Source organism: Allobosea sp. LC85 (assembly GCF_000735605.1).
Classification (GTDB): domain Bacteria; phylum Pseudomonadota; class Alphaproteobacteria; order Rhizobiales; family Beijerinckiaceae; genus Allobosea.
This window is the reverse complement of the sequence record NZ_JPKG01000013.1, coordinates 1-54,940: the sequence shown is the minus strand read 5'-3', so window position 1 is coordinate 54,940 and position 54,940 is coordinate 1. Positions and strand designations below refer to the sequence as shown.

General features: G+C 65.3%; 58 protein-coding genes (1 of these 58 cut by a window edge). 19 read left to right on the top strand and 39 right to left on the bottom strand.

Going from position 1 to position 54,940, the window contains the following annotated elements; translation table 11 throughout:
• The 3 genes in view from secF to yajC are tightly spaced (at most 53 nt apart) and all read right to left on the bottom strand, a layout consistent with a single transcriptional unit that may run on beyond the window.
• Nucleotides 1–123 carry the 5' end (the start) of a protein translocase subunit SecF gene (secF, locus tag FG93_RS06140; protein ID WP_043232994.1) on the bottom strand. Its footprint begins 831 nt before the window's first position, so 123 of the gene's 954 nt are visible here — the first part of the coding sequence; it begins with the start codon at nt 121–123; its stop codon lies off the left edge, out of view.
• Between the two features lie 28 nt (nt 124–151).
• Nucleotides 152–1,762 (bottom strand): protein translocase subunit SecD, encoded by a 1,611-nt coding sequence (gene secD, locus FG93_RS06135; RefSeq protein WP_043232991.1) that lies wholly within the window; start codon nt 1,760–1,762, stop codon nt 152–154.
• Nucleotides 1,763–1,815: 53 nt separating this feature from the next.
• The gene (yajC, locus tag FG93_RS06130; protein WP_052513427.1) at nt 1,816–2,091 is read right to left on the bottom strand and encodes a preprotein translocase subunit YajC; all 276 of its coding nucleotides are present in this window, start codon (nt 2,089–2,091) and stop codon (nt 1,816–1,818) included.
• Between the two features lie 383 nt (nt 2,092–2,474).
• Between yajC and FG93_RS06125 the strand changes: the two genes are divergently transcribed.
• Complete coding sequence (locus tag FG93_RS06125; RefSeq protein WP_043232989.1) at nt 2,475–3,353, top strand: ATP-binding protein; 879 nt, start codon at nt 2,475–2,477, stop codon at nt 3,351–3,353.
• 305 nt (nt 3,354–3,658) lie between these two features.
• On the opposite strand, the gene FG93_RS06120 is transcribed toward FG93_RS06125, so the two are convergent.
• The 15 genes from FG93_RS06120 to FG93_RS06050 all read right to left on the bottom strand — a co-directional run bounded on the left by FG93_RS06120 (nt 3,659) and on the right by FG93_RS06050 (nt 19,699).
• Nucleotides 3,659–5,002 (bottom strand): LysM peptidoglycan-binding domain-containing M23 family metallopeptidase, encoded by a 1,344-nt coding sequence (locus FG93_RS06120; protein ID WP_043232986.1) that lies wholly within the window; start codon nt 5,000–5,002, stop codon nt 3,659–3,661.
• Between the two features lie 129 nt (nt 5,003–5,131).
• Nucleotides 5,132–5,800 (bottom strand): protein-L-isoaspartate O-methyltransferase, encoded by a 669-nt coding sequence (locus FG93_RS06115; protein WP_043232985.1) that lies wholly within the window; start codon nt 5,798–5,800, stop codon nt 5,132–5,134.
• Between the two features lie 27 nt (nt 5,801–5,827).
• Nucleotides 5,828–6,589, bottom strand: a complete 762-nt coding sequence (gene surE, locus FG93_RS06110; protein WP_043232984.1) for a 5'/3'-nucleotidase SurE — start codon at nt 6,587–6,589, stop codon at nt 5,828–5,830.
• Between the two features lie 4 nt (nt 6,590–6,593).
• Nucleotides 6,594–7,898, bottom strand: a complete 1,305-nt coding sequence (serS, locus tag FG93_RS06105) for a serine--tRNA ligase (RefSeq protein ID WP_043232982.1) — start codon at nt 7,896–7,898, stop codon at nt 6,594–6,596.
• 52 nt (nt 7,899–7,950) lie between these two features.
• Nucleotides 7,951–8,766, bottom strand: a complete 816-nt coding sequence (gene tatC, locus FG93_RS06100; RefSeq protein WP_043232981.1) for a twin-arginine translocase subunit TatC — start codon at nt 8,764–8,766, stop codon at nt 7,951–7,953.
• Complete coding sequence (gene tatB / locus FG93_RS33290; protein WP_043232979.1) at nt 8,763–9,257, bottom strand: Sec-independent protein translocase protein TatB; 495 nt, start codon at nt 9,255–9,257, stop codon at nt 8,763–8,765. Before tatB ends, tatC begins: the two co-directional genes overlap by 4 nt.
• A 47-nt stretch (nt 9,258–9,304) precedes the next feature.
• On the bottom strand, nt 9,305–9,547 hold the full coding sequence (locus tag FG93_RS06090) for a twin-arginine translocase TatA/TatE family subunit (protein ID WP_043232977.1): 243 nt from the start codon (nt 9,545–9,547) through the stop codon (nt 9,305–9,307).
• Nucleotides 9,548–9,612: 65 nt separating this feature from the next.
• Complete coding sequence (locus FG93_RS06085; protein ID WP_081881337.1) at nt 9,613–10,737, bottom strand: ABC transporter ATP-binding protein; 1,125 nt, start codon at nt 10,735–10,737, stop codon at nt 9,613–9,615.
• Nucleotides 10,738–10,874: 137 nt separating this feature from the next.
• Complete coding sequence (gene scpB / locus FG93_RS06080) at nt 10,875–11,576, bottom strand: SMC-Scp complex subunit ScpB (RefSeq protein ID WP_043233053.1); 702 nt, start codon at nt 11,574–11,576, stop codon at nt 10,875–10,877.
• Between the two features lie 13 nt (nt 11,577–11,589).
• Nucleotides 11,590–12,408 carry a ScpA family protein gene (locus FG93_RS06075; RefSeq protein ID WP_043232976.1) on the bottom strand — a complete coding sequence of 273 codons (819 nt, stop codon included), beginning with the start codon at nt 12,406–12,408 and terminating at the stop codon, nt 11,590–11,592.
• Nucleotides 12,409–12,457: 49 nt separating this feature from the next.
• Nucleotides 12,458–13,468 (bottom strand): beta-N-acetylhexosaminidase, encoded by a 1,011-nt coding sequence (nagZ, locus tag FG93_RS06070; protein WP_043232974.1) that lies wholly within the window; start codon nt 13,466–13,468, stop codon nt 12,458–12,460.
• A 139-nt stretch (nt 13,469–13,607) separates the two neighbouring features.
• Complete coding sequence (locus FG93_RS06065) at nt 13,608–14,705, bottom strand: TRAP transporter substrate-binding protein (RefSeq protein ID WP_043232973.1); 1,098 nt, start codon at nt 14,703–14,705, stop codon at nt 13,608–13,610.
• Between the two features lie 196 nt (nt 14,706–14,901).
• Nucleotides 14,902–16,551 carry an SPOR domain-containing protein gene (locus FG93_RS06060; protein WP_152579335.1) on the bottom strand — a complete coding sequence of 550 codons (1,650 nt, stop codon included), beginning with the start codon at nt 16,549–16,551 and terminating at the stop codon, nt 14,902–14,904.
• A 99-nt stretch (nt 16,552–16,650) separates the two neighbouring features.
• Complete coding sequence (gene argS, locus FG93_RS06055; protein WP_043233052.1) at nt 16,651–18,417, bottom strand: arginine--tRNA ligase; 1,767 nt, start codon at nt 18,415–18,417, stop codon at nt 16,651–16,653.
• Nucleotides 18,418–18,463: 46 nt separating this feature from the next.
• Complete coding sequence (locus FG93_RS06050; RefSeq protein ID WP_043233050.1) at nt 18,464–19,699, bottom strand: deoxyguanosinetriphosphate triphosphohydrolase; 1,236 nt, start codon at nt 19,697–19,699, stop codon at nt 18,464–18,466.
• A gap of 86 nt (nt 19,700–19,785) precedes the next feature.
• Here FG93_RS06050 and FG93_RS06045 point away from each other — a divergent pair, with 86 nt between their 5' ends.
• Complete coding sequence (locus FG93_RS06045) at nt 19,786–20,136, top strand: iron-sulfur cluster assembly accessory protein (protein WP_043232969.1); 351 nt, start codon at nt 19,786–19,788, stop codon at nt 20,134–20,136.
• 216 nt (nt 20,137–20,352) lie between these two features.
• Here the strand turns inward: FG93_RS06045 and FG93_RS06040 are convergent, their stop codons facing one another.
• Together FG93_RS06040 and FG93_RS06035 are read right to left on the bottom strand one after the other, a co-directional pair.
• On the bottom strand, nt 20,353–20,901 hold the full coding sequence (locus FG93_RS06040; protein ID WP_244448515.1) for a cold-shock protein: 549 nt from the start codon (nt 20,899–20,901) through the stop codon (nt 20,353–20,355).
• A gap of 204 nt (nt 20,902–21,105) precedes the next feature.
• On the bottom strand, nt 21,106–21,861 hold the full coding sequence (locus tag FG93_RS06035) for a Sir2 family NAD-dependent protein deacetylase (RefSeq protein WP_043232968.1): 756 nt from the start codon (nt 21,859–21,861) through the stop codon (nt 21,106–21,108).
• 101 nt (nt 21,862–21,962) lie between these two features.
• Here FG93_RS06035 and FG93_RS06030 point away from each other — a divergent pair, with 101 nt between their 5' ends.
• The gene (locus FG93_RS06030) at nt 21,963–23,147 is read left to right on the top strand and encodes an aminotransferase (RefSeq protein WP_052513423.1); all 1,185 of its coding nucleotides are present in this window, start codon (nt 21,963–21,965) and stop codon (nt 23,145–23,147) included.
• A gap of 104 nt (nt 23,148–23,251) precedes the next feature.
• Here the strand turns inward: FG93_RS06030 and FG93_RS06025 are convergent, their stop codons facing one another.
• The gene (locus tag FG93_RS06025; protein WP_043232967.1) at nt 23,252–23,644 is read right to left on the bottom strand and encodes a hypothetical protein; all 393 of its coding nucleotides are present in this window, start codon (nt 23,642–23,644) and stop codon (nt 23,252–23,254) included.
• A gap of 77 nt (nt 23,645–23,721) precedes the next feature.
• Nucleotides 23,722–25,251, bottom strand: coding sequence for a UxaA family hydrolase (locus FG93_RS06020; RefSeq protein WP_043232965.1), 1,530 nt, complete (start codon nt 25,249–25,251; stop codon nt 23,722–23,724).
• Between the two features lie 363 nt (nt 25,252–25,614).
• Between FG93_RS06020 and FG93_RS31070 the strand changes: the two genes are divergently transcribed.
• Entirely contained in the window at nt 25,615–25,830 is a 216-nt protein-coding gene (locus FG93_RS31070) for a hypothetical protein (protein ID WP_052513422.1), read from the top strand.
• Here the strand turns inward: FG93_RS31070 and FG93_RS06010 are convergent, their stop codons facing one another.
• The 3 genes from FG93_RS06010 to FG93_RS06000 all read right to left on the bottom strand — a co-directional run bounded on the left by FG93_RS06010 (nt 25,831) and on the right by FG93_RS06000 (nt 28,226).
• Nucleotides 25,831–26,355: a gluconokinase gene (locus FG93_RS06010; protein ID WP_043232963.1), complete on the bottom strand. Its 525-nt coding sequence runs from the start codon at nt 26,353–26,355 to the stop codon at nt 25,831–25,833.
• Between the two features lie 5 nt (nt 26,356–26,360).
• Nucleotides 26,361–27,344 carry a phosphogluconate dehydrogenase (NAD(+)-dependent, decarboxylating) gene (gene gnd / locus FG93_RS06005; protein ID WP_043232961.1) on the bottom strand — a complete coding sequence of 328 codons (984 nt, stop codon included), beginning with the start codon at nt 27,342–27,344 and terminating at the stop codon, nt 26,361–26,363.
• Between the two features lie 90 nt (nt 27,345–27,434).
• Complete coding sequence (locus FG93_RS06000) at nt 27,435–28,226, bottom strand: AraC family transcriptional regulator (protein ID WP_244448510.1); 792 nt, start codon at nt 28,224–28,226, stop codon at nt 27,435–27,437.
• A 70-nt stretch (nt 28,227–28,296) separates the two neighbouring features.
• On the opposite strand from FG93_RS06000, the gene FG93_RS05995 reads away from it, so the two are divergent.
• Nucleotides 28,297–28,707 carry a DUF2000 domain-containing protein gene (locus tag FG93_RS05995; RefSeq protein ID WP_043232960.1) on the top strand — a complete coding sequence of 137 codons (411 nt, stop codon included), beginning with the start codon at nt 28,297–28,299 and terminating at the stop codon, nt 28,705–28,707.
• On the opposite strand, the gene urtE is transcribed toward FG93_RS05995, so the two are convergent.
• From urtE to urtA, 5 genes are all read right to left on the bottom strand, one after another.
• The gene (urtE, locus tag FG93_RS05990; RefSeq protein WP_043232958.1) at nt 28,698–29,393 is read right to left on the bottom strand and encodes an urea ABC transporter ATP-binding subunit UrtE; all 696 of its coding nucleotides are present in this window, start codon (nt 29,391–29,393) and stop codon (nt 28,698–28,700) included. The two genes, FG93_RS05995 and urtE, sit on opposite strands and share 10 nt — an antisense overlap.
• Before the next feature lie 61 nt (nt 29,394–29,454).
• Nucleotides 29,455–30,216 (bottom strand): urea ABC transporter ATP-binding protein UrtD, encoded by a 762-nt coding sequence (urtD, locus tag FG93_RS05985; protein ID WP_043233044.1) that lies wholly within the window; start codon nt 30,214–30,216, stop codon nt 29,455–29,457.
• Nucleotides 30,217–30,221: 5 nt separating this feature from the next.
• The gene (gene urtC, locus FG93_RS05980) at nt 30,222–31,364 is read right to left on the bottom strand and encodes an urea ABC transporter permease subunit UrtC (protein WP_043232956.1); all 1,143 of its coding nucleotides are present in this window, start codon (nt 31,362–31,364) and stop codon (nt 30,222–30,224) included.
• A complete protein-coding gene (gene urtB, locus FG93_RS05975) occupies nt 31,361–32,977 on the bottom strand; it encodes an urea ABC transporter permease subunit UrtB (RefSeq protein ID WP_244448509.1) in 1,617 nt (538 codons plus the stop codon). Before urtB ends, urtC begins: the two co-directional genes overlap by 4 nt.
• Nucleotides 32,978–33,137: 160 nt before the next feature.
• A complete protein-coding gene (urtA, locus tag FG93_RS05970) occupies nt 33,138–34,394 on the bottom strand; it encodes an urea ABC transporter substrate-binding protein (RefSeq protein ID WP_244448514.1) in 1,257 nt (418 codons plus the stop codon).
• Nucleotides 34,395–35,100: 706 nt separating this feature from the next.
• Here urtA and rnr point away from each other — a divergent pair.
• From rnr to rpmG, 4 genes are all read left to right on the top strand, one after another.
• A complete protein-coding gene (rnr, locus tag FG93_RS05965; RefSeq protein WP_244448513.1) occupies nt 35,101–37,371 on the top strand; it encodes a ribonuclease R in 2,271 nt (756 codons plus the stop codon).
• Nucleotides 37,371–37,817, top strand: a complete 447-nt coding sequence (locus tag FG93_RS05960; RefSeq protein WP_052513419.1) for a DUF983 domain-containing protein — start codon at nt 37,371–37,373, stop codon at nt 37,815–37,817. Before rnr ends, FG93_RS05960 begins: the two co-directional genes overlap by 1 nt.
• Nucleotides 37,814–38,548 (top strand): NUDIX hydrolase, encoded by a 735-nt coding sequence (locus FG93_RS05955; RefSeq protein ID WP_043232953.1) that lies wholly within the window; start codon nt 37,814–37,816, stop codon nt 38,546–38,548. Before FG93_RS05960 ends, FG93_RS05955 begins: the two co-directional genes overlap by 4 nt.
• 161 nt (nt 38,549–38,709) lie before the next feature.
• Nucleotides 38,710–38,877, top strand: coding sequence for a 50S ribosomal protein L33 (gene rpmG, locus FG93_RS05950; RefSeq protein WP_038367996.1), 168 nt, complete (start codon nt 38,710–38,712; stop codon nt 38,875–38,877).
• Nucleotides 38,878–38,964: 87 nt separating this feature from the next.
• Here the strand turns inward: rpmG and FG93_RS33510 are convergent, their stop codons facing one another.
• Nucleotides 38,965–39,177: a hypothetical protein gene (locus FG93_RS33510; RefSeq protein WP_043232950.1), complete on the bottom strand. Its 213-nt coding sequence runs from the start codon at nt 39,175–39,177 to the stop codon at nt 38,965–38,967.
• Nucleotides 39,178–39,558: 381 nt separating this feature from the next.
• On the opposite strand from FG93_RS33510, the gene FG93_RS05940 reads away from it, so the two are divergent.
• Nucleotides 39,559–39,759, top strand: coding sequence for a hypothetical protein (locus FG93_RS05940; protein ID WP_043232947.1), 201 nt, complete (start codon nt 39,559–39,561; stop codon nt 39,757–39,759).
• A 254-nt stretch (nt 39,760–40,013) separates the two neighbouring features.
• Here FG93_RS05940 and FG93_RS05935 read toward each other — a convergent pair whose 3' ends face one another.
• Both FG93_RS05935 and FG93_RS05930 read right to left on the bottom strand, forming a co-directional pair.
• A complete protein-coding gene (locus tag FG93_RS05935) occupies nt 40,014–41,390 on the bottom strand; it encodes a PleD family two-component system response regulator (protein WP_043232945.1) in 1,377 nt (458 codons plus the stop codon).
• Between the two features lie 17 nt (nt 41,391–41,407).
• Nucleotides 41,408–41,779: a response regulator gene (locus FG93_RS05930; RefSeq protein WP_043232944.1), complete on the bottom strand. Its 372-nt coding sequence runs from the start codon at nt 41,777–41,779 to the stop codon at nt 41,408–41,410.
• Between the two features lie 134 nt (nt 41,780–41,913).
• Between FG93_RS05930 and FG93_RS05925 the strand changes: the two genes are divergently transcribed.
• Nucleotides 41,914–42,204 (top strand): DUF3572 domain-containing protein, encoded by a 291-nt coding sequence (locus tag FG93_RS05925; protein WP_043232942.1) that lies wholly within the window; start codon nt 41,914–41,916, stop codon nt 42,202–42,204.
• The gene (locus FG93_RS05920; RefSeq protein ID WP_052513418.1) at nt 42,201–43,565 is read left to right on the top strand and encodes a DNA polymerase IV; all 1,365 of its coding nucleotides are present in this window, start codon (nt 42,201–42,203) and stop codon (nt 43,563–43,565) included. Before FG93_RS05925 ends, FG93_RS05920 begins: the two co-directional genes overlap by 4 nt.
• On the opposite strand, the gene FG93_RS05915 is transcribed toward FG93_RS05920, so the two are convergent.
• Nucleotides 43,522–44,370 (bottom strand): cell envelope integrity EipB family protein, encoded by an 849-nt coding sequence (locus FG93_RS05915; RefSeq protein WP_043232941.1) that lies wholly within the window; start codon nt 44,368–44,370, stop codon nt 43,522–43,524. The genes FG93_RS05920 and FG93_RS05915 overlap by 44 nt on opposite strands.
• A 240-nt stretch (nt 44,371–44,610) precedes the next feature.
• Here FG93_RS05915 and FG93_RS05910 point away from each other — a divergent pair, with 240 nt between their 5' ends.
• The 7 genes from FG93_RS05910 (at nt 44,611) to FG93_RS05885 (ending at nt 49,201) form a co-directional block, all read left to right on the top strand.
• Nucleotides 44,611–45,084: a RidA family protein gene (locus FG93_RS05910; protein ID WP_043232939.1), complete on the top strand. Its 474-nt coding sequence runs from the start codon at nt 44,611–44,613 to the stop codon at nt 45,082–45,084.
• Nucleotides 45,084–45,842, top strand: a complete 759-nt coding sequence (locus FG93_RS05905) for a glycerophosphodiester phosphodiesterase family protein (RefSeq protein WP_043232937.1) — start codon at nt 45,084–45,086, stop codon at nt 45,840–45,842. The genes FG93_RS05910 and FG93_RS05905 overlap by 1 nt, the downstream gene beginning before the upstream one ends.
• A gap of 56 nt (nt 45,843–45,898) precedes the next feature.
• Nucleotides 45,899–47,098, top strand: coding sequence for a GNAT family N-acetyltransferase (locus tag FG93_RS05900; protein WP_348270468.1), 1,200 nt, complete (start codon nt 45,899–45,901; stop codon nt 47,096–47,098).
• Complete coding sequence (locus tag FG93_RS33135) at nt 47,095–47,250, top strand: hypothetical protein (protein WP_162531535.1); 156 nt, start codon at nt 47,095–47,097, stop codon at nt 47,248–47,250. The genes FG93_RS05900 and FG93_RS33135 overlap by 4 nt, the downstream gene beginning before the upstream one ends.
• A gap of 33 nt (nt 47,251–47,283) precedes the next feature.
• Complete coding sequence (locus FG93_RS05895) at nt 47,284–47,712, top strand: HIT family protein (protein ID WP_043232936.1); 429 nt, start codon at nt 47,284–47,286, stop codon at nt 47,710–47,712.
• Nucleotides 47,713–47,775: 63 nt separating this feature from the next.
• Complete coding sequence (locus FG93_RS05890; protein WP_043233036.1) at nt 47,776–48,240, top strand: carboxymuconolactone decarboxylase family protein; 465 nt, start codon at nt 47,776–47,778, stop codon at nt 48,238–48,240.
• 79 nt (nt 48,241–48,319) lie between these two features.
• The gene (locus tag FG93_RS05885; RefSeq protein ID WP_043232935.1) at nt 48,320–49,201 is read left to right on the top strand and encodes a sigma-70 family RNA polymerase sigma factor; all 882 of its coding nucleotides are present in this window, start codon (nt 48,320–48,322) and stop codon (nt 49,199–49,201) included.
• Between the two features lie 9 nt (nt 49,202–49,210).
• Here FG93_RS05885 and FG93_RS05880 read toward each other — a convergent pair whose 3' ends face one another.
• From FG93_RS05880 to clpS, 5 genes are all read right to left on the bottom strand, one after another.
• Nucleotides 49,211–49,576 carry an AzlD domain-containing protein gene (locus FG93_RS05880; protein WP_052513417.1) on the bottom strand — a complete coding sequence of 122 codons (366 nt, stop codon included), beginning with the start codon at nt 49,574–49,576 and terminating at the stop codon, nt 49,211–49,213.
• Entirely contained in the window at nt 49,573–50,298 is a 726-nt protein-coding gene (locus FG93_RS05875; protein ID WP_052513416.1) for an AzlC family ABC transporter permease, read from the bottom strand. The genes FG93_RS05880 and FG93_RS05875 overlap by 4 nt, the downstream gene beginning before the upstream one ends.
• Nucleotides 50,299–50,454: 156 nt before the next feature.
• Nucleotides 50,455–50,724 carry a hypothetical protein gene (locus tag FG93_RS05870; RefSeq protein WP_043232934.1) on the bottom strand — a complete coding sequence of 90 codons (270 nt, stop codon included), beginning with the start codon at nt 50,722–50,724 and terminating at the stop codon, nt 50,455–50,457.
• 4 nt (nt 50,725–50,728) lie between these two features.
• The gene (clpA, locus tag FG93_RS05865) at nt 50,729–53,251 is read right to left on the bottom strand and encodes an ATP-dependent Clp protease ATP-binding subunit ClpA (protein ID WP_043232931.1); all 2,523 of its coding nucleotides are present in this window, start codon (nt 53,249–53,251) and stop codon (nt 50,729–50,731) included.
• Between the two features lie 45 nt (nt 53,252–53,296).
• On the bottom strand, nt 53,297–53,641 hold the full coding sequence (clpS, locus tag FG93_RS05860; RefSeq protein WP_043233033.1) for an ATP-dependent Clp protease adapter ClpS: 345 nt from the start codon (nt 53,639–53,641) through the stop codon (nt 53,297–53,299).
• Nucleotides 53,642–54,940 lie beyond the last annotated feature (1,299 nt).

The window sequence follows — 54,940 nt, the reverse complement described above, 5'->3', positions numbered from 1 at the left end:
CCCTACCGTCAGGAAGAGCGCCAGGACGAGGATCGAATAGGCCGCCGAGAACGGATAGCTGAAGCGTCGGAAGCGGACGATCTTGAAACGGGTATTGTCGGGAACGATGCGAAGCAGACGCATGCGCGTATCTCCTGTCGGGTCGGCAGCGTCAGAACGGAAGGGCCTTGGGCCGAGCCCAGCGGTACCACAGCGCGATCAGCATCCTCGTCAACGTCACGGCCGTGATCACGGTCGTCAGAATGCCCAGGATGAAGACCACGGCGAAGCCGCGCACCGGCCCCGAACCCAGCGAGAACAACGCAACCGCTGCGATCAGCATGGTGACGTTCGAGTCGATGATCGTCGCAAAGGCCCGTTGGAACCCGGCCTCCAGCGCCGAGACCAACGAGCGGCCCATATGCGATTCCTCGCGCATGCGCTCATAGATCAGCACGTTGGAATCGACCGCCGTGCCAATGGTGAGCACGATGCCGGCGATGCCCGGCAAGGTCATGGTAGCGCCGAGCAACGACATCAGTCCGAAGATCAAGCAGACATGGACGAGCAGCGCCACGCTCGCGATGACGCCGAAGATCCCATAGGTCAGGACCATGTAGAGGATCACGAGGGCGGTCGCGATCAGCGTCGCCATCTTGCCCGCCTGGATCGAGTCCTGGCCAAGGCCCGGGCCGACGGTGCGCTCCTCGACGATCGTCATCTTGGCTGGCAGGGCGCCGGCGCGCAGCAGGATCGCCAGGTTGTTCACGGACTCAACCGTGAAATTCCCCGAGATCTGGCCTGAACCGCCGGTAATCGGCGACTGGATGACCGGGGCCGAGATCACCTTGTTGTCGAGCACGATTGCCAGCGCCCGCCCGAGATTCTCGGTCGTCGCCTGGCCAAAGCGCTGGGCGCCACGGATATTGAAGCGGAAATTGACGATCGGCTGGCTGGTGCGCTGGTCGAAAGCCGGCTGCGCGTCGATCAGGTCCTCGCCTTCGACGATGACCTGACGGCTGACCGGCACGAGCTGACCGCCGGCATCCTGCGACGGCAGCATATCGACGTCGCCGCTGTTCTGGTCAGCGACCATCCGGAACTGCAGCTTGGCGGTGTCGCCAAGGATCTGCTTCAGCCGTTGCGGGTCCTGCAGACCCGGCACCTGGACCAGAATGCGATCAAGTCCCTGACGCTGGATGTTCGGTTCGGTGGTGCCGAGCGCGTCGACGCGGCGGCGCAGGACTTCCATGGCCTGCTCGACGGCACGGCGTACGCGCTCGTTGGCGCCAGCCTCGGTCAGTTGGAGCTGGACGAGACCGTCAGGCTGCTCGGAGACCTCGATCGACTGGTTCCCCGAAGGACCGAACGCGCCGAGCGTTCCGACCGGCTGCGCCAGTTCCCGAAGCTTCGGCATCAGCCTGGCACGGTCGCTCGCCTCCGGGACACGCACCTGCACGCCGCGCGCGGTCAGTCCGATACCGCCCTGAAAGCCGACACGCTCTTCGCGCAGGATGCGTCGCATATCGTCGCGAAGCTGCGTCACCTGTGTCTTGATCAGGTCGGCTCTGTCGATCTCGAGCAGAACATGCGAGCCGCCCTGCAGATCGAGGCCAAGCGTCACGGCGTGAATCGGCAACATGAAGCGCGGGATCCAGGACGGAGCGCCCTGCTCGATCGCTTTGCGCGTCTCCGGCGAGAACAGATTTGGCAGGGCGAGCCCGCAACCGAAGATCAGCACGAGCAGGACGAGGATGACCTTGCGGGCCTGGAGACGAAGCATCTGCGTGAACAGCCTTGTTGTCGCGCGCCGACCCGTCAGGGCCGGGGCGCCATTCAGCTCTTGACCGGCTCGCTCTTGGAGCGGACGTCCTGGATCATGCCCTTGACCAGCCGGACGCGGACGCCATCGGCAATCTCGGCCTCGATCTCGCTGTCGTCGATCACCTTCGACACCTTGGCCACGATCCCGCCCGAGGTCACGACGGTATCACCCCGCCGAACGTTCTTGATCATTTCCTGATGCGACTTCACCCGCTTCTGCTGCGGACGGATGATCAGAAACCACATGATCACGAAGATCAGCACGAACGGAACGAAGCTCATCAGCATTTCGGGCGTTCCGCCACCGAGACCTTGGGCAAATGCAGGGGTAATCACAAACAAGCTCCTTCACAGCGGCGGCGCAGGCGCGCCTGCCGTGGATGCGGTTGCGGCTTCGTCAGGTCAAAAATCGCGCGGACTATAGCCAGAGACGCCGTTAAATCAATTGTTGGCGCGGCGAAGAACCGACCGCGTCGCTTCACCTATGAGCTTGCCGGCATGCGCGCAATGGCCTTGTCCGATTCAGCTTGGCATATTCCATAGAGTTCGTTCCGGAGAACGGCTGTCATGGCCCTCTGACAGGAATTCCCGAACACCGGGCCGCGCCTCCCTTGGGTCGCCTGGCCCGACGTCCCAGCTTGAACACCGCTCGCGCGATAGGCTTTGTCCCGATGACCACCGGCTCCCCCGATTTGAACCTCGAAACCCTCCTCCGCATCGCCTCGGCGCTGGAACGCATCGCACCGCCAGCGCGAAGGGCAGCGGACCTGACCGCTGCCGACGCTTTCGTCTGGCATCCGGCGGCGGCGGAACTGGCTCCCGTCGCGAAGGTCAATCGGGTCGAACTCTCGCTCCTGCGCGGCGTCGACCGGGTCCGCGACACGCTCGCCGAGAACACAGAGCGCTTCGCCCACGGCCTGCCGGCCAACAACGTGCTGCTCTGGGGCGCGCGCGGCATGGGCAAGTCGTCGCTGGTCAAATCGGTCCATGCCGACACCAACAAACGCCTCGCCGGCAAGGCCCTGCCCCTGAAGCTGATCGAAATCCACCGCGAGGACATCGAGAGCCTGCCGGCGCTGATGGCCATGCTGCGGCAGGACAAGCACCGGGCCATCGTCTTCTGCGACGACCTCTCCTTCGATGGGCAGGACACCTCCTACAAGTCGCTGAAGGCGGCTCTGGACGGCGGCGTCGAAGGGCGCCCCGACAATGTCGTGTTCTACGCCACCTCGAACCGTCGACACCTGCTGCCACGCGACATGATGGAGAACGAGCGCTCGACCGCGATCAACCCCGGCGAGGCCGTCGAGGAGAAGGTCTCGCTCTCGGACCGCTTCGGCCTCTGGCTCGGCTTCCATAAATGCAGCCAGGACGAGTACCTGGAGATGATCAACGGCTATGTCAGCCATTTCGGCCTGAAGATCGCGCCGGACGAACTTCGTCGCGAAGCGCTTGAGTGGGCAACCACGCGCGGATCGCGTTCGGGGCGCACGGCCTGGCAGTACATCCAGGACCTGGCGGGCCGGCTTGGACAGCGGCTCGACGGCTGAGACGCGCAAGAGCATCGCCTTGGGCGGCATGCCTGCCGCCCAAGGCGGATAAGCCCCTATTCTCTGAGGGATAGGCGGCGCTCCGGATTCAGTCTGGGAGCGTCGCCAGTCTCAGGCCCAGAGTTCGGCGACATGCTGGCGCGGGCTGAGGCACACATGAAAACGGCGGGACGGCCTTTCCTGGGACCGTCCCGCCTTGTTTCGATCAGCGGGGTCTCGCGGGAACTGATCGAAGGTGGATGTCTCTGCGTGTCCGGGCGAAGGTGAGAGCTCCGGCCCGGAGGGTGCGTCAGGTCAACTCTGGATCAGTTGTTCAGGTAGGGAACCGGATCGACCGGCGACGATCCCTTGCGCAGCTCGAAATGCAGCTGCGGCGAAGAGACGTTGCCGCTCTGGCCCGATTTGGCGACGACCTGGCCGCGCTTCACCGACTCGCCGCGCTTGACGTTCAGCTCGCCGTTATGGGCGTAAGCCGAGACGTAGCCGTTGGGATGACGGATGAGCACGAGATTGCCGTAGCCTTTGAGTTCGCTGCCGGCATAGGCGACGACGCCGCCTTCGGCCGCCTTGATCGGGGTTCCTTCCGGCACGGCGATGTTGATGCCCTCGTTCGAGCCCTTGCCGCCATAGCCGGCAATGACGCGGCCGCGAGCCGGCCAGCGGAAATCGGCCTTGGAGGCATCTTCCTCCTTGGGCAGGCTTGCGGTGGTCTTCGGATCGGGCGTCGGCTCGGGAGCCGACTTCGGCACGGCGCTGACCTTCTCCTCGGCCGGAGCGCTGGCAACCACGACCGGCTTGGTCTTCGTCGGAGTCGCAACAGGGGCAGGCGTCGGCGCCTTTGCCTCGACGACCGGCTTCGTCTTGGCCTTGGCTTCGGCCTTCACCTTGGCCTCGGCGGCGAACTTGGCGCGGGCGTCCCGCATGGCCTGGGCATCGGCCGCAGTCTTTGCCTTGGCCTCGGCCGCAGCTTGCGCCTTGGTTTCGGCAGCGGCCTGGGCCTTCGCCCTGGCATCGACCGGCGCCGCAGCGACACGCGCCGGCACCACAGGAGCACGTTGCGCCGCCGCTGGGGCGGGGCCAGCCACGAAACGCGGCGATTCGGTACGTGCATCGCTCTGCGGCGACGCCACCTGTGCCACCTGCTGCGGCGCCGCACCACCGCCGGCGTTGTAGACCGGGATCGTCAGCCGCGAGCCGGGAGCCACGTTCGCGCTCGAGAGCCCGTTCGCCGACATCAGCGCTGAACGCGGCACGCCATAGCGCGAGGAGAGGGTATCGAGCGTCTCGCCCTGGGCAACGACGATCGCTGTTCCGCCCTGGGCCGACCAGCCATTGGCGCTGCCGGCGACAGGCGCCGGAGCGACGCTACGCAGTGCAACGGCCGATTGCGGCGGCGGCAAGGGCTGGGCGCGGACCGCCCCGACGGACGGAGCCGGCGACGACATCGGCGCACTGGCACTGCGCCCGATCGAACCGGTCGTTGCCGGATCGCGCATGGCGGGAGCCTGCGCGGTCCTGAAAGGATTGCTGAAGGGAGCCTCGGTGAAGCGCATCGTGTCCGACGAACAGGCGCTGACACTCAAGGCGAGCGCGCAGACCGTCGACAGGCGAAGGGCAACGCTGGACTTGAATCCGACTTGGCTACGCATGGACAAGATACTCGCGAACAACGCAACTCGATGAAGGGGATTAAAGCCCCGTTCAGGTTACGAAAACGTTTCGCGCGTCCTTGGCCTCTTCATATTTTTCAACCGGGGCCGGCTTTCTTCAGCCGAGGTTCAGAGTGCCCGTGCCAAGCCCGGGATCAACGGCGGCAGGCGCAGGACCGGGCCAAGCGCATGATCATAGGCACTGTCGTCCGTCCGTGTGACCACCACCCGACGTGATACGCCTTCAACCCTGAGCGCCCCGACCAACCGCCCGCCAACCGAAAGCCGCGCCAGCAGGGCCTCGGGAACGGAATGGGTAACGCCATTGACCAGGATCCGGTCGAATCGGCCAAGCGTTCGGTCTGGCTGAAAGCCGTCGGCATGGCGCAGATCGACCATTTTTGCGTAGCCGCTGCCACCGATGCGCTCATGAGCAGCAAGCGCGAGCGTGCGGTAGCGCTCCAGCGAGACCACCTCTCCGCCCATGGCGGCAAGCAGCGCCGAGACATAGCCGGAGCCCGTGCCGACCTCGAGCACGCGGGCCGACGGCTCCATCTCCAGGGCACTGACAAGATTCGCCACAGTATGCGGGGCGGTCATCGTCTGCCCGCAGGCGAGCGGCACGGAAACGTCCTGGCGCGCGAGGTCGGCAAAGCGGGTCGGTGCGAATCGCTCGCGCGAGACCTTCTCCATCGCCCGGAGCACGGCGAGATCGCGCACGCCCCGCGCCCTCAGCGACAATAGGAAAGCGACGGTTCGCTCACCCTCGCTGCCAGGCGCCTCCTCGCCCTCGCTCATCGCCGCCCCCGTTATTCCCGTTCGGTATCAGGCAAAAACCTGCGCGAAGCGGGTCAGCGTCGGCTCATGCGTCAGGTCGAGTTCAAGCGGCGTGATCGAGATCTTCTGCTCGGACAGCGCCCTCAGATCGGTGCCGTTGGCCGGCTCCTTCCGGCTGCGCTGGAAGGCGATCCAGAAATAGGGATTGCCACGTCCGTCATGGCGGGGCTCCAGCCGCACCAGTTCCTGGTCACGCCGGCCCTGGACCGTCACCGCCACGCCCGCAACCTCGCTCGGCGCGACATTCGGGAAGTTGAGGTTGAACAGCACGCCCTCGGGAATCCCCTCCTCCAGCAGCCGGCGGATGATGCCGGGAGCATGGTGTTCGGCGCAGTCCCAATGGATCTGGTGCCGGCCTTCCGGACCATAAGCCTGGCTGACCGCGATCGATGGGATGCCGAGCAGCGTGCCTTCCATGGCCGCTGCGATTGTGCCGGAATAGGTCACGTCCTCCGCGACGTTCTGGCCGCGGTTGACGCCGGACAGCACGAGGTCGGGCCGCGCATCGAGCATGATCGAGCGTGCCGCCATGATCACGCAATCGGTCGGCGTGCCGGCGACGGCGTAACGCTTGTCCGAAATCTTGCGCTGGCGCAGCGGATTGCTGAGCGAGAGCGAATGCGCGACGCCCGATTGGTCCGTCTCGGGCGCCACGACCCAGACATCGTCCGACAGTTGCGCCGCGATGCGCTCCAGCACCGCAAGGCCTTCGGCATGGATGCCATCATCATTGGTGACGAGGATACGCATGGGGTCAGGCCACCTTCTCGATGCGGGTTACCCCGCGCATATAGGGAACCAGCACGTCGGGCACCGTGATCGAGCCGTCAGCGTTCTGGTAGTTTTCCATCACCGCGATCAGCGCGCGGCCGACCGCCGTGCCCGAGCCGTTGAGGGTGTGCATGAAGAACGGGCCCTTGCCGTCCCGAGTCTTGTAGCGCGCGTTCATGCGCCGGGCCTGGAAATCGCCGCAGACCGAGCAGGACGAGATCTCGCGATAGGTCTTCTGCCCCGGCAGCCAGACCTCGATGTCCCAGGTCTTCTGGCTGGCGAAGCCCATATCGCCAGTGCAGAGCGTCATCACCCGATAATGCAGGTCAAGTTTCTTCAGGATCGCCTCCGCCGAGGCGAGCATGCGCTCATGCTCCTCGCGCGACTTTTCCGGCAGCGTGATCGAGACCAGCTCGACCTTCTCGAACTGGTGCTGACGGAGCATGCCGCGCGTATCGCGCCCGGCCGAGCCGGCTTCGGCTCTGAAGCAGGGGGTCAGCGCGGAATAACGACGCGGCAACTCCTCTTCGGAGAGGATCGATTCGCGCACGAGATTGGTGAGGGGAACTTCGGCCGTGGGGATCAGCCAGTGATCCTCGCCCGCCCGGAACTGGTCGTCGCGGAATTTTGGCAGCTGCGCGGTTCCGAACATCGCCTCATCCCGCACCATTAGCGGCGGGTTGACCTCGGTATAGCCATGCTCCTCGGTATGGGTATCGAGCATGAACTGGCCGATCGCGCGGTTGAGCCGCGCCAGCCGCGTGTTCAGGACGACGAAGCGCGAGCCGGAAAGCTTGGCCGCCGTCTCGAAATCCATCTGGCCGAGCGCTTCGCCGAGCTCGAAATGCTCCTTTAGCTGGTTGAAGCCAAAGAGCCGTCCGCCGGATTTCTCGGGCGCCTCGCCATGGACATGCAGCACGACATTGCCATGCTCGTCCGCGCCCTCGGGCACATCGGCATTCGGCATATTGGGGATCGCCGCGAGCTGCTCGTTCAGCGCCTCGACGGCCGCCTTCTCCTCGGCTTCGAGCGCCGGCTGAGCGTCCTTCAGTGCCGCGACCTCGGCCTTCAGCTTATCGGCAAGCGCGATATCCTTCGCGCCCATCGCCTTGCCGATCTCCTTGGAGAGCGCATTGCGGCGTTCCTGCGTGGCCTGCGCCTTGGCGATGGCCGAGCGACGGGAATCGTCGAGCGCAAGCAGCGAGGACGAGAGCGGCGCAAGGCCCCGCCGCTTGAGCCCGGTATCGAACGCCTCGGCGTTCTCGCGAATCCATTTGATGTCGTACATCGCTGCTCAACCTATCGCGCATCCCAATCGATGCGCGCGAGCCGCGATCGGATCAGGCTCCGCCTGCTTCCTCGGCCGCTTTCGCAGCCTCCCGCTTCTTCTCGACATAGCGCACCGAGAACACCGAAAGCTCGTAGAGGAGCAGCATCGGCACGGCAAGCATGAGCTGGGAGATCACATCCGGCGGCGTCAGCACGGCAGCGACCACGAAGACGAAGACGATGGCGTAGCGCCGCTTGTCCCTGAGGAAGGCCGAATCGATGATTCCCGCCTGACCAAGCAATGTCAGGATCACCGGCAGCTGGAACGAGATGCCGAAGGCGAAGATCAGCGTCATGATCAGCGAGAGATATTCGCTGACCTTCGGCAGGAGCGCGATACCCGCTTGCCCGTCCGTCGCAGCCTGCTGCATGCCGATCGAGAACTTCATCAGCACCGGCATGGCGAAGAAGAACACCATGCAGGCGCCGGCGATGAAGAAAATCGGCGTCGCGGCGAGATAAGGCGCGAAGGCCTGGCGTTCGTTCTTGTAGAGGCCAGGCGCCACGAACTTGTAGACCTGTGTCGCGATCACCGGAAAGGCGAAGAATCCGGCGCCGAATGCCGCGATCTTGATCTGCGTGAACAGATATTCGAGCGGCGCGGTATAGATGAGTTGCACGTTCGCGCCGGGGCCTGCGGCCCAGACATAGGGCTGCACCAGCACGTTGTAGATCTGCGTCGCAAAGGCAAAGCAGATGAAGAACATGATCAGGAAGGCGATCAGCGACTTGATCAGCCGCGCCCTCAGCTCGATCAGATGGTCGATCAGCGGTGCGCGGGAGGCCTCGATATCGTCCTCGCCTTCCCTGGGGTTGGCGACGCTCATGCCGGGCTCCCTTCATCCGGCTCACTGACCTTGGCCTTCTTCGACGAAGCGCGCTTGCGCGGCGCCTTCGGCTTGACCTCGGGTTCAGGCTCCGGTTCCGCGATCGGCGCGGGCTCGATGACGATCTCGGGCAAGGGCTCCGGCCCCGGCAGGGCGGCGAGCGTAGCCTCCGCCTCCTTCAGCGCCGCGTCGTCACGGGCACCGGCGGCGGGCGTGCTGGAATCGTCCTTGATCGAATCGATCGGCTTGAAATCGGTGTTGAGCGCGCTCTGCACCGAACCGCCGACATCCTCGACCTGCTTCTTCAGATCGTCCAGTTCGGCTTCGCGCATGGCGTCGTTGAACTGGCTCTGAAATTCGCCGGCCATGCGGCGAACCTTGCCGATCGCCTGACCGGCGGTCCGCATGGCTTTCGGCAGGTCCTTGGGGCCGATCACGACGAGCGCAACCGCCCCGATCAGCATCAATTCGCTCCAGGCGATGTCGAACATCGACGGCTCGTCCTCTCAACCCCTCGCCGCTCGCTGGCGGCGCGGCGTCAGGCCTTGTGTTCGGCCTTCGCCGTGGCGGAATTGGCAGGCTGCGCGTGATCGATGATCTTCGGGTCAGCCGTGGTCGCAGCAGGCGGCGGCGTGGTCGGCTCGTCTTCGGCCATGCCCTTCTTGAACGACTTGATCCCCTTGGCAACGTCGCCCATCAGTTCGGAAACCTTGCCGCGCCCGAACAACAGCATCACGATGACGCCGACGACGATCCAGTGCCAGATACTGACGCCACCCATGGCAAACTCCTCCGAATACCGGTGCGGCGCAGGCTCCCACCTGCGCCAAGTGCTTGTGCCGGAACCTATGTGTCCCCCGAGGCGAACACAAGAACTTCGTCCGACTGAATATCGATACCGATGTCCTCGCCTTCCCGGATCGAGCCCGGCAGCGAGACCCGTCCGACTAGCGGCTTTTCAAGCCCGCCGACGGCGAGCAGCAAATGGTCGACCTCACCGAGAAAGCGCCGCATCACCACGCGCGCCGGCAGGCAGAACCCTTTTGGCACCAGCCTGATCGCATGCGGCCTGACGCAGACCACGGCCTCCTGCCCATCGGCAAGGCCCGGCGCTGCAAATCTCCCGACCGGCGTTTCCACCGCGCCGCGCTCGGCTATGCCGTTGATCTCGGTAAAATCGCAGAAAAATCGGGCCGCAAAGAGGCTGACAGGCTTTCGGTAGAGCTCTTCGCTGGTCCCGATCTGGACGATCCGCCCTGACCGCATCAGCACGATCCGATCGGCGATCCGCATCGCATCCTCAGGATCATGGGTGACGATGATCGAGGTTGCCCCGGTTTCCTGCAGCAATGCGGCGGTTTCGTCCCGCACCACATCGCGCAGGCGGCGATCGAGATTGGAGAAGGGCTCGTCCATCAGGAGCACCCCGGGGCGCGGCGCCACCGCTCGCGCCAGCGCCACGCGCTGTTGCTCGCCGCCCGAAAGCATATGTGGATAAGCCTCGGCCAGATCCGCCAGACCGACACGGGCAATGGCGCGCAGCGCGGTCGCTTGCGCCGAAGCATCGTCATAGCCACGCAGGCCGAAGCGGACGTTCTCCAGCACATTGAGGTGCGGGAACAGCGCATAATCCTGGAAGACCAGGCCCACGCCACGCTTCTCCGGCTCGATGAACGCATCAGGAGCCGAAACATCCTGACCTTCGAGCAGCACCTTGCCTGCACTGGGCCGCTCGACGCCGGCCGCCAGTCGAAGCAGCGTCGTCTTGCCGCAGCCCGACTGCCCGAGCAGGGCCACGATTTCACCGGGGGCGATCGCGAGCGTCACGTCCTCGAGCGCAGTCACCTCACCGAAGCGCTGGGTGACGCCTTCGAAGGCGAGCGACATCGGAATGGCTGCACCCGCTGTCCCGCGCCGGCCCCAGCTCAGCCACCGCGCCACGCCCTCGCTACGCGCCAAAGGATGCTCCATCGAAACCACCCATCATCCTGGGCAAAACACGGCTGAGAGCCAGGGTCCATGCCAAAACCTCGATCGTAAACGCTCGGGCATGGACCTCGTGGCTCCGTTCGGTCGCCCGGGACGATAATCGGGGAATGTCCCCGACTTCACTCGTCCGGGGTGTGGGGCGGGTCGCCGCCGTCGTCAAGCGGGGTGAAGAGATCGCCGAGCGGATCCTCGTCCTCCTGCAGATCGGGACCGTCATCGGGAATCGGCACGGTCAGATCCTTCGAGAGCCGCCCCTCGATGAAGCCCGAGCCCTTCAGCTCGTCGAGGCCAGGAAGGTCGTCGATGCGGTCGAGCCCGAAATGATCGAGGAAGCCCGGCGTGGTGCCATAGGTCACCGGCCGGCCAGGCGTCCGACGACGCCCGCGCAATCTGACCCACCCCGCTTCGAGCAGGATGTCGAGCGTGCCCTTGGCGGTGGCAACGCCCCGGATTTCCTCGATCTCGGCCCGCGTCACCGGTTGGTGATAGGCAATGATCGCCAGCACTTCGAGCGCCGCCCGCGACAATTTGCGCGGCGGCTCGGCCTCGGCCGCGAGCAGGTATCCGAGGTCCGGCGCGGTGCGGAACGCCCATTTGCCGGCGACCTGCCGCAGATTGACGCCACGCGTCGCGTAGATGTCCGTGAGCCGGGCAAGCAGTTGCCGTACCGCGACACCCGCCGGCACCGAATGGCTGAGTTCCTCTTCCGAGAGCGGCACGGCCGATGCGAAGAGCAGCGCCTCGACGATGCGCAGCGACTGGGCGAAGAGCTGAGCCTCGCCGCCCTCATCATCCTCGATCCGCTCAGGCGCCGCAGACATCGTCATCAGGCCATCATAACGGCAGGGTCGGGGGCCGCGCCGAGCGCCGGCGGATATAGAGCGGAGTGAAGGCACCATCCTGGCGCAGATCGAGAATTCCCTCGCGCACCATCTCCAGCATGGCAGACAGCGCAGAAGCACGAACCGTTGCGCGCATTTCGCCTTGCGGCAGGCCGTGGCTCGCCATGTAGCGCGTCAGGTAGGAGTCGATCGCTGTCCAGTCTGCCGCCTCGCCGACCAGTCGTTGCAACACCTCGCGCGCCTCGACCAGGGACCAGACCATGCGGTGCCCGACGGATATATGCATCTGCGCTCGTTTCTGGCGTTGCTGGCCATAGGCGGAAAGCAGATCGTAGAGTTCAGCCTCCCAGACCGGGCGCGCACCGGCGATGATCGCCTCCGGCGCACCACGGGCGAAGACGTCCTGCCCAAGCCTTTCCCGGGAGGCCAGCCGCCGCGCCGCCGCGCGGATCGCCTCCAGCCGGCGCAATCGCAGGGCCAGCGCCGTCGCCAGATCCGCCGCGCTCGGCTCCTCGCCCTTCGGTGGTTCGGGCAAGAGCAAGCGCGACTTCAGATAGGCGAGCCAGGCCGCCATCACCAGATAGTCGGCGGCAAGTTCAAGTCTGAGCGCCCTCGCCTGTTCGACGAAGGCAAGATACTGTTCGGCAAGCGCCAGGATCGAGATGCGATGCAGATCGACCTTCTGCCGTCGGGCAAGGTCGAGCAGCAGATCGAGCGGGCCTTCATAGCCGTCGACATCGACGAGCAGCGCCGGCTCGCCGTCAGTGCGCGCCGGTCTGGCCTCGTCGTCGAACGGCAGTTCGGCGTCCATTCCCGCCGCGTCCCCAAGCTGTCACCCCTGAGAACGCAGGTTCCGACTATCAGCCGCCCAACGCAAGGGCGCTCGTCACCTGGGCGCGCGCAGCCTCCACATCGAGCGGTTCGGGCTCGTGCCGGATTCGGGCGAGCGCCATCGCGGCGCGGCGGGCGCGTGCCCCCGTCATGTCCGGCACCGCGCCTGCCACGGCGATCATCTCCTCCATGATGCCATGGCAATGCAGCACCACATCGACACCGGCGCGCATCGCCGCCCGCGCCTTCTCGGCGAAGCCGCCTGAGAGCGCCTTCATCGAGATATCATCGGTCATGATCAGGCCGTCGAAGCCGAGTTCGCCACGCATGATCTCCTTCACGACCCGGCGCGAAACCGTGGCCGGATGCCTTTGATCCAGTGCCGTGAACACGACATGTGCCGTCATTGCCATCGGCATGTCGGCGAGGTGTCGGAACGGTCGGAAATCATGTCCGCGCAGCGCCTCGAGCGAGGCGTCGATCACCGGCAGGTCGTGGTGGCTGTCGGCCCGCGCCCGGCCATGGCCGGGCATGTGTTTGACTACCGGGAGCACGCCGCCCGCCAGAAGTCCCTCCGCCGCCGCGCGGCCGAGGCGCGCGACCATGTCGGGGTCATGGGCATAGGCGCGATTGCCGATCACGTCATGGCTGCCCGAGATCGGCACGTCGAGCACCGGCAGGCAATCGACATCGATGCCGACGGCCTTGAGATCATGCGCCATCAGCCGCGCCGCCAGCCGCACGATCTCGCGCTGCTGCACGGGGTCGTTGATCCCATGGAAGGCTTGCGCCGGCGGATAGGCCGGCCAGTGCGGCGGCCCCATGCGCTGGACCCTGCCGCCCTCCTGATCGATCAGGATCGGCGCATGCCAGCCGACGGTCTCCCGCATCTCCGCTGTCAGCGCCGCGGTCTGTTCCGGCGTCTGGGTATTGCGCTTGAAGACGATAAAGCCCCAGGGCCTGGCATCGCGGAAGAAGGCGCGTTCGTCAGGGGTGAGGCTGGTGCCGAGGCACCCGGCGATGAAGGCGCGGGATTTCATGAAGCAGGCCCGAAGCGGATTGCAAAGCAGCGGAAGCCGTCTTCTCGCATGATTCCCGCTCTGACGCCTCAACGGAAGAAGCCCGGGACCATCCGGCCCCGGGCTTCGTTCACGAACGGATTGGCAAAGCCAGGGAGGCTCAGCGCATCTGCTGCGCCATACCAGCGTTGAAGGCGTCGAAAGGCAGCTCTGCGACTCGGAACCAGAGCTGTTCCTTGCGCCAGTACGGCAGCCACGAATCATAGAAGGTCTTGAAGGCCGGATTGCTGGCCGCTAACTCACCATAGAGCGCCTGCGCTTCCTTGAAGGCGGCCACCATCACGTCCTGCGGAAACGGCCTGAGCTCCGCGCCACTGGCGACGAGGCGCAGCAGGGCATCGGGGTTGCCGTGATCATATTTCGCGACGCAAAGCGCGTTGGCCTCGGCGCAGGCTGCTTCCACGATGGCCTTGTACGAAGCCGGCAGCGCGTCCCATTTTTCCAGGTTCACGATAAAGCTGACATTGGCGCAGCCTTCCCAGAAGCCGGGATAGTAATAGTACTTGGCGACCCGCTGGAAACCGAGCTTCTCATCGTCGAGCGGGCCGGAGAATTCGGCTGCGTCGATCGTGCCGCGCTCCAGCGCCGGATAGATGTCGCCGCCGCCGATCTGCTGCGGCACGACACCCAGCTTGGACAGGATTGTGCCGCCGAGGCCGGCAATACGGAATTTCAGGCCCTTCAGATCCTCGACCGTCTTGATCTCCTTGCGGAACCAGCCGCCCATCTGCGCCCCGGTATTGCCCGAAGGGATGGTGTGGAGATTATAGGTCTTCATGAAGGCGCGGCAGAGCTCGAGCCCACCGCCCTGATAGAGCCAGGCATTGTGCTGGCGCGTGTTCAAGCCGAAGGGCAGCGAGGTCTCGAAAGCGAAGGCTGGGTTCTTGCCGATATAGAAGCTCGACAGCGTGCTGCTGCACTCGACGGTGCCGTTTTGGACGGCATCGAGCGCCTGCAATGCCGGCACGATCTCGCCCGGCGCGAAGACCTGGATCTGGAACTGGTTATCGGTCGCTTCCGCGACGCGCTTGGCAATCTGCGTGCTGATGCCGAACAGCGTGTCGAGGCTCTTCGGGTAGCTCGACGTCAGGCGCCAGCTGACCTTCGGCTGGGCCTGCGCGATGGCGGGCGCGGCAATAGCCGCCCCGCCAGCTGCCACTCCGGCCCCTGAAGCCTTGACGAATGTACGGCGGTCCATGGATGTCCTCCTGAGTTCGGTGTCGTCATTTCAGGGCATCCCCTACCCGGATTCGACGCGGACGTCTTTGGCCGCGATGCCGGACGCCCAGCCCTTGGCAGCCCGGCACGACACGGCGCCATGCGCGCGCGACTCCGCAAAGGAAAACCGCCGGTGGCAGGAGCCACCGGCGGTCTGATCAACTCGGAGCTGGCAATCAGTTCTTGGCGATGAAGCACTGGCCGCCGGCAGCCTGAAGCTGCGTGCACATCGTCGTCGCATCCTCGCGGGAATAGGGCCCGATGCGCAGGCGATAGACCGTCTTCCCACCAGCGAGATCCGTCTTCTTGACGATCGGCGACTGGCCGCCGAGCTGGCCGGGATATTTGCGCTGCAGGGCCGCGAATGCGGCGCGCGCTTCCGCTTCGCTGCCGGGCGCGGCGAGCTGCACGGCAAAGTCGCCGGTACCGCTGCGGATTGCAGCAGTCGCCGGGGTCGGCGCCGCGGCAGGAGCCGGTGTCGGAGCAGCATTTGCAACACGCGCCGGAGCAGCCGGAGTGGTCGCCGGCGCTGGTGTCGCGACGCGCTCCTGAACCTTGGGTGCTTCAGGCGCCACAGCCGGCGTCGCAGCCGTGCGCTGCCGCGGCGGATTGGTGCTCGCGGTCGAGGATGGATTGAGCGGCAGGTTCCCCCCGAGCCTGGTCGGCGCTGCGCCGGTCGCGAGCCCTGCCGCGCCGTTGCTGTAGGCCGCGCTCGCGCCGGGCGGAGGCGCCGGCGTGCCATCGGGACGGATCGAGACAGTCCGGACCCGCCGTGGTTCGCCGAGGCCTGGTACGCCAGGCGTCGCGATCAGACCAGCTTCAGCCGGCGAGACGGAGCCGCGCTCAGGCGCCGTCGGAGCCTGCGCCAACGGATTGCCATTGGCGCCTCCCTGCGGCGTCGAGCCGAGTCCCGGCATGACCATCCGGCCCGGCATCGTGCGTGCCGCCTGCTGGATATCGACCGGTTGCTCCTCCCGGCTGACCACCTTGGTCGGGTTCGACGGGCTGTCGCCGGCACGCTCATAAATCTGCTTGTTCTGATTCGGGATCTCGGCTCCGCCGGGATTGGTCGGCGCAACCTTGCTCGGCCCGCCATCGGCCGAGATGACCGGCGGCTGGCCGTCGCTCGTCAGGGGCGAGCCCCGGAAGGCCATGTAGCCGCCAGCGCCGATCACCGCGACGGCAATCGCAGCCGCGGCAGCCCGGAGCCCCTTGCGCGAGCGCCGCGGCTGCAGATCCTGATAATCATCTTCGGCCATCAGCGGCGGCTCGGGATAGTCCGCCTGCGTATCGTGGCCGTAATCCTGATACTGTGCGTTGGCACGCTCCTCGTCGAGGTCACGTGCATCATGCCCCGCAGGGCGGGCGGGCTCCGGCCGTGCGTTGCGATAGGACTCGGGTTGTTCGACCGGTGTCGGAACATAGACCGCGGCCTGCCGAACCGGTTCGTCGGCGGGCGCCGGGCGGGCGATATCTCCGCGGCGAAGCAGCGCCTCGAACTCGTCGAGCGCTCCCAGCACATCAGCCGGGGGCTGCGTATTGTCGGCGGCAGCAGGCTGCTGCGCCGGCGTGTGAGCGAAAGAAGGCTCCTGGCGCTGCCGGGCGCCCGGCCAGGCCGCAGCGGCGGCCGCCTGCTGCTGCGCCGGAGCGGCAACCGCTCGCGGCGAGAAAAGTTCCTTCAGGGGGTCATCCTGACCGACGATCCGGGTCAACTCGACAAGCGGGTCGACAGACGCCCCTGCCTTTGGAGGCTGAGCCGCGCCGCGCAACTGACGCTCGAGGTCATCGAGATCGAGGGCGAAACGGTTCCTAGCTGGCTCACTCATGGTATGATCCATTCCAGCGTTGCCGGCGCCCGAATGGAACGCCGAACTCTACGCAAGGTCAATCTGACCGACTTTGCGCGCCGCCGGCGATCCTGGCCGTCAACGCATTTCTTCCGGCGCCGCAACCCCGACGACAGCCAGACCGGAGGCAAGGACGCTGCGCACCGCATGCACGAACGCCAGTCTTGCTACCGTGGATTCTCGATCAGTTTGATTAACGAACCGTAATTGCGGCGAGTCTTTGCCCTTGTTCCATAACGAGTGGAACGCGCTCGCCAGCTCATGCACGAAAAAGGCCACGCGATGGGGCTCATGCGCGCTGGCCGCTGCATCGATCATCCTTGGATAGGCAGCAATCATCTTGATGATGCCGATCTCCGCCTCGTCGGTCAGGCGCGACAGGTCCGCCTGCGCAAGCATCGCGGGCGACAGATCGATGCCGGGGAACGCCTCGCGCGCCTGCCGGAAGATCGAAGCGCACCGTGCATGGGCATACTGGACGTAGAAGACGGGATTGTCCTTCGATTGCTCGACGACCTTGGCGAGATCGAAATCGAGCGTCGCATCGTTCTTGCGGAAGATCATCATGAAGCGCACCGCATCGCGGCCAACCTCGTCGATGACTTCGCGCAGCGTCACGAAATCCCCGGAGCGCTTCGACATGCGCACCTGCTCGCCATTGCGCAGCAGCCGCACGAGCTGGCAGAGCTTGACGTCGAGCGAGCCCTCGCCATGCGTCACCGCCTTCACCGCGGCCGACATGCGCTTGACATAGCCGCCATGGTCGGCGCCCCAGACATCGATCATCTCGCGGTAGCCGCGGACGAATTTCGAGCGGTGATAGGCGATGTCATTGGCGAAATAGGTGTAGCTGCCGTCCGACTTGAGCAGCGGCCGGTCGACATCGTCGCCGAACAGTGTGGCCCGGAACAGGGTCTGCTCTCGGTCCTCCCAATCCTCGTCCTTCTGCCCCTTGGGCGGCGGCAGGCGGCCTTCGTAGATCAGGTCGCGCGAGCGCAGGTCCTCGATCGTCTCGCGCACCGCATCGATATTGCCGTCAACCGCGTGAAGCGAGCGCTCAGAGAAGAAGACGTCGTGGACGACGCCAAGCGCAGCGAGATCGTCCCGGATCATCGCCATCATGCCGTCGATCGCGGCAGCGCGCACCGGCACGAGCCACTCGGCCTCGGGCTTGCCGCGCAGGCTCTCGCCATAGGTCCTGGCCAGGTTTTCGCCGACCGACTTGAGATAGTCGCCGGGATAGAGCCCTTCCGGGATTGCGCCGATCTCCTCGCCCAGCGCCTCGCGATAGCGCAGGAAAGCGGAGCGGGCGAGCACATCGACCTGCGCACCGGCATCGTTGATGTAGTACTCGCGGCTAACCTGGTGGCCGGCAAAAGCGAGCAGGCTCGACAAGGCATCGCCGAAGACCGCGCCGCGGCCGTGGCCGACATGCATCGGCCCGGTCGGATTGGCCGAGACATATTCGACATTGATCTTCGGATCGGGGCGGAGCGCGCCCCGGCCGTGGTCCAGGCCCGCTTCGATCGCGGATTTGAGAATCGCCGTGAAAACAGCCGGTTGCAGCGTCAGGTTGATAAAGCCCGGCCCCGCGATCTCGGCCTTCGCCACATCCGGATCACGCGCGAGTTCCTCGACCAGCAAGGCCGCCAGAGCGCGCGGGTTGGTGCCGGCCTCCTTGGCCAGCACCATCGCGGCATTGATCGCAAGATCGCCATGGGCCGGGTCGCGCGTCGGCTCGACGACGACGCGGGCAAAGGACAACCCCGCCGGGATGGCGCCGCGATCGGCAAGCTGCGTCAGGGCGCTGTTGATGCGCGCGGAAAAGGTCTCGAACAGGTTCATTGCGACCGCAAACATACGAAAACTGGAAGGAAGGAGTGCCCCGGGCCTATCGCAGCGACGGGGTCGCGTCAAACAGGCGGCGGTGCTCGTCGAGCGCGTACCAGTCGGTCATGCCGGCAATATAGTCGGCGATCCGACGGGCCTTGCGGGGCTCGTCGAGCTCCGTCATCCCGGCCGCCCAGTCGGGCGGCATCGCCTGCGGAGCCGCCGCGAAGCGCGTGAACAGGTCGCGCACCACATCGGCCGCCTGCTGGCGAATGACCCCGACCCGTGGGTGCCGGTACATGTTGGGATAGAGGAAGGCCTTGATCTGACGGTCCGCCGTGGCGATCGTCTCCGAGAAGGCGACAACCGGCGCTCCTGCGCGGCGGATCGCATCGGCATCGGCTGGCGCCAGCGCGGCAATGAGCTGCTCGGAGCGCCGGATCACATCCTCGACGAAGCGCGTGATCACCCGCCGCACCAGCTCGTTCGTAGCACGGGGCGTCTCGAGGCCAGGATGCAGCCGCTCGATCTCGTCGAGCAGCTCCGCCAGGAATGGCACGACGCGAAGTTCAGCATGCCCGAACAACCCGGCCCGCAAGCCATCATCGATGTCATGAGCGTTATAGGCGATGTCGTCGGCGAGCGCGGCGACCTGCGCCTCTGCAGAGGCATGGCTGTCGAGCCAGAGATCCTGCCGCTCCTGGTATTCGACGATCGCCGTCGGGATGCCGGTCTTCGCATAGCGAGCGGTGGGCTCGCCGTCAGGGCCAATCAAAGGGCCGTTATGCTTGACCAGCCCTTCCAGCGTCTCCCAGCTGAGGTTGAGCCCGTCAAAACCGGCATAGCGATGCTCGAGCCGGGTCACGATTCGCAACGTCTGAGCGTTGTGGTCGAAACCACCGAACTTATGCATGCAGGCATCGAGGGCATCCTCGCCGGTATGGCCGAACGGCGTGTGGCCAAGGTCGTGCGCCAGCGCCAGCGCCTCGGCCAGATCCTCGTCGAGGCCGAACGCCCGGGCGAGCGCACGCGCTATCTGCGCGACTTCGATCGTATGCGTCAGACGGGTACGATAATGATCTCCCTCATGCGAAACAAAGACTTGCGTCTTGTGCTTCAAGCGGCGGAAGGCCGTGGAATGGATGATCCGGTCGCGATCGCGCTGGAAATGGCTGCGCGTCGGCGAAGCCGGCTCCGCGATCAGGCGGCCACGGCTCTGGCTCGAACGACAGGCATAGTTCGCGCGCCAGCGGTCGCCGGGCTCACGGTCGGAAGAAGGGCTCTGTGGCTGCGGCATGGCGGACCTATCGACGCCCCCTGCTTGTACAGGCGCTGCGGCGCAATTACCTTTGCAGACAACAAAGGTGCAAGGAGCATCTGCCTATGTCGACCGATCTTCAGGTCAATCCGCGCGGCATCGCCGTTACCGGCAAGGCCGCGAATCGCATTCTCGCGGTGATGGCGAAGGAGCCGCCCGGCTCGATGCTGCGCGTCAGCGTGACCGGTGGCGGCTGCTCCGGCTTCCAGTACATCTTCGATGTCGACCGCGAGAAAGCGCCGGGCGACCTCGTGATCGAGCGCGACGGCGCGACAGTGCTGATCGACGAGACCTCGCTCGACCTTCTCGAAGGCTGCACGATCGATTTCGTCGATGATCTGGTCGGCCAGTCCTTCAAGATCACCAATCCGAACGCGACCAGCTCCTGCGGCTGCGGGACGTCGTTTGCGCTCTAACGGGTCGAAATCGGCCAGCATGGCCTGATGAACACCAGCGCCTGACACTGTTCTCCCAAGGCGACTGACCGTCTCGGCCGAACTCGCAGAGCACGCCGGGTTCGAGAATCAGGCTCGGAAGCCGCCGGTGTCCACCACCAGGCACTCGGAGCCTCCAAAGAGGAAAAGGCGCCCTCGGGGCGCCTTTTCCTTAGTCGACGATCTGGTTGTCGGCTCTCAGTGCGAGCTGATCGCGCCGCCCTGCTCCAGCCTGATCTCGGCTGCCATCAGACCCTTCGGTCCAGGTCCGTAGCGCACCAGCACCGTCTGGCCGGGGATCAGCTCGACGATGCCGTAGCGGCGCAAGGTCTCCATATGGACGAAGATGTCCGGAGCACCCTCGCCCTTCGAGACGAAGCCGAAGCCGCGCAGACGGTTGAACCACTTCACCACCATGCGCTCGAGCCCGCTCGTCGGAGCAACCGAGACATTGGTGCGAGCCAGTGGCATCTCCGCCGGATGGCGCCCGGCCGAGGTATCGATCGACATCACGCGCACAGCCTGGCGTCCGCGCGCTTTCTCGATCGCTTCCAGAACGATGCGGGCCCCTTCGGCGATGGCGTTGAAGCCGTCGCGCTTCAGGATGGTGACATGGACCAGCACATCGGCGCCGCCATCCTCGGGGACGACGAAACCATAGCCCTTGCTGACGTCGAACCATTTGACGTAGCCGACGACTTCGACGCTTGCGTCGTGATCGAAGCCTTCGCCTCCGTCCAGCCGCATGATGCGGTTGAGTGACTGAATCGGACCGACCGGTGGCCGCCCACTCTCACCGAACTCGTCGGACATGTCCCGCTCATCTCCGCGCGAACTGTTTGATTCGTGCCGATACGATACCATCGGTTCGAAGTCGCGATACAGCCGGCTTGGCGTCATCCACATCATCGCGATGGACACCGCGGCAGATTAGCAACGCTTTTGGCGCGCTCAGCCTGCCAGCCGGCCAAGCGCCGGGCCGATCTCGGCTCGCACCACGAGATCGGCGATCGCGTCGGGCTCGGTCGGTTCGCGATTGATGATCACGAGCTTCGCTCCATTGCGCTTGGCGATCACCGGGAGCGTTGCGGCCGGGAACACCACCAGCGACGAGCCCGCGACAAGGAAGAGATCAGCCTGCATGGCCAACGCCTGCGCGCGTCGCATCGCCGCTTCCGGCATGGCCTGGCCGAACGAGATCGTCGCCGACTTCACGATGCCCCCGCAGATGGCGCAGCCCGGCGGTTCTCCGCTTGCCTCAAAGACTGGACGGATCGCGGCCAGTTCGTGCCGCCAGCCGCAGGTCAGGCAGGTCGCGTAGGTGCCGTTGCCGTGCAGCTCGATGAGCCTGTCCTCGGGGATGCCCGAAACCTGATGCAGCCCGTCGATATTCTGCGTGATCACGCCGGGAGAGCGGCCCTGGGCCACCAGATTGGCGAGCGCCTTGTGGCCGCGATTGGGCATGGCACCGGCAAAATGATCATCCATCGCGAACTTGCGCCGCCAGGCTTCGATGCGCGCCTCGCGACTGGCAACGAAAGCCTCGAATGGGATCGGCTTGTGGATCATCCAGGGTGAGCCGGGTGAACGGAAATCCGGCACGCCGGATTCGGTCGAGATCCCGGCTCCGGTGAAGCTGACGATCACGGCGGCGCGGTCAAGCAGCGCATGGAGTTCGTCGATCGCGTCGCTGGTCTCGTCCTGCATGGGCCCACCCGGTCCGCCTTCGCTGCTGCCTATATGAGCGCTGCCCCGTGCCGCAGCCAAGCCGATTGACGCGGAGCCGGACGCGCCTCAAAGCTGCCGTCATGCTCCAGACTGTCCGCCCCACGCTGAACCCCGACCTTCTCGACACCGGGACGCCGCCGATCCCGCAGGCGCAGGGTTGGGCTCGCTCCTATGACGGCCGCTCCGGTCCGCTGATCGATCTCTCGCAGGCCGTGCCGGGCTCACCACCGCCCGCCGCCCTGCTGCAGCGCCTTGGCGAGGCCGCTGCCCTGCCCGATCTGACGCGCTACGGCGGCATCACTGGCGATCTTTCGCTGCGCGAAGCCTATGCCGCCGAGATCGGCAGGATCTATGGCGCTCCGTTTGCCTCGACCGAGATTGCCATCACCTCCGGCTGCAACCAGGCCTATGTCGTGACCATGATGGCGCTCGCGCGGGCAGGCGACAATGTGCTGCTGCCAACGCCCTGGTACTTTAATCACGAGATGACGCTGACCATGCTCGGCATCGAGCCCCGTCCGCTCCCCTGCGATCCGGCTTGCGGCTTCGTCCCGGATGCCGAACGGGCGGAAAGCCTGATCGATGCGAAGACCCGCGCGATCGTGCTGGTGACCCCCAACAATCCGACTGGCTCGGTCTATCCGCCCGAGACCATCGCGGCCTTCGCCGCGCTCTGCGCGAGGCGCGGAATCTGGCTCGTCGTCGACGAGACCTATCGCGACTTCCTGCCAACCGGAGTGAAGGCGCCGCATGAGATCTTCGCCACAAGCGGCTGGCGGGATTCGGTGATCGGCCTCTACAGCTTCTCGAAGGCCTATGCCGTGCCCGGCTGGCGCCTTGGCGCCGTCACCGCCGGGGAGGCGGTCATAGAGCAGATCGGCAAGGTGCTGGACTGTGTCCAGATCAGTCCCGTGCGGGCCGGCCAGCAGGCGGTTGCCTGGGGCATCGACGGCATTCGCGACTGGCGCGAGGCCAACCGCGCCGAGATCAATGCGCGAGCCGGCGCCTTCCGCGCCGCGATGGCGCCGCTGAATGGCTGGCAGGTGCTCGCAGCCGGAGCCTATTTTGCCTATGTCGCGCATCCCTTCGCGGACGTGCCCGCGGCAGAGGTGGTGCGGGCCCTGGTCGGGGAGCGCGGAGTGCTCGCCCTGCCCGGCCCCTATTTCGGCCCCGGGCAGGAGAAGCATTTGCGCATCGCCATCGCCAATGTCGGCAAGGAGCGGATCAGCGAGATCGGCGAACGGCTCACGGGCTTTACGCTCTGAACGAAGCGCAGAGGTCATCCCGGGCGGCCAGTTGGCGGCCCGGGATCCATGGCACATTGCCACAGGCATGCCCTCCAGCGGAATCCCGGCCGCTGGCTGGGACCTTACCGAAGCAGGGCGGCGTAGCGCTCGCGATAGGCGTAGACCAGCAAGCCGCCGCTGACGATCAGGATGATCGCGACCGGGAGGCCCTGCGGATTGATGGTGAGGTGGAACAGCACGATCACGGCCATCACAGGCGCAATCAATGCTAGCCCCAGAGCCGGAACGATATTGAGAAGCAGGCTGAGCGCCCCGGCGAGATTGACGCTCTTGAGAAAGGGCCAGAAGAAGTCGGAATTCTGCAGAGCGAGCTCGAACTCCAGGCCCTTCGGCGAGGTTGGGGGATGGATCAGATGGCTCCCCGTCGCCAGGAACCAGAAACCATCGACCGCGCTGACCAGGAAGATCAAGCCGAGCAGAAGGCGCGGCACCGTGACAAGCAGAATGTGCTTCATGACAGCGCCCCCAGCGCTTCTGTCTTGGACAGCGCGGCCGATCGAACCGCGCCGCCCTCTGTGTCAAGCGACGACGATCACATCGTTGCGCCGATCTGCCAGGGCACGAACTCGGCGTCGCCATAGCCGAGCTGCTCGGACTTGGAGCGCTCGCCTGACGCAACACGCAGCAGCGTCTCGAAAATCTCGCGGCCCTTCTCCTCCAGCGTCACGCCGTCGAGGATGTCGCCGCAATTGATATCCATGTCGTCGATCATCTTCTCGTAGATCGGCGTATTGGTGGCGAGCTTGACCGACGGCGTCGGCTTGCAGCCATAGGCCGAGCCGCGCCCGGTGGTGAAGGCGAGGATATTGGCGCCGCCCGCGACCTGGCCCGTTGCCGCGACCGGGTCGTAGCCAGGCGTGTCCATGTAGACGAAGCCCTTCGATTTCACCGGCTCGGCATAGTGATAGACGGCCGCGAGCGTCTTGGTTCCGCCCTTCGCCGCCGCGCCCAGCGACTTTTCCAGGATCGTGGTGAGCCCGCCCGCCTTGTTGCCCGGCGAGGGGTTGTTGTTCATGCTCATCCGGGCGCGCTCGGTGTAGTCCTCCCACCACTTGATCACGCCGACGAGCTTCTCGCCGACCTCGCGCGTCGCAGCGCGGCGGGTGAGCAGGTGCTCGGCGCCGTAGATCTCGGGCGTCTCGGACAGGATCGCCGTGCCGCCGTGCTCGACCAGGATGTCGACGGCGGCGCCCAGCGCCGGATTGGCCGTAATGCCGGAATAGCCATCGGAACCGCCGCATTGCAGGGCAAGAGTCAGCTCCGAGGCCGGTACCGTCTCGCGCACGGCGCGGTTGGCGATCGGCAGCATCACCTTCAGCGCCTCAATGCCAGCGGCGACGCTCTTCCGGGTGCCGCCGGTTTCCTGAATCGTCATGGTGCGGAAGATGTCGCTCTCTTCGACGCCATAGGCCTCCTTCATGCGCTTGATCTGAAACCCTTCACAGCCGAGGCCGACGACCAGCACCGCCGCCATGTTGGGATTGCAGGCATAGCCCCAGGTTGTGCGCTTCAGCACCTCGAAGCTCTCGCCATTATAGTCGATGCCACAGCCGGTGCCGTGGGTCAGCGCGATGACTCCGTCGACATTGGGGTAATCGGCGAGGATGCCGGAGCGCTTGACCTCCTCGGCCATGAAGCGCGCGACCGAGGCCGAGCAGTTCACGGACGTCAGGATGCCGACATAGTTGCGCGTGCCGGCGCCACCGCCCTTGCGGCGAAACCCCTCGAAGGTCGCCTGCTGCTCGACCGGCAGCACGAATTCCGGCTTCGCCTCGGCGCAGAAATCATAGTCGCGCTCGAAGGCATGGAAGCCGGTATTGTGCTCGTGCACCCATTCGCCGGGCGGGATGTCGACCGTCGCGAAGCCGATGATCTGGCCGAATTTGCGGATCGGCTCGTCCTTGGCAATCGGCGCCAGCGCGACCTTGTGGCCGCGCGGAATGCGTTTCAGGGCGACAACGCCCGCTGCAGTAACGCCTGCATCGATCGGATCGACCGCGACCGCAACGTTGTCGGCGGCGTTGAGCTTCAGTGTACGCGGCGGCAAAACCTTGTCGAGCATGAGAGAAACCGTCTGCTTGGGGGTGGCGACCCTGGGCCGCGCTCGCCCAAGACATGCGCCTGTCCGGTGCTTTTTTCAATCGGTTGAAAGTAAGCCCGGCCTTGCATGCGGCGCCGGATCGTCAGGCCAGACTATCGCTCGACCGAAACGCTGAGCTGCATGGGTCGGATGGATGCCGCAATAGAGCTCATACGCACTGCTCTTCAGCCGCTACGAGCCCGGCCATGCCTATGGCAGTCATGTCGACGACGCTCTGATGGGTGGGATGTGCACCGACGTCTCCTTCACCCTCTTCCTCGCCGATCCGGGGGCCTATGAGGGCGGCGAACTGGTGATCGAGACCAGTTCCGGCGGCGTTCAAGGGTGGCGGCCGGTTCGCTCATCGCCTATCCCTCGACCACGCTGGTCGCCGCCGTCGGCTGGGCCCGCAGCTTCATCCGCGACGCAAGCCAGCGCGAGATCCTGTTCGATCTCGATCGAGCCCGGCGGACATTGTGCAGCCCTGAGGGCAAGACGCCGGAATTCGATCTGATCTCGAAATCCGTCGCGAACCTCACCCGGATGTGGGCGCAGGACTGATCAGCGAGTCAGCGCAGCGAGCGTCTCGTCGACGATCGCATCCTTGGCCAGTTCGACCGACACGACCACCGGGCGCTCATCCGCCCCCGGCTCCTCCAGCGCCGCGAACTGGCTGTCGAGCAGCGCCGGCGGCATGAAATGGTGCTGGCGCGCTGCCATGCGCTGGCCGATCAGCTCGCGCGAGCCCTTGAGATAGACCAGCGCGACATCCGGCCGATCGCCGATGATGACCCGGCGATAGGCGCGCTTCAGTGCCGAACAGGTGACGATGCCGTTCTTGCCGGTCGCGCGCAGCTCATCGATCCAGGTCGCGATCGCGGCCAGCCAGGGCTTGCGGTCCTCGTCGTTCAGCGGCGTGCCGCTCGACATCTTTGCGACGTTCTCAGGCGGGTGGAAGGAATCCGCATCACGAAACGGCCAGCCCAGGCGTTCGGCCAGGCGCTCGCCGAGCGAGGTCTTGCCCGAACTGGCAACACCCATGACGACGATGACGGCTGGCATCCGCCCATTCGGGAAAGCGGTCATGGCGCTCACGACTTCTTCGGCTCGACATGCCCGCCGAACCCGGCGCGCATCGCGGAGAGCACCTTCTCGGCGAAGGTGTGGTCCTTGCGCGAACGGAAGCGGGTATAGAGCGAGGAGGTCAGCACCTCGGCCGGCGTCGCGGTTTCCACCGCGGCCTGCACCGTCCAGCGCCCCTCGCCCGAATCCGAGACATGACCGGTATAGGCGGACAGCTCCTCGTCCGCCGCCAGTGCCTCGGCCGTGAGATCGAGCAGCCAGGAGGTTACGACCGAACCGCGCCGCCAGACCTCGGCAATCTCCGCGACATCGAAATCGAAGCCGTATTCGGGCGGCAGACCGTCCTTCGCCGAGGCATTGCGCAGCAGGTCGAACCCTTCGGCAAAGGCCTGCATCATGCCGTATTCGATGCCGTTATGGACCATCTTGACGAAATGGCCGGCGCCGACCGGGCCGCAATGCAGATAGCCCTGTTCGGATGCCGGGTTGCGGCCGTCGCGGTGCCGACTCGGCGGGATGTCGCCCTTGCCAGGTGCCAGCGCCTTGAAGATCGGTTCCAGACGATCGAAGCCCGCCTTGTCGCCACCGACCATCAGGCAATAGCCGCGCTCCAGCCCGTGCACGCCGCCGCTGGTGCCGATATCGAGATAATGCAGCCCCTTCGCCGCAAGTTCCTGCCCCCGCCGGACATCGTCCTTCCAGAAGGCGTTACCGCCATCGATCAGCGTGTCGCCGGGCTGGACGAGGGCCGCGAGGTCGGTGAGCGTCGCCTCGGTGATCTCTCCGGCCGGCAGCATCACCCAGATCGCGCGCGGCGCCTTCAGCTTCGAGACGAGATCGGCGAGATCGGCGGCGACCACGGCGCCTTCGCCTGCCAGTGCCGCGCCGGGCTTGGGATCACGGTCGTAGACCGCGCATTCGTGCCCGGCCTTCATCAGCCGCCGGACGATATTGGCTCCCATGCGGCCGAGGCCGATCATTCCAAGCTGCATCGCAAAGGCTCCTGCCGGGGATCCTGAACCGGCTTTGGGAGCGCTTCATGCCTTGTGCGGCGGGTTGGAGCAAGCGGAACCCGGCAGCGGTCAGCCGCGCTGCAGCGCCCGCCAGCGCCCGGGGGGCACACCATAGGCGCGGCGAAACTGGCGGGTCAGGTGGCTCTGGTCGGCAAAGCCGCAGGCCATCGCCACCTCGACAAGCGAGGTTCCACCGAGCAGGAGCCTGCGAGCTCGCTGGAGCCGGCGCATCACGAGATAATTATACGGACTTGTGCCGAAACAGCCGCGAAAATGCCGGGCCAGGGTGAAGCGATCGAGGCCGGCAATGGCTTCGAGTTCGCGGGAAGCCACCACCTCGTCGCGATGCGCGTCGAGATATTGGCGGGCTCGCTCAGCGGCAGGCCGGTCGAGCAAATGTCCCGTCGGCCGCGCGGCCGACGGATCGAGCGCAAGCAGCGCTTCCGCGAGCGGCAGCAGGACATCCTCGGCGGCGATCTCGTCGAGAGGCGCATCGAGATCGCGCAAGGCATGGGCCACGGCGCGAACGAGCCGTACATCCTGCGAGACCGCTGTCGACACGAAGGGCAACGCGCGGCCCTGCCCACCCATCGCCTCCCGGATCAGCCGCGGCTCGACATAGAGCATGCGGTAGCTGAACCCCTCCGGAATCCCAGCGCGCCCGTTATGGAGCTCGTCGGGATGCAGCACGATCGCATGTCCGCTCAGGCTATCGCGCCGGCTGCCGCGATAGTCGAAGCTCTGCACCCCCGACAGCGTCAGCCCGAGCGCGTAGGTGTCATGGCGATGCGGGTCATAGGCAAAGCCGCGGAAGAACGCTTCCATCCGCTCGATGCCGTCGGAGCCCGAGCCCGTGCGCACCCAGTCGGCGCCCTCCGGCCCGCACGATCGTTCAAGACGCGCCTTCCCGGCTTCGGTTAGCGATTGAATCATGCGTTACGATACCAAGATCGCCATCGTGGTACGCGAGAATCTCGCCCCCTGGCAAAAACTCAATGTTGCGAGCTTCCTGGCCGGAGGCCTGGTCGGCGCCGCGCCCGAACTCGCGGGCGAGGCCTATCGCGACGGCTCGGGCCGCTTCTACGGCCCTCTGATCCGCCAGCCCGTCCTGATCTTCGCGGCGGCAAGCGAGCAGTTGAAGCAGGTTCTGGACCGCGCCCGCGCCCGTGGGGTGCGCCCGCATCTCTATACCAGCGAGCTGTTCGCGACCGGTAACGATAGCGACAACCGGGCGGCCGTCGCCGTCGTGCCGACTGAAGCGCTCGATCTCGTTGGGTTGGGCCTCCATGCCGAGCGCAAGGAGATAGACAAGATTATCAAGGGCTTGACCCTTCACACCTGAATCAGTCTCTGAACCTGGGCTCCGTCGAGCTCGCCCATCGCACCCGACAGCACGATCTCGCCGCGATCCATCACGAACATCGTGTCGGCGAGTTCGCGCGCGAAGTCGAAATATTGCTCGACGAGCACGATCGCCATGTCGCCGCGCTGGCGCAGATAGTCGATCGCGCGGCCGATATCCTTGATGATCGAGGGCTGGATGCCCTCGGTCGGTTCGTCGAGCACCAGCAATTTGGGTCGGGTGACCAGCGCCCGCGCGATGGCGAGTTGCTGTTGCTGGCCTCCCGAGAGGTCTCCGCCGCGTCGGCCCAGCATGGACTTGAGCACGGGGAATAGGTCGAACAGCTCATCCGGGATGAATCGGCTGCGGCGTGGCAGCGGCGCGAACCCGGTTTCGAGGTTTTCCTTGACGCTCAGCAGCGGAAAGATCTCACGCCCCTGCGGCACGAACCCGATGCCGGCTCGCGCCCGGTCCTCGCTGCGCAAGCTCGAGACGTCCTCGCCCGCAAAGCTGATGCGCCCGCCACTGATCGGTTGCTGGCCGACGATGGCGCGCATCAACGAGGTCTTGCCGACGCCGTTGCGGCCCATGACGCAGGTGACCTTGCCGGGCTCGGCTGCGATCGAAACCCGGCGCAGGGCCTGCGCCGCGCCGTAATGCAGGTCGATGGCTTCGACGTTCAGCATCGTCCCATGTCCAGTTGCATGGCCTGATCGAACAACCGGTTCCTATCCTTCCGAATCATGCTTACCGCCCCAGATAGACTTCGACGACGCGCTCATTGGCGCTGACCTGATCAAGCGGTCCTTCGGCCAGCACCGCACCCTCGTGCAGCACAGTGACCTTGACACCGAGTTCGCGGATGAACCCCATGTCGTGCTCGACTACGATCACCGAATGATCCCGGGCGATCTCCTTGAGCAGCACCGCCGTTTCGACCGTCTCGCCATCGGTCATGCCGGCGGCCGGCTCGTCGACCAGCAGTAGCTTCGGGTCCTGCGCCAGGAGCATGCCGATCTCGAGCCACTGCTTCTGGCCGTGCGAGAGTGAACCGGCGAGGCGGCTGCGCGCATCCCCCAACTTGATGATGCCGAGGATCTCGTCGATTCGCTTCTGGTCAACCGCCGCCGTCTTCCAGAACAGGGTTCTGGCCACGGTGCGCTGCGACTTCAGCGCCAGCAGGATGTTGTCTTCGATGGTGTGGAAGTCGAACACGGTCGGCTTCTGAAACTTGCGGCCGATGCCGAGATTGGCGATCGCGGCCTCGTCGAGCCTGGTCAGGTCGACCGAGCCGCCGAACATCACCGTGCCCTCGTCCGGCCTGGTCTTGCCGGTGATGATATCCATCATCGTCGTCTTGCCCGCGCCGTTCGGCCCGATGATGGCACGCATCTCGCCCGGTGCGATCACCAACGAGAGCCCGCGGATCGCCTTGAAGCCGTCGAAGGAGACGCTGACACCGTCGAGATAGAGCAGTGAGGAGGTGAGCGCTGCATGGGCCGGGATCATGCGCGTCACTCCGCGGGGGCTGGTTCGGCCAGCGCCGCCGCTGGCTCGCGCCTGCGCCGCCCGTCCCACCAGTCCTGTGCGGTGCCGAGAATTCCCTTGGGCATGAACAGGGTGACGAAGACGAAGAGCGCGCCGAGCGCGAAGAGCCAGTAGGGCGCCATGAAGCCGGAGGTGAAGACAGTCTTGGCGTAGTTCACCACGACCGCGCCCAGCGCCGCGCCGACCAACGTGCCACGCCCGCCGACGGCGACCCAGATCACGGTCTCGATCGAGTTGGCCGGAGCAAATTCGCTCGGGTTGATGATGCCGACCTGTGGCACGTAGAGCGCTCCCGCGACGCCCGCCATGCAGGCCGAGACGGTGAAGACGAAGAGCTTGAAGCGGTCGACCCGATAGCCGAGGAAGCGCGTGCGTGATTCCGCGTCACGGATCGCGATGACGACCTTGCCGAGTTTGGAATCGACGATGCCGCGGGCGATCAGGAAGCCGGCGATCAGCATCACGCAGGTCATCGCAAACAGCGCCGCGCGCGTCGCCTGCGCCTGCACGTTGAAGCCGAGGATGTCCTTGAAGTCGGTCAGCCCGTTATTGCCGCCGAAGCCCATGTCGTTGCGGAAGAAGGCAAGCAGCAGCGCATAGGTCAGCGCCTGGGTGATGATCGAGAGATAGACGCCGGTGACGCGGGAGCGGAAGGCGAACCAGCCGAAGATGAAGGCGAGCAGACCCGGCACCAGCAGCACCATCAGCATGGCGACGGGGAAGGAGGAGAAGCCGTACCAGTACCAGGGCAGTTCGTGCCAGTTCAGGAAGACCATGAAGTCGGGCAGGATCGGATTGCCATAGACGCCGCGCGAGCCGATCTGGCGCATCAGATACATGCCCATCGCATAGCCGCCGAGCGCGAAGAAGGCGCCGTGGCCAAGCGAGAGGATGCCGCAATAGCCCCAGACTAGGTCGAGCGAGATCGCGAGCAGCGCGTAGCATAGGTACTTGCCCCAGAGCGACATGGTCGAGGTCGGGACATGAAGGACCGAGCTCTCCGGCAGCAGCAGATTGGCGAACGGCACCAACACGGCCAGTGCGACCAGTAGCCCGAGGAAGGTGAGGCCGCGCTTGTCGAGCCCCTGGATGAGAAAGCGGGTGATCATGCTTCCACCGCCCGGCCCTTCAGCGCGAACAAGCCGCGCGGGCGCTTCTGGATGAAAAGGATGATGAAGACGAGCAGCGCGATCTTGCCGAGCACCGCGCCGGCATAGGGTTCGAGCAGCTTGTTGGCGACGCCAAGCGTCATGGCGGCGACGAGCGTGCCCCAGAGATTGCCCACGCCGCCGAAGACGACGACCATGAACGAGTCGATGATGTAGCCTTGGCCGAGATTGGGGCTGACATTGTCGATCTGCGAGAGCGCGACGCCGGCCAGTCCCGCCACGCCCGAGCCGAGCCCAAAGGTCAGCGCATCGATGCGGCCGGTGCGAATGCCCATGGCTGCTGCCATCCGTCTGTTCTGCGTCACCGCGCGCATCTGCAACCCCATCGGCGTGAGCTTCAGGATCGCCAGCAGCGCCGCGAAGACGAGCCCGGCGAAGACGATGATCCAGAGCCGGTTCCAGGTGATCGCGAGCCCGCCGAGCTCGAAGGCACCAGCCATGAAGGCCGGCGCCCCGACCTCCCGGTTGGTCGGACCGAAAGCGGTCCGTACCGCCTGCTGCAGGATCAGGCTGATGCCCCAGGTCGCGAGCAGCGTCTCCAGCGGCCGTCCATAGAGGTAGCGGATAACGCCGCGCTCGATCGCGATGCCGACCAGTCCCGCGACAAGAAAAGCCGCCGGCAGTGCAATGGCGAGCGAATAGTCGAACAGGCCTGGAAAGCGGGTGCGGATGACCTCCTGGACCACGAAGGTGGTATAGGCGCCGAGCATCACCATCTCGCCATGGGCCATGTTGATCACGCCCATCACGCCGAAGGTGATGGCAAGCCCGATCGCGGCGAGCAGCAGCACCGAGCCGAGCGAAAGCCCGTACCAGAGGTTCTGGGCCGCACGCCACAGGGCGAGCTTGCCCTCGATGTCGGAGATCGCCCGCACCTGCGCCTCCTTCAGCGGTTGCGAGACGTCTCCCGGCAGGGAGCGCAAGGTCGCCAATGCATCCTGGTCGCCGCGCTCGCGCAGCACGTCGATCGCCCCGAGCCGGTCGAAGGGCTGTGCGTCCGCCTTGCTGATCAGGATCGCCGCCTGCGCCTGACGCAGCGCGATCCTCGCCCGATTGTCGGTCTCCTTGGCGATGGCGCCTTCCAGGACCGGCAGCACCGAGGCATCGCGCGACTTGAAGACCGCCTCGGCGGCGGCGGCGCGCCGGGCCGGATCGGGATTGAGCAGGCCGAGCCCCCCCAACGCCGCCTGAATCACGCGCCTGACATTGTTGTTGAGCCTGACAGCGCTGACACCCGTCGGCTCGGCAGAGAGCGGCTGGCCTGTCCGCGCATCGCTGAAACCGCCGGTCCTGGTCCTGATCGCAACCGCCCCCCCGCCGGAGAGCAGCCGCCCCTCGGCGAGCGCCTCGATGATCGCGGCCGCGTTCGGGTGAGCGGTCTGGACCAGGATCTCGACCGCCCGCGCCGTATCGGAAAAGCTGTCCGCACCCAGTCGGGCGAAGGCCTCGTCGGCGCTCTGGGCGAAGGCCGCACCGGGCGCCAGGACGAGAGCCGTCGTGAGCACGATCATGCGCAGCAGTCTGGACAGGAGAAGCATCGGCTCGCTTTTCATGTGGCGATCAGATCGGGAGCTCAGCCCTCATCCCGGGAACCGCACAGGCGGGATCTAGAGGATGCGCGCTGTCTTGCTTGCAAAAGCAGCGATACTTCGCGGCGGAAAACGAAGGGCGGCCGGGCGTTGTTCGCCCGTGCCGCCCCTCCCCCTCATGACCTCACGCGCCGCCGCACTTGCCGGTCTTCAAGTTGAAATTGCCGCACTTCTTTTCGACCCAGTCGCCGACCAGGTCCTTGGAGCCATCGAGTTCCTTCGACCATGCGTCGCCGGGCACGAGGCCGGTCTTCGACACGACGTCGAACTGGCCATCGGCCTTGATCTCGCCGATCAGGACCGGCTTGGTGACGTGGTGGTTGGGAAGCATCTTCGAGACTCCGCCGGTCAGGTTCGGCACCTCGATCCCGGGCAATGCATCGATGACCTTGTCCGGATCGGTCGACTTGGCCTTCTCGACCGCCTTCACCCACATGGCGAAGCCGATGACATGCGCCTCCATCGGATCGTTGGTGACTGCCTTGTCGTTCTTCTTGAAGCCCTTCCACTGCTTGATGAAGGCTTCGTTTTCCGGGGTCTTCACCGACTGGAAATAGTTCCAGGCCGCGAGATGGCCGACCAGCGGCTTGGTGTCGATGCCTGCAAGCTCTTCCTCGCCGACCGAAAAGGCTACGACCGGAATGTCGGTCGCCTTGATGCCCTGGTTGCCGAGCTCCTTGTAGAACGGCACATTGGCGTCGCCGTTGATGGTCGAGACCACTGCGGTTTTCTTGCCGGCCGAACCGAATTTCTTGATGTCCGAGACGATCGTCTGCCAATCGGCATGGCCGAAGGGCGTGTAGTTGATCATGATGTCCTCGGCCTTGACGCCCTTGGACTTCAGATAGGCTTCGAGGATCTTGTTGGTCGTGCGCGGGTAGACGTAGTCGGTGCCGGCGAGCACCCAGCGCTCGACCTTCTCTTCCTTGGCAAGGTAATCGACCGCGGGGATCGCCTGCTGGTTCGGCGCCGCGCCGGTGTAGAACACATTGCGCTCGCTTTCCTCGCCCTCGTACTGCACGGGGTAGAACAAGATCGAGTTCAGTTCCTTGAAGACCGGCAGGACCGATTTGCGCGACACCGAGGTCCAGCAGCCGAAGACGGCGGCGACCTTGTCCTTGTTGATCAGCTCACGCGCCTTCTCGGCGAAGAGCGGCCAGTTCGAGGCAGGATCGACCACGACGGCCTCGAGCTTCTTGCCGAGCACGCCGCCCTTCTTGTTCTGTTCCTCGATGAGCATGAGCATGACGTCCTTCAACGTCGTCTCGGAGATTGCCATCGTGCCCGAGAGCGAGTGCAGGATGCCGACCTTGATGGTCTCCTGCGCGGCGACCGGCAGGAGCGCCCCCAGGAATGTTGCGCCCGCCAGTGCGGCGCCCAATACGACGCGACGAGTAGTATTCACTGCCTGATCTCCCGAACACTTTTGTTGGCGCGCTCCCCTCGAGCGCTGACTGGCCTTGCCGGCCTGTGCGGGAAGGTTCGCAAGCGACGTGCCAACCGAAGGAGGAGCAGGCAGAGCACGCAAATCCGTGCCGTCCTGCCGAAATTGGAGACAATTTCTCTCGATCATACCGCGCCGCACGCAACGATGCTGCGGAAGCGAAGAAATTGCCTATTATATGGACAGATACCGTGCCTGCCCTTTTTGCAGCCTGCCCGCCTCGTCAGTCGAGCTCGGAAACGCAGCGGTTTCCACGAAGGGGACAGCGTAAAATTTAGCATTTACGAAGTAAGGAGAATCGCCTTAGCCTCCTTCTTGTCGGTAACAACTGAAAGGAGGTGATCCAGTGTCTCATTGTCATCAACCGCTGGTGCAAGGCGGGCGGACCTGGACTCATTCCCTGTGGGAGTCTTGTTCCGCGTGAGTTTTCGCACCTTCAGGTCCGGTTCGCCGGACCGCGGTTCGACAATGGAAGGGCTGCCCGAAAGGGCGGCCCTTCTCGTTTCCGGAGGCGGCCCTGCAGTCCCGGTTCTGGCGCAGCAGCGCCGGACGTGGCACAGAGGCCGCGTGTTTTTTCATTCTCATCCCCATCAGACGAGTTTAGCCCGTGTCATCGCTCGCGCCTGAACCGAGCCGCGAGGCGATTCTCGATTTCATCGAGAGCGAGCGCCTTGCCGGCCGCGAAGTCGGCCGCCGTGAGATCGCCAAGGCCTTTGGCCTCTCGGCCGGAGGCAAGATCTGGTTGAAGCGCATGCTCAAGGAGCTCGCCGAGGACGGCGAGCTCGGCGGCGACGGCAAGGACCGGCCCGTCCACCAGCGCGGTGCCCTTCCTCCGGTGCTGCTCTGCGAAATCAAGGCCCGCGATCGTGACGGCGACCTCGTTGCCGCCCCGCTCGAATGGAACGAGGCCGACGAGGGCGCGCCTCCCAAGATCCTGGTGGAACGCCCGCGCGAGATCCGCTCGCGCAAGCTCGCCTCCGCCGCTGCCGGGGTCGGCGATCAGGTGCTGCTCAAGCTCACCCGCCTCCGTGGCATGGACGGCTTCGCCTATTCCGGCCGCGTGCTCAAGATCATGGGCAAGGGCAAGGCGCAGGTGCTCGGCATCTTCCGCGCCCTGCCCGACGGCTCGGGTCGGCTCATCCCCGTCGACAAGAAGGCCCAGGGCCGCGAGGCACTGATCCCCAAGGGTCAGACCGGCGACGCCCAGGATGGAGACCTGATCTCGGTTTCGCTTCGGCGCGAAGGCCGCTTCGGCCCGCCGGAAGCGCGGGTGCGCGAACGTCTGGGCTCGCTGAAATCCGAGCGCGCCGTCAGTTTGATCGCAATCCATACCCACGGCATTCCCAACGAGTTCTCCCCTGCGACATTGGCGGAGGCAGAAGCCGCACCGCATGCCAGTGCTGCCGGCCGCGAGGATTGGCGCGCGCTGCCCCTGATCACCATCGACCCCGCCGACGCCAAGGACCATGACGACGCAGTCCATGCTGCGCCCGACACCGACCCGGCCAATGAAGGCGGTTACGTCGTCACGGTCGCCATTGCCGATGTCGCGTCCTACGTCCGCCCGGGCTCCGCGCTCGACCGCGAGGCGCTGGAGCGCGGCAACTCGGTCTATTTCCCCGACCGCGTCGTGCCGATGCTGCCCGAGCGCATCTCGAACGATCTCTGCTCGCTGCGCGGCGGCGAGGACAGGCCGGCGCTCGCCGTCCGCCTCGTCCTGAAGGCTGACGGCTCGAAGAAGGGTCATAGCTTCCACCGCATCCTGATGCGCTCGGCGGCGAAGCTGTCGTACCAACAGGTTCAGGCGGCCATCGACGGCAAGCCGGACGACTTGACCGGACCGATCCGCGAGAGTGTCCTGATGCCGCTCTGGGCGGCCTATGGCGTCGCCTGCCGCGCCCGGGACCAACGCCAGCCGCTCGACCTCGATCTGCCCGAGCGCAAGCTGATCCTGAAGCCCGACGGCTCCGTAGACCGCGTCATCGCGCCCGAGCGGCTGGCCGCGCACCGGCTGATCGAGGAGTTCATGATCCTCGCCAATGTCGCTGCCGCCGAGACATTGGAGAAGGCTGGCAGCCTGCTGATCTATCGCTGCCATGACGAGCCATCGCTCGAGAAGATGCGGGCGCTCGGCGAAGTGCTGGCCTCGGTCGGCATCAAGCTGCCGAAGGATGGCTCACTGCGCCCCGTGCTGTTCAACCGCATCCTCGCCATGATCAAGGGCTCGGAGAACGAGCTCTTCCTGAACGAGGTGATCCTGCGGACCCAGGCGCAAGCCGAATATGTCGCCGAGAACTACGGGCATTTCGGGCTCAACCTGCGCCGCTACGCCCATTTCACCTCGCCGATCCGGCGCTATGCCGACCTCATCGTGCATCGCGGCCTGATCTCCGCGTTGAAACTCGGCAACGACGGACTGCCAAAAGCGACCACGCTCGCCGAACTGCGCGAGACCGCGACCCGGATCTCCGCCGCCGAGCGCCGCGCCATGGCAGCCGAGCGCGAGACCACCGACAGGTTGATCGCCCATTTTCTCGCCGACCAGATCGGCTCGAGCTTCGACGGGCGCATCGGTGGCGTGAACCGGGCCGGCCTGTTCGTGAAACTCGACGGCACCGGAGCGGACGGCTTCATCCCGGCCTCGACGCTGGGCGGCGACTATTATCGCTATGACGAAGGGGCGCACGCCCTGACCGGCGAGCGCACGGGCGAGAGCTGGCGCCTCGGTGATCGCGTCCATGTCCGCCTGGTCGAGGCCGCCCCTGTCGCCGGCGCCCTGCGTTTCGAACTGCTCTCCGAGGGCCGGCGTGTGACATCGGGCCGCTCTGGCAAAAGCGGCCCAAGGCCACCATTGTCCGGCCGCGCCAAGGGCAAGGCCCCCTTCGGCAAGGCGAAGCCGGGCAAGAGGCGGTGATGTCGGTTCAGGTTCACGTTTCCATCGACCAGCCGGTCGAGCGCGACTGGCGTTTGGCGGTCCGCCACGGCCTGATGTGCCGTTGTCCTCATTGCGGCGAAGGCCGGCTGTTCCGCGGCTTCCTGAAATCAGTCGACCGCTGCGAGGCCTGCGGCGAGGCCCTGCACCACCAGCGTGCCGACGATCTGCCGCCCTATATCGTCATCACCATTGTCGGCCATGTCATCGTCGGCGGCCTGGTCCTGGTCGAGAAATATGCGGAATGGCCGATGTGGCTGCATATGGCGGTCTGGCTGCCGCTGACGCTGTTCCTGTCGCTGGCACTGATGCAGCCGGTTAAGGGCGGGGTCATCGGCCTGCAATGGGCCATGCGCATGCATGGCTTCGACAACGCGCCTCCCCTGCCCGAGCGTCAGCCCGGCCCATCCATGGCATCGCAGCAATGAACGACAACGCCGTCATCCTGACCCAGGCCGAGCGCACCCGGACCACGGTCAACATCCGCCCGCATGACGCAGCGACGATGCTCATCCTGGATCGCAGCGGTGCAGAACCCCGTGTGCTGATGGGCAAGCGCCATCCCGGACACAAGTTCATGCCCGGCAAATTCGTCTTCCCGGGCGGACGCGTCGATGCCGGCGACCGGCGCATGGCCGCAACCGGCGCGATTCCGCAGATCTGCGAAGACCGACTGGCGAAGCGCACCGTGCGCCCGAGCCCGAACAAGGCCCGTGCGCTTGCCATGGCCGCCATCCGCGAAACCTTTGAGGAGACGGGGCTGCTCTTCGGCTCGGCCGAGTTCGGAGTGCCCGAGAATCCCCCGGAAGGCACCTGGACCGAATTCGCGAGCCATGGCGTCTATCCCGATCTCAGCGCGGTGACCTTTGTTGCGCGCGCTGTCACGCCACCGCGCCGCCCGAAGCGTTTCGACACGCGTTTCTTCGTCGTCGACTACGACGCGCTCGGCGGCAGCATCGAGGGCGTCACTGGCCCTGATTCCGAGTTAATCGAGCTGGTCTGGGTCAATTTCGAGGAAGCGAGGCAGCTCGACCTGCCGACGATCACTCAGGTCATCATCAAGGAAGTCGAGGCCAGGATTGCGGCCGGCTTCGGCCCGCACCTCCCCGTGCCCTATTTCTGGGAGAAGAACCTGCATTTCGTGCGCGAGGAACTCTGACAGATTGCCCCCTATGGCAATCTGTTCGTTCCGTCGGGGCATTCTTTCTTGACTTCGCCATCGGGTTGCGGCATCTCCCCGGGAACGGTTTGCCGGGTCCCCCCGGCCATTTTCTTTTATGAGGGCCAGACCGCGGCCCGCCAGGCTCGAGGACGGAACCCATGGCCAAGGCCGTGACCATCAAGATCAAGCTGCTGTCGACGGCGGATACCGGCTTCTTCTACGTAACGAAGAAGAACTCCCGCACGATGACCGAGAAGATGTCGAAGAAGAAGTACGACCCGGTCGCGCGCAAGCACGTCGAGTTCAAGGAAACCAAGATCAAGTGATCCTGGTCGCCTTTTCGGCATAATCAAAGTTCAAGGAACCGCCCGTGACCCGGGCGGTTCTTTTTTTGACCAGCGATTCGGTCGCGCTCAGAACACCTGTCTGGGCACGAACAGGCAGAACGGCTTCTGCGACGGAGCGATCACGCTACCGGTCAGGGTTCCGCCCCGCCGGCAAATATGAAAGCGGCCATCCAGGGACGCACGTGTCGCCCCTTCAGGAATGAAATGGCCGTCATAGGTCAGGTAGCCGCCGGGCACGATCCGGGGATCCGGCTCACGCGCATCGACATCCTGGCCCATGGGCCAGCAGTCTTGGTCGCTGCAACAATCGTATGGATACCAGCTATGTGCATGGACAAGCCCTCCGCCCGGCAGAAACGCCGCGAGGCAGAGCGCCAATGCGAGAATACGCATGGGTCGCTCCCCGTTTGAGGATCTCAGGCCAGCCTCTTCTGCCCCGGGTCCCACCGGAGTCGAATCTTCAACAGAATATCACGAACTGACGCGGACGGGGATGCCTATGCTGCATTGCAGCATAAACATATTCCAGCGAGCCTCACCGGGAGGAATTGCAGCTCGGCTCGCCCCTGCGCCCGCCGCCACCGCCCCGGGGCTTGCCGAAAGGCTTGGCCCCCCCCATTTTCGGCACCGGTCTATCTCCAGTCTCGAACGGGGTCTTGTGTGAGCAGCGGTGACAAGAAGGCGGCGCGTCCCGCCAGGCCGCACGGTGCCGTGCGTGAATTCCTGAAGCTGATCGTCGAACTCGATTCTTCTCGCTTCGCGTCAAGCCGGATCAAGGCTGGCTTGTTGCTGCTCGCCCTGCTCGCGGCCTTCGGCCTGTTCGGCTACGCAGTGGCTGCCGGGCTGTCGCGCTATCTCTGAGCGTGCCACCTGGGGGAGTGGTGACCGGCCGGCTGCGGTTCTGATGAGGCCAGATGTCCCGCGGCCGACCGGCCAGCCCATCGGAGTCCCAGGAGATGCGGCGGACCTGAGTTCCCGAGGGGCATTTCGGGCAGCCCAGGGCGGGCTGCTTTGAAATGACCCTACGCACCGGCCTTTCGATTGCAATTGAATCAGATCGATTCACCAACGTTCATCGATAGTTAACCCTACCTGGAAAGGTTTACAGGGTTGGTTTACGCGGCGCTGGCGACGATCACGCGGTTCCGGCCGCTTTCCTTGGCCCGGTAAAGCGCATCATCCGCCCGTTTCATCATCTCGGCCGGTGAGAGGTCGCCGGCGCGCCGGCTGGCGACGCCGATTGAAACGGTGACGCCGATCGTCCGTGCGTTGCGCTGGATGGCGAAAGGCTCGGCCTCGACCTTTTCCCGGATTCGCTCGGCCACGGCGAAGGCCGCATCCAGTGTCGTATCTGGCAGCACGACGACCACCTCCTCGCCACCCAGGCGGGCGACAAGATCGATGCCGCGCGTGCAGGCGCGCACTCGATCCGCGAACTCGCGCAGCACCTCGTCGCCGGCGTCATGCCCCCAGCTGTCGTTGACGACCTTGAAGCGGTCGACATCGAGCACGAGCATGGCAAGCGAACGGGCTCGCAGGGCCGATTCGTCGAAGAGGGTGCTGAGGCGGCTGTCGAGATATCGCCGATTATGCAGGCCGGTGAGCTGATCCATCACCGCCATTTCCATGGAGGACTGGACACTGTCGCGCAGACGCTCGGTGAAGCGCTTGCGGCGGATCTGCGTGCGCACCCGCGCCAAGAGCTCATTGCGATCGACCGGGCGCATCAGGAAATCATGCGCACCGATCTCCAGCCCACGCAGGATGCGGGCGCGGTCTTCGGCCTCGCCGAGCAGCAGCACCGAAACGTTACGGGTCCGCTCCAGCGAGCGCAGCTGGCTGCACAGCCTGAGGCCGTCATGGTTCTGCAGGTCAAGACTGACGAGGATGGCTTCGAAATCCCCCTCGGCCGCCTTGGCAAGTGCCAGGTTCGGGTCGGCTTCGACCTCGACGCTGTGAAAGGTCGAAAGCGCGGTGGAGAGCCGCTCGGAAGCGGCTGGCCGATCCTCGATCAGCAGGACGCGGCCGTTCAGTCCAGTCTCGGACGCTGCGGCAGCCAGCGGATCGGCGATGCCGAGGCGGCGCGATGCGATCGCCCGGTGACGCAGTTCGTCGGTGACCGACTTCAGCCGCACCAGGCTGCGCACCCGGGCGAAAAGGGCGGCATCGTCGATCGGCTTGGTCAGGAAGTCATCGGCTCCGGCATCGAGCCCCTTCAGCCGGTCGCTCGGCTGATCGAGCGCGGTCACCATCACGACGGGGATATGGGCGGTGGTCGGGCTGTTCTTGAGCCGCCGGCAGACCTCGAAGCCGTTCAAGCCCGGCATCATGACGTCGAGCAGCACGATATCAGCCTCGCCGCGCTCGCAGATCGCCAGAGCATCGAGTCCGTTGAGTGCCGTCGTCACGTCAAAATATTCGGCCGAGAGCTTGGCCTCGAGCAGCTTCACATTGGTGAGAATGTCATCGACGACCAAGACACGCGCAGACATGGAGCCGCCCCCGCCGCTCAGGCCGCGCCGGCATAGGCGCGTACCGTTTCCAGGAATTTCGCAACTGAAATCGGCTTCGAGAGATAGGCCTCGCAGCCGCCCTCCCGAATCCGCTCCTCATCCCCCTTCATCGCGAAGGCGGTCACCGCGATCACGGGAATGGACTTGAGTGTGTCGTCCTCCTTGATCCACTTCGTGACCTCGAGTCCCGAGACTTCGGGAAGCTGGATATCCATCAGGATCAGATCGGGGTGATGCGCGCGCGCCAGCTCGATGGCCTCGATGCCATCGGCCGTCTTCAGCGTCGCATAGCCGTGCGCCTCGAGAAGATCGTTGAAGAGCTTCATGTTGAGCTCGTTGTCCTCGACGATCAGGACCGTCTTCGTCATGCCGTTCCCCTGTTTCGCCTCGGAAGGCGTCGGTCTATTCCGGGCTTTCCAAGCCGACGGCTCCGTTCGATGATCATCCTAGCACGCCAGCCGTTGACGAAACGCAAACCCGATCCTGGACCCGACAATCGACCATGCTGCGCCCGATCGCTTCCCCCGACGCCGAAACCCTTGCCTTGCGCGCACTGGGCTTCCTTGCCGCCGATTCCACACGAATCGAGCCATTTCTGGCCGCAACGGGGCTTGGACCGGAGACCCTGCGGGCAGCGGCCAGCGAACCCGGCTTTCTCGTAGCGGTGCTCGACCACCTTCTCGGCAACGAATCGCTGCTGCTCGAATTTGTCGGAAACTTAAGCCTGAATCCGGAAATCATTGGCCAGGCGCGGGAAATCCTCGCTGGCCCCTATCATGGTGACGATGCTTGACCGAAGAGCGTGCCCCGCTGCGCCAAGCGCACGCGTTCTGCCGCGATTGCCTCGCTGACAATGACGGCGCGGCGGGAGCCTCACGCCGCTGTCGCGCCTGTGGCTCGCCGCGCCTCATCAGCCACCCCGAGCGGGATAGCTTGAGCCTCGCCCATATCGACTGCGACGCCTTCTATGCCGCTGTCGAGAAACGGGACGATCCTTCCCTGCTCGACAAGCCGGTGATCATCGGCGGCCGTAAGCGCGGCGTCGTCTCCACAGCCTGTTATATTGCCCGCACATACGGCGTACGGTCCGCCATGCCGATGTTCCAGGCCTTGAAGGCCTGCCCCGACGCCGTCGTGGTGAAGCCCAACATGGCGAAATATGTCGCGGTCGGGCGTGAGGTCAGGCAGCTGATGCGGGAACTGACACCGCTGGTCGAGCCGCTATCGATCGATGAGGCCTTCCTCGATCTCTCGGGCACCGAGCGGCTACATCACGCCAGCCCGGCCATCACGCTTGCGCGCTTCGCCAAGCGGATCGAAAACGAGATCGGCATCACCATTTCCGTCGGCCTGTCCTATGCCAAATTCCTGGCCAAGGTCGCCTCCGACCTCGACAAGCCGCGCGGCTTCTCGATCATCGGCCGTGGCGAGGCCGTCGCCTTTCTCGCCGACAAGCCCGTCAGCCTGATCCCGGGCATCGGCAAGGCGAGCGCAGCCAAGCTGGCCGAATCCGGCTTTCGCCTGATCGGCGATTTGCGGGAGGCGCCGGTCGAGGCGCTGTTCCGGCTCGCCGGCAAGGACGGGCCGCGGCTGAAGAACCTCGCCAATGGCATCGACGCTCGCAAGGTGACGCCGGATCACGAGACCAAGAGCGTCTCCAGCGAAACCACGCTCGACGCCGATCTCTCCCGGTTCGACGAACTTGAGCCGATACTCTGGCGCCTGTGCGAGAAAACCTCGAAGCGCCTCAAGGCCCAGGAACTGGCCGGGCGAACGATCACCCTGAAGCTCAAGACGGCCGAGTTTCATTCGATCACGCGTGCGAGCCGCCTGCCCGAGCCGACGCAGCTCGCCGGGCGCCTCTTCGCGGCGGGGCGCGAACTGCTGAAACGCGAATGCACCGGACAGCGCTACCGGCTGATCGGCATCGGCGCGAGCGATCTCACCGGCCCCGAGGAGGCCGACCATGGCGACCTCGCCGATGTCGCCACACCGCGGCTGAAAGCCATGGAGGGCGCGCTCGATAAGCTCCGCGCCCGCTTCGGCGACGACGCGATCGGAAAGGGCCTGAGCCTGCGCAGTCCGGACCGGCCGCGCTCGTCGTCCAACTCTACTTCGCGCAATCCTGATGAGGCAGAAGATCCAGACGCGTGAGCGTACCGCGCAGCGCGAAACTGCCATAGTCCATCCGGACTGCGCCGGTGACACCGTTCTCATAAAGGTCGAAGGAGATCGAATAGGCCGGCGTGACCTCGCCGGAACCGACCTTGTAATAGGATACGGTGACCGGCCAACGTGCCAGTTTCTCGAATTCCGGGCGCTTCAGCGGCGCCTCGCTTGGCGGCGTCTCGATGCGCTTGCCGATGACCGAAAGGGTGTCATAGACCTCCTTGCCGCTATTGGCACCGTCATAGAGCCGCACGCCAAAGGTGTTCTGGCCCGCGCGCGCCGCCGCGATCAGCGCTTTCATCTGCGCGTTGGGAAACAACGCGTCGCCGGCTTCACGATGCGTCTCCGCCTTGGGGGCGGTCAGCTTGACCTCATAGCCATCGGCTCCCGATTTCTTCGCAGTGCCGTCGACGATCTCGGCCGGCGCGCCGCTCGCGGAACTCTCGGTCTTGAAGCGGTAGCTCTGGCCGTCGCCAGCCTCGAAGCTCGTGGTCCGGGCATCGATCGTGCGTGGCCCGCCCTCGCTGGTGAGCTGCGTCACCTGGCGGAAGGAGAGCGCATACCCCTCGCAGGCATCGCCGGTGAAGTCGAAGGCGATGCGCCCGCGCGCCGCCTCGATGTTCTTGGCGGGTTTCCCATCGTCGAGCACGAGATCGTAGACAGCGCGGTGCGGCACGAGGACGACGCGATCCCCTGGCTTGGCCTGCGCCAGAGCGGTCGTTGGCAAAGCCATCAGCAGGAGCGCCGCAGCGCCTGCTGAGCCGAGGAGACCGAAACCGATTCTGTTCATTTGCCCGCCGCCTTGCTGCACCTGATCGATGAGTCTAGTGCAATGCGGCAATGGCGCAAACAAGGCGCGCATCTCGACGCGATACGCCCGCGGCACAACCCCGCTTGGCAGGTCCCGCGCTTGCGGCTTATCCGGCCATCGGCCATGTAGGAAGCCTGCGTCGTGGCAATTCCGGGCCAATGCCCAGGCGGGCCACCGCGCTGATGATCCGTCTCGACCGAGCGCCAGGAGCCCGACCCCATGAGCGAAATCGAAGCCAACCTCGCTGCGCTGGGCATCACCCTGCCCGCTCCCGCCGCGCCCGTCGCGAATTACGTACCCTATGTCATCACCGGCAACCTGCTGGTGATCTCCGGGCAGATCTGCTTCGGCCTCGATGGCAAGCTCTCCGACAAGCACAAGGGCAAGCTCGGTGCCGAGATTTTCAATGAAGCCGGGCTCGACGCCGCGCGCCTCTGTGCGATTAACGTGTTGGCACAAGCCAAAGCCGCGCTTGGCGGCGATCTCGAGCGCATCAGGCGCTGCGTCCGGCTTGGCGGCTTCATCAATGCGACCCCGCATTTCTCCGCCCTTCCCGCGATCATGAACGGCGCATCCGACCTGATGGTCCAGGTTCTCGGCGATCGCGGCCGCCATGCCCGCTCGACGGTCGGCGTCGCCGAACTGCCGGCGGATGCCGCCGTCGAGGTCGAGGCGATGTTCGAGATCGCCTGATGAGCGCGCGCGCTTCCCTCGACTGGCTGGTCGCGCGGCCAATCGCGCATCGCGGGCTGCACGATCTTGCCGCCGGCCTGATCGAGAACAGCATCTCGGCTGCCGAGGCCGCCATCGCCGGCACGTTCGGTATCGAATGCGACATCCAGCTCAGCGCCGACGGCGAAGCCATGGTGTTTCACGATTTCGTGCTCGACCGGCTGACGGCTGAGACCGGCAATGTAAATGCCAGGACGGCGAATGCCCTGGCCGCGATTTCGCTCAAGGGCAGCAGTGACAGGATTCCGACCCTCGGCGCCTTTCTTGACCGCGTCGCCGGCCGCGTGCCGCTGGTGATCGAGGTCAAGAGCCGCTTCGACGGAGATCTCGCGCTGACGCGACGCGCGACCGAGATCGTCGCCAAGCGGCCCGGCCAGCCGGTCGTCTTCAAGTCCTTCGATCCGACGATCGTCACCGCCCTGCGCGAACTCGCCCCGGCGATCCCGCGCGGCATCGTCGCCATGAACGAGTATGCCTACCCCGATTACGACCGTCTCGACGCGCGCCAGAAACACGCACTCGCGAACCTGCTGCATTTCGAGGAAAGCCGGCCCGATTTCCTGTCCTGGAAGGTTGCGGATCTGCCAAGTGCCGCCCCGTTCCTCTGCAACAAGGCGCTCGGCCTGCCGCTGATGAGCTGGACGGTGCGCACGCCGGAGGATCGCGAAACAGCCCGCATCCACGCCGACCAGATGGTCTTCGAAGGGTTCCGCCCTTGAGTGCAGGCCGCGACCGTAACGACCTGCGGGTCCGGGTCGCGACCTCGTTGAAATCCGTGCCGGCGGAAGCCTGGGACGCCTGCGCCAACCCGCATGCGGCAAGTGTGCTTTCGCCGGCACAACGTGAATCTAGCTGGGAATCAGCCGATTCACTTTCTCAACAAGACACAGATAACCCTTTCATCTCACATGCTTATCTGAGAGCTCTGGAAGAAAGTGGCTGCATTGGCGGCCGTTCCGGCTGGTCTCCCGCCTATCTGTTCGTCGAAGACAGCGACGACCGGCTTCTCGCAGCGGCGCCGAGTTTCGTGAAGGGCCATAGCCAGGGGGAGTATGTCTTCGATCATGCCTGGGCCGACGCCTATGAGCGAGCCGGCGGGCATTATTATCCCAAGCTCCAGGTCGCGGCGCCCTTTACACCGGCAACCGGGCCCCGTCTGCTCGCGGCGGACGGGCCGCGCGCCGACGAAGCGCGCGCCGGCTTGATTGCCGGGCTGGAGGCACTGCGCGATCAGACACGCTCCTCCTCGATCCACGTCACCTTCGCGCAAGAGCCGGATCTCGGCGCACTGATTGAAGCCGGCTATCTCGAGCGCCATGATCTCCAGTTCCACTGGGTCAATGAAGGCTTCGCGACCTATGACGATTTCCTCGCGACGCTCGCCTCGCGCAAGCGCAAGGCGCTGAAACGCGAGCGACGCGAGGCGCTTTCGGCCGACATCACAGTGGAGGTTCTCAGCGGCCCCGACCTGACCGAGGCGGTCTGGGATGACTTCTTCGCCTTCTATCAGGATACCGGCTCGCGCAAATGGGGCCGGCCCTATCTGAACCGGCGCTTCTTTTCGCTGGTCGGGCGAGCCCTGGGCGAGCGCATCGTGCTGGTCATGGCCCGCCGCGCTGGGCGCTATATCGCGGGCGCCATCAACTTCCGCGGGGCAAACACGCTCTACGGCCGCAACTGGGGCTGCATCGAGGACCACCCCTTCCTGCATTTTGAGCTCTGCTACCATCAGGCGATCGACTACGCGATTGCACATGGGCTCGCCCGCGTCGAAGCCGGTGCACAGGGCGAGCACAAGATCGCGCGCGGGTATCGCCCTGTCATCACCCGCTCGGCCCATCACCTTGCCGATCCTAGTCTGCGCCGTGCGGTTTCGGCCTATCTCGCGACCGAACGCGAGCATATCGCAGCCGCCCAGGAAGCGCTCGTGGCGGAGAGCCCGTTCCGCAGGGGTGGTCTCACCGATGAAGCGTGACTGCGACGACGCGCATCTGGTGGCATCGCCCGCTCCTTCGCTTCGAGGTGCGCGAGCTCTGGCTGCTTGGCGCCCGCAACGATCTCGCGCTGGATGCCGAGATCGCCGAGACGCTGTCTCTTGACGCTGGGCGGCGGCTCACCGCACCCTGACGGTAACCCTCCCGAGCAACGGACCGGCCAACGATGAGCGCCTATGATTCCGCCAATGTCTTCGCCAAGATCCTGCGTGGCGAACTGCCCAGCCACAAGGTCTATGAGGATGACGAGACCGTCGCCATCATGGACATCATGCCCCGTGCCGACGGGCATGTTCTGGTCATCCCCAAGACTGCCTGCCGCAATGTCTTCGATGCCCCGCCGGACGCGCTCAAGGCGGTGGCGCTAACGACCCAGAAGCTGGCCCATGCCGTGAAGAGCGCCTGCTCGGCCGACGGCATCACCATCCAGCAGTTCAACGAGCCGGCGGGCGGCCAGGTCGTGTTCCACCTGCATGTCCATGTCATGCCACGCTGGGACGGCGTTGCGCTTCGCCCGCATACGGGCGCGATGGAAAAGAACGAGGTGCTTGCCGCGAACGCCGAAAAAATCCGGGCCGCGCTGAAAAATATCTGAGGGCATGTCACAGGCGTCGGGCCTGCCTCGTCTTGCTTCCGTCAGACACAGATGGAGAAGATCATGTCCCAACGCCTCAATGTCTTCCAGGTTGCTCCGGCCGCACTCAATGCCGTTCTGGGAATGCAGAACTATGTCGAAGAGTGCGGGCTGGAGCACAGCCTGCTCGAACTGGTGAAGATGCGCGCCTCGCAGATCAACAGCTGTGCCTATTGCCTGCACATGCACTCGGCCGACGCGCGCAAGGCCGGCGAGACCGAAGCGCGGCTCTATCTGCTGAGCGCCTGGCACGAGTCGGAACTCTACACTCCGCGCGAGCGCGCGGCCCTGCGCTGGACCGAGGTGTTGACGCGCCTGTCCGAAGCCAGCCCGAGCGACGAGGCCTTCGCCGAATTGCGCGAACATTTCAGCGAAGCCGAAGCGGTCAATCTGTCGGTCGCGATTGGTGCGATCAACACGTGGAACCGCATCAATGCCGGCTTCCGGTCCCGGCACCCACAGGACCGCCAGCGGCCGGCGGCGGCCTGAAGCCCTTGCGCCGGAAACCGGCGCAGCCCACGCGAGAGTCCATAGTCGCGGGCTCTCGCTCAGCAGCAAGGCAGCGTTGATGACCCTGCAGACCGCGTTCGAACAGCATCGGCGCTTCCTGACCCGGCTTGCCTATCGGATGCTAGGCTCTGTCAGCGATGCCGAAGACATCGTCCAGGACGCCTGGTTGCGCTGGCATGAGGTCGGTCGCGACGAAATCTCGAACCCTCGCGCCTATCTGGCGCAAGTGGTGACGCGGCTCTGCCTCGACCAGATGAAATCGGCCCGCAGCCGCCGCGAATTCTATGTCGGGACCTGGCTGCCGGAACCACTCGTCGAGAAACTGGGCAGCACCGAGGTCGTCGACGACGAGCTCGATGCCCCCATCGCCCTGATGCTGGCGCTCGAACGCCTCTCTCCACTGGAACGGGCGGCCTTCCTTCTGCACGACATCTTCGACATGGACTTCACCGAGATCGCAGCGATGCTTGAGCGCAGCGAAGCCGCCTGCCGTCAGCTCGCGAAGCGTGCACGCGACCATGTCCGGCTCGACACGCCACCACGCAACAAGGTTTCCCGGGAGGAGGCCGCGCGCTTCGCCGAAGCCTTCTTCAAGGCGTCTCATCAATCCGACCCGACGATGCTGCAGCGCCTGCTCGCCCAGGATGTCGTCCTGCACAGCGACGGCGGGGGCAAGATCCAGGCCGTGTTCAAGCTGATTTTCGGTGCGGACAAGGTCGCTCGCTTCTTCGCGCGCCTCTCCCAGGCACTGGCCCGGCGCAGCGTCTCGACGACCAGCTATGAGCCTGTCCTGATCAATGGCCTGCCCGGCTATGTCAGCCTGGAGAATGGCGAAACCTTGCAGGCAACCGCACTCGATATCCGCGATGGACTGATCCACGCGATCTACGTCGTCCGCAACCCCGACAAGCTGCGCCATCTCCAGCAGCCTGCGGCCTGAGAGAACGCGTCAGGCCGCCTGGCTGAGCATCCAGCCTCCGCCGATCAGCACCGCCTCGCCAACGAGGACAGCGAGGAAGACGCGCCGCCGGTCGAACAGGACAATCGCCAGCGCCGCCGCCAACGCTCCGACGCGCAAGGCCAGCGGCAAGGCCGCGAGCGCTCCGGGCGGCGCGATGATCAGCTTGGCGACGACCCCGGCGAGCAGCGCCGTCGCCACCGCCCTCACCCATTCCAGTGCAGGCGAATCGGCGTTGATGCGCCGTGCAAAGGCGACTGCGAGCCAGCGCCAGATCTCGGTCGGCAGGAAGGCGAAGAGCAGCAGCGCGAGATAGGGCCAGAAGGGGCCGTCGAGCAGCGGGATCGGCTGTGTCATGCGCGCCGCCCCCCGATGCGCTGCACGGCAAAGGCGATGCTGCCGCCGATCAGGCCAGAGACGATCAAATCGAAGCCACTGCCCATCAGTCGGTCGAAGACCGGTGCCAGTACAAGGCCGAGCCCCATCGCGATGACGTCCCCGCGGTGACGGATACCGGCAGCGATGGAGGCAAGGAAGAAGATCGGCGTCAGGCAGAGCAGGCCGGCGGCAAGCGGAAGCGGCAGTGCCCCAACGAGATAATAGCCTGCATAGGTGCCGGTTGCGCTCACCAGCATGCAGGCATTGGCGAAGCCGAGGAAATAGGCCACGCGCTGGTTCGGCGCGATCCCCGGCAGACGACGCAAGCCCTCGGTCCAGGCGGTAACGGCAACGTAATGCGCAAGCAGCAGTTGCAGCGCGACGCCCTGCCCCGGCCGGCGCAGCAGCGGCAGGATCGCCACCGTCATCGGCAGGAATCGCAGCGAGGCAAAGCCGATCGCAAGCGCAATCGCGCTCCACGCAGCCCCCGCCGCGATCGAGGCGAAGAAGATCACCTGCGACGGCCCGGCCCAGACCAGCATGGTCGAGAGCACGGCGACATCGACGGGGTAACCGACATCGCGCGCCAGCGAGCCAACGCCGACCAGCCCGAAACCGACAACCCAGGCCGGCAGCGACAGCGCATCGCGTATGCCGGCCAGCGCGGTGCGCTGCCAGCTCCAGTCGGCCGATACGCTCATGAAAGATTCTGCACGCCTGACGGGTCGGTAACTTGGAAAATCGACCCGGCCTCAGATGGCCGGGCGGGACCCGTTCTAGACGCTCACGCGCGCGAAGCCGATATCCGGCATCGCGCGGTCACCCTTGCACCGCCTGCAAAGGCAAAAAATTGGCCGTCAGGTACCGCCCTTCATCACGATGCCGATCAGCTCGTTGCCGAAATCGATGATTTCCTTCGGCACGCCACCAACCGACTTCACACCGAGATAGATCAGATAGCCGAAGGCCGGCACGAGGATCCAGCCGAGGATTTCCTCGAACAGCACACGCCGCCGGCGGCGGCGCGCACGCTTCTCGAACCAGCCAAGTTTTTCCTTGGCCGGCTGTACCGGGGCTTCGCCGCTGGTCTGAAGCGCGGCAGCTTGGGTCTTGCGTCGGAAGAACACGGTCTCAGGCCTTCGTCAGCGGGACCTTGGGCACGGTACGAATGGCGCGCTGCGCCTTGGGCGGCTCGGCCGGGCCACCGCCCTTGCCGTCTCCCCCGCCCTTCGGCGCCCGGCGTGTGCCGGGCGCGGCTGGCTTCGCTGCGCCCTTTGCCTTTGCGCGCGGCGAGCGCTTCTCGGCCGCCGCGGCCACGTCCTTCTCCGGTTTGGGCTTGACCGGCCCGTCGGGGAATTCGAGCCCCAGCACCTTGATGCCGGTCTCGGACTGCACGACGACGACCTTGACCGCCCCACCGCCCTTCAGCCGCCCGAACAGGACCTCGTCGGCAAGCGGGGTCTTGATAGTCTGCTGAATCAGGCGGGCCATCGGCCTCGCCCCCATCGCCTCGTCATAGCCGTTCTCGACCAGCCACTCGCGCGCTTCGTCCGTGAGCTCGATGGTGACGTTGCGGTCGGCGAGTTGAGCTTCGAGCTGGAGCACGAACTTGTCGACGACACGCGCCACCACCGTCTTCGGCAGATGGCTGAAGGAAATCACCGAGTCCAGCCGGTTGCGGAACTCCGGCGCGAACAGGCGGTTCACGGCCTCGGTGTCGTCACCCTCGCGCTTGGTCCGCGTGAAACCATAGGCCGCGCGCGCCATGTCGGCCGCGCCGGCATTGGTCGTCATGATCAGGATGACGTTCCTGAAATCGACCTGCTTGCCGTTATTGTCGGTCAGCTTGCCGTGGTCCATCACCTGCAGCAGGATGTTGAACAGGTCGGGATGAGCCTTCTCGATCTCGTCGAGCAGCAGCACCGAATGCGGATGCTGGTCGACCTGATCGGTCAGGAGCCCGCCCTGGTCGAAGCCGACATAGCCGGGAGGTGCGCCGATCAGCCGTGAGACGGTGTGGCGCTCCATATATTCCGACATGTCGAAGCGAATCAGCTCGACGCCGAGCGACGCAGCGAGTTGGCGCGCCACTTCGGTCTTGCCGACGCCGGTCGGGCCGGCGAAGAGATAGCAGCCAATCGGCTTCTCGCCGTCACGCAGGCCTGCCCGCGCCAGTTTGATCGAGGACGACAGCGCCTCGATCGCCTTCTCCTGTCCGTAGACCGTGCGCTTCAGCGTGTTCTCGAGATTGCGCAGAACCTCGGCGTCGTCCTTGGAGACGGTCTTGGCCGGGATGCGCGCCATGACCGCGACCGCAGCCTCGATCTCCTTCACGCCGATCGTCTTCTTGCGTTTGCTCTCGGTCAGCAGCATCTGCGAGGCGCCGGTCTCGTCGATCACGTCGATCGCCTTGTCCGGCAGCTTGCGGTCATGGATGTAGCGCGCCGACAGTTCCACTGCCGCCTTGATGGCGTCATTGGTGTAACGGAGCTTGTGGAACTCCTCGAAATAGGGCTTCAGCCCCTTCAGGATCTCGATCGTGTCCGGCACCGACGGCTCGTTGACGTCGATCTTCTGGAAGCGACGCACCAGCGCCCGGTCCTTCTCGAAATACTGACGGTATTCCTTGTAGGTCGTCGAGCCTATGCAGCGCAGCGTCCCGGAAGCCAGCGCGGGCTTCAGCAGGTTGGAGGCATCCATAGCCCCGCCCGAGGTCGCGCCAGCGCCGATCACCGTATGGATCTCGTCAATGAACATGATCGCCTTGGGGTGGGCCTCGATCTCCTTGATCACCTGCTTGAGGCGTTCTTCGAAATCACCGCGATAGCGCGTGCCGGCCAGCAGCGTGCCCATGTCGAGCGAGAACACCGTCGCGTCCTCGAGAACCTCCGGCACCTCGCCGCGGATGATTTTCAGCGCGAGCCCTTCGGCGATCGCGGTCTTGCCGACGCCGGGGTCGCCGACCAGCAGCGGGTTGTTCTTCTGCCGGCGACAAAGGATCTGAACGGTGCGCTGCACTTCGGCCTCACGGCCGATCAGCGGGTCGATGCGCCCGTCGCGCGCCTTGCGATTGAGATTGACGCAATAGGCATCGAGCGCGCTTTCCTTCTTCTTCTTGTCCTTGTCGGCATCGTTGCCCTGATCGGCCCGCGACTCGCGCTGCTGCTCGGGCTCCTCCTCGCTGCCGCGCACCGGCCGGCTCTCGCTCGCGCCGGGGCGCTTGGCGATGCCATGGCTGATGTAATTGACCGCGTCGTAGCGGGTCATGTCCTGCTCCTGCAGGAAATAGGCGGCGTGGCTCTCGCGTTCGGCGAACATCGCGACCAGCACGTTGGCACCGGTCACCTCTTCGCGACCGGAGGACTGGACATGGATGACCGCGCGCTGGATCACGCGCTGGAAGCCGGCTGTCGGCTTGGAATCGTCGCGGCCATCGGTGACGAGATTGCTCAGTTCGGCATCGATATAGTCGACGAGATTGCGCCTGAGCATGTCGAGATCGACGCTGCAGGCCCGCATGACGGCGGCAGCGTCCTGATCGTCGACCAGGGCGAGCAGCAGATGCTCCAGCGTGGCGTATTCGTGATGACGCTCATTGGCGAGCGCCAGAGCCCGGTGAAGCGCCTGTTCGAGACTGCGCGAGAAACTCGGCACTGATGCGCTCCTATTCCGCTTTCAGGAGGGTGATCGAATCCAAGACTACTTCTTCTCCATCACGCATTGCAGAGGATGCATGTGCTTGCGCGCCAGGTCCATCACCAAGGTGACCTTCGTCTCGGCAACCTCGTAGGTGAAGATCCCGCATTCGCCGACGCCGTTCTGATGCACATGCATCATGATCTGGGTCGCCTCGGCGCGGTCCTTGTTGAAGAACCGCTCGAGCACATGCACCACGAACTCCATCGGGGTGTAGTCGTCGTTGAGCAGGAGCACGCGATAGAGATTGGGCTTGCGTGTCCTGGTCCGCGTGAGCACAGCGGTGCCGGCTCCTTCGCGGCCGCCGCCATCGACGGGAGAACTGGGGCGCTTCGGCCGATCGGCCATTGAAAGCGGCGCGCGCAGGTCTTCACCGACGCGCCGAGGCTCCGCTTCCGTTCCGCTTCCCATGGCTGCCGCTGTCTTCAAAGCTATCGTCCTGACGCTTCACCGCAGATAATGCGCCGTAAGAGAATTTACAGGCCTCTCCTCCCCTTCGCCAGTCCGTTCCACGCAGGTGGGGCACAAGCATGGCGAGCGCGAACGAATTTGTGGATGACACGAGCAATCGCTGCGCCACCGCGTGTCGTTGCTCGGGAACAAGCAACCGGCGTGCCGGGATCGGTGGCGAGAAGAGTCTCGGCCCAAATGGGCCGTCGCAATGTGGCCTGCCTGGCCCCCCATCCGGATATATGCCCGGAACCAGGGGCGGCTTCCCGCCTCCTGGCCAATTGCGGCTCGCCGCCGTTCGACTTCGACGCAAAGCGCAATATGTCCGCCCAAACCGGGCGCTTCTGACGATTGCTGGCGTTCCATATCGAAGCCTGGCGCGCGCTTGCCCGGTCCCGTTTTCCGACCGGCTCTCGACCAGCTAGCCTGAAGCGCTCTTCTCCGCCAGCCCGATGCAGGCTCTCCCCTCGCCGTCATGGAAGAGCGAACGCTTTTGAGTTCGAACACCTCCCGTACCTTCCGCAGGTTGGGGTGTTACTGCTGAACCACGGTGAGATGCGAGGCGCGAAACAGCATGAGCAGGACGTCGCCACGACTTGAAGCAGAGTTGAGATGGCGAATTGTTGGACACTCGGAACTCCTCCCACACGGAGAGGGCTCAGCGCCCTCGTCGAAGTGACGGACGGCAATCGCACGCAGCGTGCGCGCTTCCGAGATGGTGGCGCCGCGACGCGCGAAGCAGATGCCGCCTGGCTGGCGGATGATGGCGCGCCACTCGGCTGGCAGCCCACACACTGGCGCCATGCGGCGCCGCGGCCGCCGCGGAAAGTGTTCGAGTTGGATTAGCGGCGCGGCCACGCCGAATGCTCCTGCCTGATGCCGATGCGCCCGTCATGAGAAACCAGCCTGGAACTCCCGGGCCTCCGCCGCCCGGACTGTGCCCCGAATGCAACATTCCGTAGGGTTAATCGGTAATGAACGGCGGTTCGTGGCTTGCCCCACCCCAGCGGCTATGGTGCGGGCTCGGCCGGGGGCAATGCGTGTCGTCAACAGCAGGACTGGATGAGGTGTCGCGAGGCGTCGCGCTGCAGCGGCCTCGTATTGCGCGGTCATGGCCTGCGATGCTCGCCCTTCTCACCTTCGCTCTGGCTGCGCCGGCTCTGGCCGACGGAGGGGCTGGCGGAGGAGGGGGCGGCG

What these genes read in the sequence shown, in the direction of transcription:
- urtC (WP_043232956.1), bottom strand. Translation starts at nt 31,364, where the DNA reads ATGATCACCCGCTTTCTCATCCAGGGGCTCGACAAGCGCGGCCTCACC.
- scpB (WP_043233053.1), bottom strand. Translation starts at nt 11,576, where the DNA reads ATGTCTGCGGCGCCTGAGCGGATCGAGGATGATGAGGGCGGCGAGGCT.
- FG93_RS06090 (WP_043232977.1), bottom strand. Translation starts at nt 9,547, where the DNA reads ATGGGTGGCGTCAGTATCTGGCACTGGATCGTCGTCGGCGTCATCGTG.
- gnd (WP_043232961.1), bottom strand. Translation starts at nt 27,344, where the DNA reads ATGCAGCTTGGAATGATCGGCCTCGGCCGCATGGGAGCCAATATCGTC.
- FG93_RS06030 (WP_052513423.1), top strand. Translation starts at nt 21,963, where the DNA reads ATGCTCCAGACTGTCCGCCCCACGCTGAACCCCGACCTTCTCGACACC.
- argS (WP_043233052.1), bottom strand. Translation starts at nt 18,417, where the DNA reads ATGAACCTGTTCGAGACCTTTTCCGCGCGCATCAACAGCGCCCTGACG.
- FG93_RS06050 (WP_043233050.1), bottom strand. Translation starts at nt 19,699, where the DNA reads ATGCCGCAGCCACAGAGCCCTTCTTCCGACCGTGAGCCCGGCGACCGC.
- surE (WP_043232984.1), bottom strand. Translation starts at nt 6,589, where the DNA reads ATGCGTATCCTCGTCACCAATGATGATGGCATCCATGCCGAAGGCCTT.
- FG93_RS06060 (WP_152579335.1), bottom strand. Translation starts at nt 16,551, where the DNA reads ATGAGTGAGCCAGCTAGGAACCGTTTCGCCCTCGATCTCGATGACCTC.
- FG93_RS05875 (WP_052513416.1), bottom strand. Translation starts at nt 50,298, where the DNA reads ATGAGCGTATCGGCCGACTGGAGCTGGCAGCGCACCGCGCTGGCCGGC.
- tatC (WP_043232981.1), bottom strand. Translation starts at nt 8,766, where the DNA reads ATGAGCGTCGCCAACCCCAGGGAAGGCGAGGACGATATCGAGGCCTCC.
- FG93_RS06020 (WP_043232965.1), bottom strand. Translation starts at nt 25,251, where the DNA reads ATGCTCGACAAGGTTTTGCCGCCGCGTACACTGAAGCTCAACGCCGCC.
- FG93_RS05960 (WP_052513419.1), top strand. Translation starts at nt 37,371, where the DNA reads ATGTCGGTTCAGGTTCACGTTTCCATCGACCAGCCGGTCGAGCGCGAC.
- FG93_RS05915 (WP_043232941.1), bottom strand. Translation starts at nt 44,370, where the DNA reads ATGAACAGAATCGGTTTCGGTCTCCTCGGCTCAGCAGGCGCTGCGGCG.
- FG93_RS33510 (WP_043232950.1), bottom strand. Translation starts at nt 39,177, where the DNA reads ATGGGCCAGGATGTCGATGCGCGTGAGCCGGATCCCCGGATCGTGCCC.
- FG93_RS06065 (WP_043232973.1), bottom strand. Translation starts at nt 14,705, where the DNA reads ATGGACCGCCGTACATTCGTCAAGGCTTCAGGGGCCGGAGTGGCAGCT.
- FG93_RS05995 (WP_043232960.1), top strand. Translation starts at nt 28,297, where the DNA reads ATGCGTTACGATACCAAGATCGCCATCGTGGTACGCGAGAATCTCGCC.
- FG93_RS05885 (WP_043232935.1), top strand. Translation starts at nt 48,320, where the DNA reads ATGACCCTGCAGACCGCGTTCGAACAGCATCGGCGCTTCCTGACCCGG.
- FG93_RS06085 (WP_081881337.1), bottom strand. Translation starts at nt 10,737, where the DNA reads ATGGAGCATCCTTTGGCGCGTAGCGAGGGCGTGGCGCGGTGGCTGAGC.
- yajC (WP_052513427.1), bottom strand. Translation starts at nt 2,091, where the DNA reads ATGCTGATGAGCTTCGTTCCGTTCGTGCTGATCTTCGTGATCATGTGG.
- FG93_RS05925 (WP_043232942.1), top strand. Translation starts at nt 41,914, where the DNA reads ATGCTGCGCCCGATCGCTTCCCCCGACGCCGAAACCCTTGCCTTGCGC.
- rpmG (WP_038367996.1), top strand. Translation starts at nt 38,710, where the DNA reads ATGGCCAAGGCCGTGACCATCAAGATCAAGCTGCTGTCGACGGCGGAT.
- FG93_RS06125 (WP_043232989.1), top strand. Translation starts at nt 2,475, where the DNA reads ATGACCACCGGCTCCCCCGATTTGAACCTCGAAACCCTCCTCCGCATC.
- FG93_RS06120 (WP_043232986.1), bottom strand. Translation starts at nt 5,002, where the DNA reads ATGCGTAGCCAAGTCGGATTCAAGTCCAGCGTTGCCCTTCGCCTGTCG.
- FG93_RS06010 (WP_043232963.1), bottom strand. Translation starts at nt 26,355, where the DNA reads ATGACCGCTTTCCCGAATGGGCGGATGCCAGCCGTCATCGTCGTCATG.
- FG93_RS06035 (WP_043232968.1), bottom strand. Translation starts at nt 21,861, where the DNA reads ATGCAGGACGAGACCAGCGACGCGATCGACGAACTCCATGCGCTGCTT.
- FG93_RS05890 (WP_043233036.1), top strand. Translation starts at nt 47,776, where the DNA reads ATGTCCCAACGCCTCAATGTCTTCCAGGTTGCTCCGGCCGCACTCAAT.
- serS (WP_043232982.1), bottom strand. Translation starts at nt 7,898, where the DNA reads ATGTACGACATCAAATGGATTCGCGAGAACGCCGAGGCGTTCGATACC.
- FG93_RS06075 (WP_043232976.1), bottom strand. Translation starts at nt 12,408, where the DNA reads ATGGACGCCGAACTGCCGTTCGACGACGAGGCCAGACCGGCGCGCACT.
- FG93_RS05935 (WP_043232945.1), bottom strand. Translation starts at nt 41,390, where the DNA reads ATGTCTGCGCGTGTCTTGGTCGTCGATGACATTCTCACCAATGTGAAG.
- urtD (WP_043233044.1), bottom strand. Translation starts at nt 30,216, where the DNA reads ATGATCCCGGCCCATGCAGCGCTCACCTCCTCACTGCTCTATCTCGAC.
- FG93_RS05905 (WP_043232937.1), top strand. Translation starts at nt 45,084, where the DNA reads ATGAGCGCGCGCGCTTCCCTCGACTGGCTGGTCGCGCGGCCAATCGCG.
- tatB (WP_043232979.1), bottom strand. Translation starts at nt 9,257, where the DNA reads ATGTTCGACATCGCCTGGAGCGAATTGATGCTGATCGGGGCGGTTGCG.
- FG93_RS05930 (WP_043232944.1), bottom strand. Translation starts at nt 41,779, where the DNA reads ATGACGAAGACGGTCCTGATCGTCGAGGACAACGAGCTCAACATGAAG.
- clpS (WP_043233033.1), bottom strand. Translation starts at nt 53,641, where the DNA reads ATGGCCGATCGGCCGAAGCGCCCCAGTTCTCCCGTCGATGGCGGCGGC.
- FG93_RS05895 (WP_043232936.1), top strand. Translation starts at nt 47,284, where the DNA reads ATGAGCGCCTATGATTCCGCCAATGTCTTCGCCAAGATCCTGCGTGGC.
- FG93_RS05910 (WP_043232939.1), top strand. Translation starts at nt 44,611, where the DNA reads ATGAGCGAAATCGAAGCCAACCTCGCTGCGCTGGGCATCACCCTGCCC.
- FG93_RS06040 (WP_244448515.1), bottom strand. Translation starts at nt 20,901, where the DNA reads ATGCGGCTGGACGGAGGCGAAGGCTTCGATCACGACGCAAGCGTCGAA.
- FG93_RS06025 (WP_043232967.1), bottom strand. Translation starts at nt 23,644, where the DNA reads ATGAAGCACATTCTGCTTGTCACGGTGCCGCGCCTTCTGCTCGGCTTG.
- FG93_RS06045 (WP_043232969.1), top strand. Translation starts at nt 19,786, where the DNA reads ATGTCGACCGATCTTCAGGTCAATCCGCGCGGCATCGCCGTTACCGGC.
- FG93_RS06115 (WP_043232985.1), bottom strand. Translation starts at nt 5,800, where the DNA reads ATGAGCGAGGGCGAGGAGGCGCCTGGCAGCGAGGGTGAGCGAACCGTC.
- FG93_RS05880 (WP_052513417.1), bottom strand. Translation starts at nt 49,576, where the DNA reads ATGACACAGCCGATCCCGCTGCTCGACGGCCCCTTCTGGCCCTATCTC.
- urtB (WP_244448509.1), bottom strand. Translation starts at nt 32,977, where the DNA reads ATGAAAAGCGAGCCGATGCTTCTCCTGTCCAGACTGCTGCGCATGATC.
- nagZ (WP_043232974.1), bottom strand. Translation starts at nt 13,468, where the DNA reads ATGAAATCCCGCGCCTTCATCGCCGGGTGCCTCGGCACCAGCCTCACC.
- urtE (WP_043232958.1), bottom strand. Translation starts at nt 29,393, where the DNA reads ATGCTGAACGTCGAAGCCATCGACCTGCATTACGGCGCGGCGCAGGCC.
- FG93_RS05955 (WP_043232953.1), top strand. Translation starts at nt 37,814, where the DNA reads ATGAACGACAACGCCGTCATCCTGACCCAGGCCGAGCGCACCCGGACC.
- secD (WP_043232991.1), bottom strand. Translation starts at nt 1,762, where the DNA reads ATGCTTCGTCTCCAGGCCCGCAAGGTCATCCTCGTCCTGCTCGTGCTG.